51 protein-coding genes are annotated in these 51,038 nt (G+C 40.9%); 42 read left to right on the top strand and 9 right to left on the bottom strand.

What is annotated here, in order from left to right:
* Nucleotides 1-253 precede the first annotated feature (253 nt).
* The 5 genes from HYS07_09685 to HYS07_09665 all read left to right on the top strand — a co-directional run bounded on the left by HYS07_09685 (nt 254) and on the right by HYS07_09665 (nt 5,844).
* Nucleotides 254-1,432 carry a cysteine desulfurase gene (locus HYS07_09685; GenBank protein ID MBI1871450.1) on the top strand — a complete coding sequence of 393 codons (1,179 nt, stop codon included), beginning with the start codon at nt 254-256 and terminating at the stop codon, nt 1,430-1,432.
* A 114-nt stretch (nt 1,433-1,546) separates the two neighbouring features.
* Nucleotides 1,547-2,614, top strand: a complete 1,068-nt coding sequence (gene mnmA, locus HYS07_09680) for a tRNA 2-thiouridine(34) synthase MnmA (GenBank protein MBI1871449.1) — start codon at nt 1,547-1,549, stop codon at nt 2,612-2,614.
* A 168-nt stretch (nt 2,615-2,782) separates the two neighbouring features.
* Nucleotides 2,783-3,532, top strand: a complete 750-nt coding sequence (locus HYS07_09675; GenBank protein ID MBI1871448.1) for a glycosyltransferase family 2 protein — start codon at nt 2,783-2,785, stop codon at nt 3,530-3,532.
* Between the two features lie 121 nt (nt 3,533-3,653).
* Complete coding sequence (locus HYS07_09670) at nt 3,654-4,178, top strand: GDP-mannose 4,6-dehydratase (protein ID MBI1871447.1); 525 nt, start codon at nt 3,654-3,656, stop codon at nt 4,176-4,178.
* Nucleotides 4,179-4,200: 22 nt separating this feature from the next.
* Nucleotides 4,201-5,844 carry an alpha-keto acid decarboxylase family protein gene (locus HYS07_09665; protein MBI1871446.1) on the top strand — a complete coding sequence of 548 codons (1,644 nt, stop codon included), beginning with the start codon at nt 4,201-4,203 and terminating at the stop codon, nt 5,842-5,844.
* Here the strand turns inward: HYS07_09665 and HYS07_09660 are convergent.
* Nucleotides 5,831-6,448 carry a class I SAM-dependent methyltransferase gene (locus HYS07_09660; GenBank protein MBI1871445.1) on the bottom strand — a complete coding sequence of 206 codons (618 nt, stop codon included), beginning with the start codon at nt 6,446-6,448 and terminating at the stop codon, nt 5,831-5,833. The two genes, HYS07_09665 and HYS07_09660, sit on opposite strands and share 14 nt — an antisense overlap.
* A gap of 24 nt (nt 6,449-6,472) precedes the next feature.
* Complete coding sequence (locus HYS07_09655; GenBank protein MBI1871444.1) at nt 6,473-7,513, bottom strand: hypothetical protein; 1,041 nt, start codon at nt 7,511-7,513, stop codon at nt 6,473-6,475.
* A 274-nt stretch (nt 7,514-7,787) separates the two neighbouring features.
* On the opposite strand from HYS07_09655, the gene HYS07_09650 reads away from it, so the two are divergent.
* Complete coding sequence (locus HYS07_09650) at nt 7,788-8,507, top strand: hypothetical protein (GenBank protein ID MBI1871443.1); 720 nt, start codon at nt 7,788-7,790, stop codon at nt 8,505-8,507.
* Nucleotides 8,508-8,520: 13 nt separating this feature from the next.
* Nucleotides 8,521-9,033, top strand: a complete 513-nt coding sequence (locus HYS07_09645; protein ID MBI1871442.1) for a hypothetical protein — start codon at nt 8,521-8,523, stop codon at nt 9,031-9,033.
* On the opposite strand, the gene HYS07_09640 is transcribed toward HYS07_09645, so the two are convergent.
* Nucleotides 8,996-9,754: a CYTH domain-containing protein gene (locus tag HYS07_09640; GenBank protein ID MBI1871441.1), complete on the bottom strand. Its 759-nt coding sequence runs from the start codon at nt 9,752-9,754 to the stop codon at nt 8,996-8,998. The two genes, HYS07_09645 and HYS07_09640, sit on opposite strands and share 38 nt — an antisense overlap.
* Nucleotides 9,755-9,915: 161 nt before the next feature.
* Between HYS07_09640 and HYS07_09635 the strand changes: the two genes are divergently transcribed.
* A complete protein-coding gene (locus tag HYS07_09635) occupies nt 9,916-10,605 on the top strand; it encodes a response regulator transcription factor (protein MBI1871440.1) in 690 nt (229 codons plus the stop codon).
* Nucleotides 10,606-10,753: 148 nt separating this feature from the next.
* Nucleotides 10,754-11,929, top strand: coding sequence for a GHKL domain-containing protein (locus HYS07_09630; GenBank protein ID MBI1871439.1), 1,176 nt, complete (start codon nt 10,754-10,756; stop codon nt 11,927-11,929).
* 48 nt (nt 11,930-11,977) lie between these two features.
* On the opposite strand, the gene HYS07_09625 is transcribed toward HYS07_09630, so the two are convergent.
* Both HYS07_09625 and HYS07_09620 read right to left on the bottom strand, forming a co-directional pair.
* Entirely contained in the window at nt 11,978-12,199 is a 222-nt protein-coding gene (locus tag HYS07_09625; protein ID MBI1871438.1) for a type II toxin-antitoxin system MqsA family antitoxin, read from the bottom strand.
* Complete coding sequence (locus HYS07_09620; protein MBI1871437.1) at nt 12,196-12,444, bottom strand: DUF4258 domain-containing protein; 249 nt, start codon at nt 12,442-12,444, stop codon at nt 12,196-12,198. The genes HYS07_09625 and HYS07_09620 overlap by 4 nt, the downstream gene beginning before the upstream one ends.
* A gap of 292 nt (nt 12,445-12,736) precedes the next feature.
* Between HYS07_09620 and HYS07_09615 the strand changes: the two genes are divergently transcribed.
* From HYS07_09615 to HYS07_09580, 8 genes are all read left to right on the top strand, one after another.
* Complete coding sequence (locus tag HYS07_09615; GenBank protein ID MBI1871436.1) at nt 12,737-13,435, top strand: DUF2490 domain-containing protein; 699 nt, start codon at nt 12,737-12,739, stop codon at nt 13,433-13,435.
* A 159-nt stretch (nt 13,436-13,594) separates the two neighbouring features.
* Nucleotides 13,595-14,440, top strand: a complete 846-nt coding sequence (locus HYS07_09610; GenBank protein ID MBI1871435.1) for a phosphate ABC transporter substrate-binding protein — start codon at nt 13,595-13,597, stop codon at nt 14,438-14,440.
* Nucleotides 14,441-14,445: 5 nt separating this feature from the next.
* Nucleotides 14,446-15,345 (top strand): phosphate ABC transporter permease subunit PstC, encoded by a 900-nt coding sequence (gene pstC, locus HYS07_09605; GenBank protein ID MBI1871434.1) that lies wholly within the window; start codon nt 14,446-14,448, stop codon nt 15,343-15,345.
* Between the two features lie 65 nt (nt 15,346-15,410).
* Nucleotides 15,411-16,202, top strand: a complete 792-nt coding sequence (gene pstA, locus HYS07_09600; protein ID MBI1871433.1) for a phosphate ABC transporter permease PstA — start codon at nt 15,411-15,413, stop codon at nt 16,200-16,202.
* A gap of 97 nt (nt 16,203-16,299) precedes the next feature.
* The gene (gene pstB / locus HYS07_09595) at nt 16,300-17,058 is read left to right on the top strand and encodes a phosphate ABC transporter ATP-binding protein (protein MBI1871432.1); all 759 of its coding nucleotides are present in this window, start codon (nt 16,300-16,302) and stop codon (nt 17,056-17,058) included.
* Between the two features lie 2 nt (nt 17,059-17,060).
* The gene (gene pstB, locus HYS07_09590) at nt 17,061-17,819 is read left to right on the top strand and encodes a phosphate ABC transporter ATP-binding protein (protein MBI1871431.1); all 759 of its coding nucleotides are present in this window, start codon (nt 17,061-17,063) and stop codon (nt 17,817-17,819) included.
* 94 nt (nt 17,820-17,913) lie between these two features.
* Nucleotides 17,914-18,591: a phosphate signaling complex protein PhoU gene (gene phoU / locus HYS07_09585; protein MBI1871430.1), complete on the top strand. Its 678-nt coding sequence runs from the start codon at nt 17,914-17,916 to the stop codon at nt 18,589-18,591.
* Nucleotides 18,591-19,793: a PD-(D/E)XK nuclease family protein gene (locus HYS07_09580; protein MBI1871429.1), complete on the top strand. Its 1,203-nt coding sequence runs from the start codon at nt 18,591-18,593 to the stop codon at nt 19,791-19,793. Before phoU ends, HYS07_09580 begins: the two co-directional genes overlap by 1 nt.
* An 11-nt stretch (nt 19,794-19,804) precedes the next feature.
* On the opposite strand, the gene HYS07_09575 is transcribed toward HYS07_09580, so the two are convergent.
* Nucleotides 19,805-20,818, bottom strand: a complete 1,014-nt coding sequence (locus HYS07_09575; protein ID MBI1871428.1) for an alpha/beta fold hydrolase — start codon at nt 20,816-20,818, stop codon at nt 19,805-19,807.
* Between the two features lie 97 nt (nt 20,819-20,915).
* Between HYS07_09575 and uvrA the strand changes: the two genes are divergently transcribed.
* The 6 genes from uvrA (at nt 20,916) to HYS07_09545 (ending at nt 30,548) form a co-directional block, all read left to right on the top strand.
* Nucleotides 20,916-26,525, top strand: a complete 5,610-nt coding sequence (uvrA, locus tag HYS07_09570; GenBank protein MBI1871427.1) for an excinuclease ABC subunit UvrA — start codon at nt 20,916-20,918, stop codon at nt 26,523-26,525.
* 44 nt (nt 26,526-26,569) lie between these two features.
* Nucleotides 26,570-27,037, top strand: coding sequence for a hypothetical protein (locus tag HYS07_09565; protein MBI1871426.1), 468 nt, complete (start codon nt 26,570-26,572; stop codon nt 27,035-27,037).
* Nucleotides 27,038-27,045: 8 nt separating this feature from the next.
* The gene (locus HYS07_09560; protein ID MBI1871425.1) at nt 27,046-27,525 is read left to right on the top strand and encodes a helix-hairpin-helix domain-containing protein; all 480 of its coding nucleotides are present in this window, start codon (nt 27,046-27,048) and stop codon (nt 27,523-27,525) included.
* A gap of 15 nt (nt 27,526-27,540) precedes the next feature.
* Nucleotides 27,541-28,479 carry an MBL fold metallo-hydrolase gene (locus HYS07_09555; GenBank protein MBI1871424.1) on the top strand — a complete coding sequence of 313 codons (939 nt, stop codon included), beginning with the start codon at nt 27,541-27,543 and terminating at the stop codon, nt 28,477-28,479.
* 270 nt (nt 28,480-28,749) lie between these two features.
* A complete protein-coding gene (plsY, locus tag HYS07_09550) occupies nt 28,750-29,391 on the top strand; it encodes a glycerol-3-phosphate 1-O-acyltransferase PlsY (protein ID MBI1871423.1) in 642 nt (213 codons plus the stop codon).
* Nucleotides 29,392-29,549: 158 nt separating this feature from the next.
* Complete coding sequence (locus HYS07_09545) at nt 29,550-30,548, top strand: NAD(P)-dependent glycerol-3-phosphate dehydrogenase (GenBank protein MBI1871422.1); 999 nt, start codon at nt 29,550-29,552, stop codon at nt 30,546-30,548.
* Nucleotides 30,549-30,550: 2 nt separating this feature from the next.
* Here HYS07_09545 and HYS07_09540 read toward each other — a convergent pair whose 3' ends face one another.
* The 3 genes from HYS07_09540 to HYS07_09530 form a co-directional block, all read right to left on the bottom strand.
* Nucleotides 30,551-31,399, bottom strand: coding sequence for a nucleotidyl transferase AbiEii/AbiGii toxin family protein (locus HYS07_09540; GenBank protein ID MBI1871421.1), 849 nt, complete (start codon nt 31,397-31,399; stop codon nt 30,551-30,553).
* Nucleotides 31,389-32,030: a hypothetical protein gene (locus HYS07_09535; GenBank protein ID MBI1871420.1), complete on the bottom strand. Its 642-nt coding sequence runs from the start codon at nt 32,028-32,030 to the stop codon at nt 31,389-31,391. The genes HYS07_09540 and HYS07_09535 overlap by 11 nt, the downstream gene beginning before the upstream one ends.
* A 200-nt stretch (nt 32,031-32,230) precedes the next feature.
* Nucleotides 32,231-33,295 (bottom strand): hypothetical protein, encoded by a 1,065-nt coding sequence (locus HYS07_09530; GenBank protein ID MBI1871419.1) that lies wholly within the window; start codon nt 33,293-33,295, stop codon nt 32,231-32,233.
* A gap of 117 nt (nt 33,296-33,412) precedes the next feature.
* Between HYS07_09530 and HYS07_09525 the strand changes: the two genes are divergently transcribed.
* From HYS07_09525 to HYS07_09435, 19 genes are all read left to right on the top strand, one after another.
* Nucleotides 33,413-33,619, top strand: a complete 207-nt coding sequence (locus HYS07_09525) for an AbrB/MazE/SpoVT family DNA-binding domain-containing protein (protein MBI1871418.1) — start codon at nt 33,413-33,415, stop codon at nt 33,617-33,619.
* On the top strand, nt 33,616-33,990 hold the full coding sequence (locus HYS07_09520) for a type II toxin-antitoxin system VapC family toxin (GenBank protein MBI1871417.1): 375 nt from the start codon (nt 33,616-33,618) through the stop codon (nt 33,988-33,990). The genes HYS07_09525 and HYS07_09520 overlap by 4 nt, the downstream gene beginning before the upstream one ends.
* The gene (locus tag HYS07_09515; GenBank protein ID MBI1871416.1) at nt 33,987-35,039 is read left to right on the top strand and encodes an anthranilate phosphoribosyltransferase; all 1,053 of its coding nucleotides are present in this window, start codon (nt 33,987-33,989) and stop codon (nt 35,037-35,039) included. Before HYS07_09520 ends, HYS07_09515 begins: the two co-directional genes overlap by 4 nt.
* A 12-nt stretch (nt 35,040-35,051) precedes the next feature.
* A complete protein-coding gene (locus HYS07_09510; protein ID MBI1871415.1) occupies nt 35,052-36,095 on the top strand; it encodes an Lrp/AsnC family transcriptional regulator in 1,044 nt (347 codons plus the stop codon).
* Nucleotides 36,070-36,405, top strand: coding sequence for a hypothetical protein (locus HYS07_09505; protein MBI1871414.1), 336 nt, complete (start codon nt 36,070-36,072; stop codon nt 36,403-36,405). Before HYS07_09510 ends, HYS07_09505 begins: the two co-directional genes overlap by 26 nt.
* A gap of 55 nt (nt 36,406-36,460) precedes the next feature.
* Entirely contained in the window at nt 36,461-37,468 is a 1,008-nt protein-coding gene (gene trpD / locus HYS07_09500) for an anthranilate phosphoribosyltransferase (protein MBI1871413.1), read from the top strand.
* A gap of 7 nt (nt 37,469-37,475) precedes the next feature.
* Complete coding sequence (gene trpC, locus HYS07_09495; GenBank protein MBI1871412.1) at nt 37,476-38,285, top strand: indole-3-glycerol phosphate synthase TrpC; 810 nt, start codon at nt 37,476-37,478, stop codon at nt 38,283-38,285.
* Nucleotides 38,286-38,434: 149 nt separating this feature from the next.
* Nucleotides 38,435-39,052 carry a phosphoribosylanthranilate isomerase gene (locus tag HYS07_09490; protein MBI1871411.1) on the top strand — a complete coding sequence of 206 codons (618 nt, stop codon included), beginning with the start codon at nt 38,435-38,437 and terminating at the stop codon, nt 39,050-39,052.
* A gap of 23 nt (nt 39,053-39,075) precedes the next feature.
* Nucleotides 39,076-40,290, top strand: a complete 1,215-nt coding sequence (trpB, locus tag HYS07_09485; GenBank protein ID MBI1871410.1) for a tryptophan synthase subunit beta — start codon at nt 39,076-39,078, stop codon at nt 40,288-40,290.
* Nucleotides 40,291-40,572: 282 nt separating this feature from the next.
* The gene (locus tag HYS07_09480; protein ID MBI1871409.1) at nt 40,573-41,052 is read left to right on the top strand and encodes a transposase; all 480 of its coding nucleotides are present in this window, start codon (nt 40,573-40,575) and stop codon (nt 41,050-41,052) included.
* A gap of 250 nt (nt 41,053-41,302) precedes the next feature.
* Complete coding sequence (locus HYS07_09475; protein ID MBI1871408.1) at nt 41,303-42,100, top strand: tryptophan synthase subunit alpha; 798 nt, start codon at nt 41,303-41,305, stop codon at nt 42,098-42,100.
* Nucleotides 42,101-42,185: 85 nt separating this feature from the next.
* Nucleotides 42,186-43,400 (top strand): ATP-binding protein, encoded by a 1,215-nt coding sequence (locus tag HYS07_09470; GenBank protein ID MBI1871407.1) that lies wholly within the window; start codon nt 42,186-42,188, stop codon nt 43,398-43,400.
* Between the two features lie 40 nt (nt 43,401-43,440).
* Nucleotides 43,441-44,562, top strand: a complete 1,122-nt coding sequence (locus HYS07_09465) for a mannose-1-phosphate guanylyltransferase (protein MBI1871406.1) — start codon at nt 43,441-43,443, stop codon at nt 44,560-44,562.
* 122 nt (nt 44,563-44,684) lie between these two features.
* Nucleotides 44,685-45,104 carry a Holliday junction resolvase RuvX gene (gene ruvX / locus HYS07_09460; GenBank protein ID MBI1871405.1) on the top strand — a complete coding sequence of 140 codons (420 nt, stop codon included), beginning with the start codon at nt 44,685-44,687 and terminating at the stop codon, nt 45,102-45,104.
* Nucleotides 45,101-46,372 (top strand): insulinase family protein, encoded by a 1,272-nt coding sequence (locus HYS07_09455; GenBank protein ID MBI1871404.1) that lies wholly within the window; start codon nt 45,101-45,103, stop codon nt 46,370-46,372. Before ruvX ends, HYS07_09455 begins: the two co-directional genes overlap by 4 nt.
* Nucleotides 46,373-46,383: 11 nt before the next feature.
* Nucleotides 46,384-47,118: a ribulose-phosphate 3-epimerase gene (gene rpe / locus HYS07_09450; protein ID MBI1871403.1), complete on the top strand. Its 735-nt coding sequence runs from the start codon at nt 46,384-46,386 to the stop codon at nt 47,116-47,118.
* Nucleotides 47,111-48,910 carry an elongation factor 4 gene (lepA, locus tag HYS07_09445; GenBank protein MBI1871402.1) on the top strand — a complete coding sequence of 600 codons (1,800 nt, stop codon included), beginning with the start codon at nt 47,111-47,113 and terminating at the stop codon, nt 48,908-48,910. Before rpe ends, lepA begins: the two co-directional genes overlap by 8 nt.
* A 191-nt stretch (nt 48,911-49,101) precedes the next feature.
* Nucleotides 49,102-49,725, top strand: a complete 624-nt coding sequence (gene lepB, locus HYS07_09440; protein MBI1871401.1) for a signal peptidase I — start codon at nt 49,102-49,104, stop codon at nt 49,723-49,725.
* 337 nt (nt 49,726-50,062) lie between these two features.
* On the top strand, nt 50,063-51,038 hold a 976-nt coding region (locus HYS07_09435; GenBank protein ID MBI1871400.1), incomplete at its 3' end, for a carboxypeptidase regulatory-like domain-containing protein.

Here is a 51,038-nt window from a genome sequence, read left to right as displayed (position 1 = left end):
GTTTACACTTCACATGCTTCGTTACCTAACATGCGCAAAACTCGCTACACGGTGCTTGCCTCTCTTGCTTGTCGTGTCGGGACTAGAAATACTCTGTCTACTTCGCACCCGATAGCAGACGCCAGCTTCCCTGGCGTACATACAATGATTATAGTCACGAGTCGTTGAGATTTGGAAGAAATTTCATTTTCTATTTCACAATACAAAAATCACTGTAGGATTGATTCTTAAAATGGTGTAAAATCCTACCCTTATGGCTACCATTCATCCACGTGTTTATCTAGATTATAATAGCACCTCGCCCCTTTTGCCTGGGGTGGCAGAAATGATGAGCCCTTATCTTGACAGTGGTTATGGCAATCCTTCCAGTGTGCATGGGGAAGGGCGTCATGCGAAGCAGGCGGTGGAAAATGCCCGAAATCAGGTTGCCCAGTGGCTTGGGGTTCGACGAGATAAGATTATTTTTACGAGCGGAGGTTCGGAGGCTATTAATACGGCCATTAAGGGAATTGCATTTTCTCGTAAGAGCCATGGAACACATTTGATTACAACAGCTGTAGAACACGCGGCTGTTTTAGAAACGTGCCGTTATTTGGAGCGTGAGTTTGGTTTTACTTTAACCCTTTTACCTGTAGATTCTACAGGTTTGATTTCACTTGAAGATATTAAGAAGGCAGTGACGCGCGAGACTTCTTTAATTTCCTTGATTCACGCGCAAAATGAAATTGGAACAGTGGAGCCTGTGGAAGAAGTGATTACTTTTGCTCACGAGAGAGGGATTGTTGTTCATCTGGATGGGGTACAGGCTGCGGGGAAAATCCCATTGAATCTGGGGGCCTTAGGGGCGGATCTTTATTCCATCTCGGGGCATAAGGTGGGTGGACCTAAAGGGGTCGGGGTCCTTTATGTAAGAGATGATTTAAAAATTCATCCGCTGATTCATGGGGCTCATCATGAACGGGACATGAGGGCCGGAACTGAGAATGTTTCAGGGATTGTGGGTTTTGGAAAGGCCGCAGAAATGGTTTCTCACAAGAATTCGAGTGAATTTCTTAAAGGTGCAGCTCTCAAACAGAAGTTATATGAAGGGATTCAAAGTCGTGTAGAGAATTGTTTTTTGAATGGATCTCTAAGAGGTCTACCTAATACGCTTAATCTTTCATTTGATGGAGTGGACGGTCTGGCGCTCCTTTTGAATTTAGATTTAGAAGGGATTTCAGTTTCTAGTGGATCAGCCTGTTTATCAGGAGGGATTGAACCTTCAGCTATCTTGATGGCCCTTGGGTTATCGAAGGAGCGGGCCCAGAGTGCGATTCGATTTTCATTAGGGTGGGGGAGTACGGAAGAGGAAATCAATTTTACAATTGAGAAAGTTGCTGAGGTTGTAGGAAGGTTAAGGGAATCAAATATCAAAGATCAAATGTCAAAATGACAAATCAAAAATCAAAATTTTTCACAGGACTCAACATAGATACATTTTAGACTTTAATCTGTCATTTTGATTTTTGATATTTGAATTTTTAATTTAAGCGAAGGGTTTTGAAATATGTCTTCTAAAAGAGTTGTCGTCGGCATGAGCGGTGGAGTGGATTCCAGTGTGGCTGCCCTTCTATTAAAAGAACAAGGGTATGAGGTGATTGGGATCACCCTTAAAGTCTGGCTCGGGGATTGTTCCCAGGCGGGTGAGCATGCCTGCTGCGGGCCTCGGGCGGTGGAGGATGGCCGGTCTGTCGCCTATCAATTGGGTATTCCTTTTTATGTGATTGATCATAAGGAGGCTTTTCAGGAAAATGTCATTGATTATTTTTGCAATGAATATCGAGAGGGAAGAACACCCAATCCTTGTGTGGTGTGTAATCGAAAATTAAAATTTGGAAGTATGCTTGAATTTGCTGAAAAATTAGGCGCTTGGAAATTAGCGACAGGGCATTATGCGAATGTAGAAGAAAAAAACGGAGAATATATTTTGCGTAAGGGAAAAGATTTAAGAAAAGATCAATCCTATTTTCTTTATACCCTCACTCAGGAAAAACTTTCGAAGCTCTGTTTTCCTTTAGGAAATATGACAAAATCTAAAAGTCGAGAATTAGCCAAAAAAGCAGGGCTTAAGATTTTTGATAAATCCGATAGCCAGGAAATTTGTTTTGTTCCGGATGGAAGATATGTCAATTTTTTGAAAAAGGCTGTTCCAGATCAGTTTGAAAAAGGGGTGATGAAGGATATTTCTGGAAATGTCATTGGAACGCATGAAGGGGTTCAAAATTTTACAATTGGCCAGCGAAAGGGCCTCGGTATTGCTTTTGGACGTCCGGCGTATGTCGTCGCTTTAGAAGGAAAAACCAATACGGTGATTGTTGGAGAGGAAAGTGATCTTTATTCTTCAGAGTTTTTTACAGAAGATACACACTGGATTTCGAATCGAAAATCGATAGATTCTGTGGAGTGCACCGTAAAAATTCGCAGCATGCATGAAGGGGCCAAAGCCCGTCTCTCTTTTTTAGAGGGGAAGCGAGCCCGTGTTCAATTGATTGAGCCTGAAAAAGCAGTAACGCCTGGCCAGGCGGCTGTTTTTTATGACGGGGATCAAGTGTTGGGGGGAGGATTTATTCAGTAAATCCAAAAAATCAAAATTCAAAAATCAAAATGACATATCAAAATCCAAAATATCCCCATTTTCAGTGGCATAGAAAAATTTTGAATTTTAGTTTGTCATTTTGCATTTTGATTTTCGAATTTTGGATTTAGAATGAAAGGTTGTAGAGTGTCTAAAGTCATCATTGTCATGCCCGCTTATCACGCCGAGAAAACGCTTAAAAAAACTTATCGGGATATTCCTAAAGGATGTTATTCAGAAGTTATTTTGGTGGATGATGCAAGTGGGGATAAGACCGTTGAGATTGCAAGAAATCTAGGGTTGACGGTGATCACTCATTCAAAAAATAGGGGCTATGGAGGAAATCAAAAGACGTGTTACCAGGAGGCGCTCAAGCGAGGAGCGGATGTGGTGGTGATGATTCATCCCGATGATCAATATGACAGCCGGTTGGTTCCCTATATCACAGGATTTCTTCAAACAGGTGTTTGTGATGTCGTTCTTGGAAACCGCATTCGAACACGTCGAGAGACATTGCGGGGAGGAATGCCCGTCTATAAGTATCTTGCCAATCGGTTTTTGACCCTTATTGCAAATCTTGTTTTGGGACAGAATATGGGGGATGGGCACAGTGGTTTACGGGCCTATACGCGGAAAGTCTTAGAAACTATTCCCTTTCAGAATAATGCGAATGATTATGCCTTTGATGCTCAATTTTTAGCGCAATGCGTCTTCTTTGGTTTTCGAATTGGAGATATTCCCGTTCCGGTGCGGTATATGAAAGAAGCCTCGTCCATTAATTTTAGAAAAAGTGTGCTCTATGGTTTTAAAACTTTATGGACGCTGATGCAATATGGGCTTCAAAAATTTAGGTTGTGCCGATTTAGAATATTTGAAAATTTCAGCAAAAAAATAACTCCCCCAGCCCCTCTTAAATAAGAGGGGAGCTCTCCCCTTACGACCGAGTCCGGGTACCCGCTTGCGGGTGGACGAGGAAGTGGTTGGAGTTGAGAGACGGAAACCATTAATGGGAGATGGAGGGGTTACAAAGGGGTATTTCATGAAGGCATTGATCACGGGGGGTGCGGGTTTTATCGGTTCTCATTTGGCAGAGGCTCTTCTTCGAGAGGGTCATCATGTTGATGTGATGGATGATCTATCGACGGGAAGTATTGAGAATATTCAACATCTTAAAACCCATAAAAATTTTCATTATGTGATTGATACCATTATGAACGATTCTCTTCTTCATGAGTGGATGGATCATTGTGATGTTGTGTATCACTTGGCGGCTGCGGTCGGCGTTCGCCTGATTGTAGAAAGTCCTGTTCGAACCATTGATACCAATATTCGGGGAACGGAAAAGGTTTTAGAGGCGGCTCATTTCATTCGTAGTACTCAAAGTTCTTCTAAAATTGAGTTTTTCTCTTACGAAGAAGCTTACGGTGAAGGATTTGAGGACATGCAAAGAAGAGTTCCAGATATTTCTAAGATTAAGAAACAAATTGGATTTCAGCCGACAACCTCCTTGGATGAAATGATTCAAAAAGTGATTGCGTATTTTCAAATGAAAGGGGCTTTGTGATACAATAGAAATGTGGAGGGAAATGAAAAAACACATTTCGATGGGTCAATATTTGCTCAAACGCCTCTACGAACTGGGTATTCGCCATATTTTTGGCATTCCAGGAGATTATATTCTTCGTTTTTATTCTCTCATCGAAAAAAGTAAAATCATTCCGGTCGTGACTACCAGAGAGGATTCTGCAGGCTTTGCAGCAGATGCTTATGCTCGGCTCAATGGACTTGGGGCCTTGTGTGTGACGTATTGCGTTGGAGGCCTTAATGTGGCGAACCCCATTGCGGGGGCCTATGCTGAAAAGTCTCCTGTGGTTGTGATCAGTGGAGCACCGGGGATGAAGGAGAGAGAAAAAAATCCCTTGCTTCATCATCGCGTGCGAGAGTTCACCACACAAAAAGATATTTTTGATCATTTAACCGTGGCCTCGACAGTTTTAAGTCATCCCCTGACCGCTTTTCAGGAGATTGATCGAGTGCTGGATACAGCGCTGCGCTACAAGCGGCCGGTTTATATTGAGCTTCCCCGCGACATGACGGATGTTGTGAGCCCTTATCATCATCAATCGTCAAGAGTTAAGGAGTTAAGTCGGCCAGAGGCCTTGAGAGAATCGCTTGATGAAGCGGTCAAAATGATTAATGGGAGCAAAAATCCTGTCATTCTGGCGGATGTGGAGGTTCATCGTTTTGGTCTTCAGAATGAACTGATTCGATTGGTTGAGAGAACCGGAATTCCAGTAGCCTCAACCGCCTTGGGAAAATCGGTGATCAGTGAAGTCCATCCTTTGTATCTTGGCGTTTATGAGGGGGCCATTGGTCGAGAAGAGGTTCGCTATGCGGTTGAGAGTTCTGACTGCTTAATCATGTTGGGAGCTTTTTTAACCGATATTAATCTTGGGATTTTTACAGCTCGCTTGGATCCTGCTCGATCGATATATGCAACGTCAGAGAAAATTCTTATTCGATATCATCGGTTTGAAGAGGTCACCTTTGATGATTTTATGAAAGGATTGGTCCGTGCCAAAATTCAAAAGAGGAAAACCCCAAGAATTAATGAAAAATTATCTGAAGAAATCAAATTTAAAGTTCGCCCGAATGAACTCGTCTGTCTCAAGCGATTGTTTCAATACCTAGATACTATTTTAGATGACAACATGGTCGTCATTGCCGATATTGGGGATTCCCTTTTTGGAGCGCTTGATTTAACCATTCATAAGAGGACAGAATTTTTGAGTCCGGCCTATTACACCTCCATGGGATTTGCTGTGCCAGCTGCTTTGGGGGCTCAATTGGCAAAGTCGCAACTCAGACCCATTGTGATTGTGGGGGATGGTGCTTTTCAGATGACAGGATTAGAGCTTTCAACCATGATTCGATTAAAGTTAAATCCCATTGTGTTGGTTTTAAACAATGAAGGATATGGGACTGAGCGTGTGATTGAACAGGCCAATCATTCATACAATGACATTGTGAATTGGAAATATCATGAAATCCCAAGAATTCTAGGGAGAGGAAAGGGGTTTGTGGTGAAAAAGGAAGGGGAACTGGTTAAGGCCCTTTCTCTTTCATTGGCTGAAAAAGAAAACTTTTCAATTCTCAATATTCAAATTGATCGTCAGGATCATTCCCCAGCGATGGAGCGCATTGGGAAAAAAATGTTTAAGAAGATATAATCCCCTTTTCAGCGATGATTAAAAACCCGTCATGAAAATACGGTCGGAGTCTTGCAAATAAAGATCGCCAGTAAAATCGTTTGAAGTCGTGGAGCCAGTAAATTTTTTGAACTTTAAAATGATGATTTTTGAGAAGAACTTGCAGGGTTTGGGGATCAAACCATGTGGTGTGTTCAGTGTTTACCTTGATCTGATGATGCTTGATGATTTTGAAAAATTGGGCGATGGAAAAGGGGTTGGGGGTTGTAAGGATGAGTTGGCCTTGATCCTGAAGATGGCGATGGATGGCGCTTAAAAATCTGCCGGGATTATTCAGGTGTTCAATGATTTCTCCTGCAATGGCGACATCAAATTTTTCATGAAGATCCAGTTCTTCGACATTCTGGCAGACGGTATTGAAGCCCATTTCTTTTAATTTTTGAACAGCTTCGGGGAGGGAGTCGACTCCTAAAACCTTTCTGGCGGATTGAATCAATTCCCGATGAAGCCATGTCCCCTTTAATTGCTTGAGATCATGGTCAACGCAGCCGAGGTCAAGCACTGATTTTTCTTGGATCAAGGGCCTGATCGCGTCCATTCTATTTTTCAGTACGGGATATTTCATGGGGACTCCATTGAATTTTTTGCTTTATATTTTAGATTGAAAGGGAAGAATTTGAACAATTCCCTTCAGAATTTCTTCACCATGATGAATTTCGATTTTCTTGTCTGATAGGGTTGTCGAAACTTTTAAAAAGGCTAAGGCGATGTTGGATTTCATGAGGAGAGAATAAGTCGAGCTGGTGATAAAGCCAATTTCGTCATCTCCACTAAAAACGGAGTCGCTTTTTTGAGGAAGAGAATTTTCGTGCAACAAGATTCCGCATAAATTTCGCTTGATTCCTCCTCTGTATTTAATTCGGGCGACTATTTCCTGTCCTGGATAACATCCCTTGGTCCAACTGATGGCTTTTTCTAAATTGGCTTCGTTGGGAATAATGCCTTCATCGAGTTCAGATCCGAAAAGGGGAATGCCCGATTCGATGCGGAGCATGTTATAAGCAGAAAGGCCAATGGGCTGTATTTTTTCTTGTAATTGAATTTCATCCCAGACCTTTTCCAGATTTTCAATCGGGATGATGAGATCAAAGCCCTCCCGGCTACAGCGTTCATGAGAGAAAAAAGATTGATGAAGGGAAAGTTTCTGAACAATTTCATTTGACCGAGGCCCTTGAATCGAAAGGATGCCAAATAGATCACTTGCATTTTTAAGTTCCACCTCTTCTGTGATCATAAATTTTGAAAGATGTTCGACAACTTTGGTAAGATTCGCTTCATCAAGTTCTAAGAGATGTTGATCCTTCAAAGCAAAAACATGAAGGTCAGAAATAATTTTGCCTTTGGGTGTTAGGAGGGTAGCATAACACGAGGATCCCATGGCGAGGTTTTTAATGTCGTTGGAGAGCATGCTATGGAGAAAGCTCATGCGATCTTTCCCTGTGACAAGAATTTTTCCGCGGTAGGAAAAATCTAAAATTCCTGTTTGGGTCCGTACCGCTTCCCATTCTGAGAGTAATGAGCCAAAATCACAGGGAAGATCCCATCCTTGGTGTTCTTGAAAATGGGCTCCGATTGTTTTAAATTTTGGATAAAGGACAGGGCGTTTCATATTGAGTATCATATTTTCCATAACCCCTCCATCCCACCACCTCTCGTTGGCCCTTCGGGCCGGTCCGCTGAAGACAGACCTACCTCCTATCGTACGAGAGGTGGTGGGACCAACTCCTCCGACGTAACGTCAGAGGAGGGCACCCTCAATTAACATCCCCTCTTTCTTTTAAAGAGGGGCGTGGGGAGTTATTTTTTTATTTTGGTTATTTTACTAGAAACTTCAAACTTTACACTTTAAACTTTGAACTTTAAACTAGGTTTTTATGCTCACTCATGCTCTAAGTATTTTCTTTATGAAATTATCTGTGGGAGTTCTTCCATGGCTCTCGATGGTTCGATTTCAGGATATCGGAAAAAGTTTTTTTTGTCTTTTACTTTTTCTATCTTTATTTCTGGGATCCCTTGGATTTGTTTTGGGAGGAACCCTTGTCCATGGATGGTTTTTTGTTAGTTTTATTTTTTTAGGGCTCGTTTTTTATCTTTTTATAGGACGCTCAGAATGGGAGAGAATCCCGATCTTTTTTTTAATTCTTTTTATCTGGGGAAGTCTGGCCCTCATTTTCATGGAAGATGGAAAAATAGGTAGCGCTTTTTTTTCCCAATTTCTGAATGAATGGATGAGTTCTTTATTAATGGGTTCTGCTTTATTCTCTATGATTTTAGGACACTGGTATCTCATTCGACCTCGTCTTTCGTTCCATTATTTAATTCGAGCGTGCCTTATTTTTTTAACCTTGACCATTTTTAGAATGATGGAGGTGGTTGGGATGTTGTTTTTAAGAAAAACAGGAAGTTGGATGGATCTTCTCAATGGTGCAGGAGATATTTTTTTTCTAACTCGGTTTCTTTGGGGAGGGGTTCTTCCCATTTTCTTTCTTGTTTTTGCCTATCGCTGTTCTAAGATTCATTCGAATCGTTCAACGACAGGAATTCTTTATTTTACAACGGCTTCGATATTCATGGGAGAATTGATGGCAGGTTATTTATCAGAGGTCAGTGGTTTATTATTCTAAGAGCTAAGGAGCGATGATGGACTTAATTTACGATTGTAAGAATGATGTGGGTGAAGGTGAATTGTGTTCGAAGCGAAATAAGGTGAGTCATTTTGAGTCTCTTCAAACGACTGTCTGTAGAAAATGTCATCAGGGGAAGAAGCTTTTCGTAAGTGAAGGTCTCAAAAAAGAAAAATTTCTTGAAGAATGTCCGCTGTGCCAAAAGAAGGATTTTTATGTTCAAAGGGATTTTCCCCAAGAGGCAGGTTGTTTGATTGTTCTTGTGGGTGCTTGTTTTGTTCCCTGGACCTATGGTTTAAGTTTAGCGGTGGTAGCCATTTTTGATTTTATTCTTTATCGGATTCTTCCGAATATTACGATTTGCTATCATTGCCTTTCAAAAATTCGAGGGACTAAGCCCAATCCTAAGCACAAGCCATTCGATCATCATTTATTCGAATATTTTTTGAAGGAAGAGGAAAATAAACAGAGGTTTATTTCCAAAGAACTCAAACCTCAGAAGCCTTTAGACACAAAAACATCTTAACTTTTTCGGCAGCTTGTTGCGAGAAAGTCTTTGTGGATAAAGCGGATTTTGTAAGATCTATCTTTTGATTGTCGAGCGAGAATTTTTTAAGAGCTGTTGCTACTTTTGAGATTTGGGCAGGTCTCGCTTGAGTCCTTTGTGTGATCTTTTTAATAAAGGAAAGAAAGTGGGCGAGATTGCCCTTTAAAAATTCTAGTTCGATTTCCTGAAGAGGGATTTTTTGATCTCGATGAATCAAGAGGGCCTGGTCAAAACAGATTTCTCCCTGGGTTTGATCAGGAAGTGTTAATTTTTGAGAGAGGCGTTCGTTCTTGATTTCAAATTTTTTCTTAAGATGAGATGACCCTAATAAGTTTTTAAGAATTTTTTGTTGAGTGTATTGTAGGGCATTTGAAAAAGAGGAAGGAGAGGGAAGGGAATAGGTTTTTTCTCTTCTTTGAGCTAATCCCTGTTCAAGCTGTGTTCGGGCTTTAAGGGTTAATTCCCATATTTCATTTTCGTTTCGAAGGCGGCAAGAAGTTTTTGCCAGTGAGAACATGTGGTTTGAGGTATCTAAATAGTAGTCATGAATATCAAGAAGACGCGGTGTTCCTAAAATAGCTTTTAGTTTTTGAACTTCATTTAAAAAAATCTTGTAATCTTTAGTTGATTGAACAGACCATTTGAATTCAATTTCTTGGGTGTCTTTTAACTTTTGAGTCAATGTTTCATTTTTCTTCACCCTTGTATCGTATCAAATGAATGATCCATTTTGGAAAGGAAATGACGATGAAGGAAAATAGTCTACAGTCCACAGTCGACAGCTTTAAAGGAATCATTTGTTTCCATAGACTGTGGACCGTGGACCATGGACTAATCTTCATCGTTAAATCGAGGTAACTGATGTCTAAAGAAAGTATTTTAATTGTTGAAGATGATCCACATATTTCTCAGTTGGTTCGTTATAATTTGGAAAAAGCGGGTTATGAATGTTATGGGGCATCGACGGGTGAGGAAGCTTTAAAGATCTTAAAAACAAGAGTTGCCAGCCTCATTATTTTAGATGTGATGCTTCCCCAAATGGATGGTTTTGAGGTATGTCGTTCGATCAAGAGAGATCCCAAATTGCAGCGTATTGCGATTATTATGCTTACAGCAAAAGGAGAGGAAGTGGATCGAGTGGTAGGTTTAGAGTTAGGGGCCGATGACTACATGGTGAAACCTTTTAGCCCTAGGGAATTAATTTTGAGGATTAAGGCAATTTTAAGAAGATTACAATTTGGAGGTGAAGAAATTAAAAAAGATGTTCTCAAGGCGGGAGAACTCATGATTGATATTTCAAAACATCGTGTGACGATTCAGGAAAAAGAAGTAGAATTGACGCCTATGGAATTTAAGCTTTTATCACTTCTGGTAGAAAGGCGAGGACGTGTTCAGACAAGGGAGAGGCTGTTGTCAGATGTCTGGGACATTCATGCCGAAATAGATACAAGGACGGTCGATACGCATATCAAACGTTTGAGAGAAAAGATGGGAAAGATGGAACACTCTATTGAGACGGTTAGAGGGATGGGATATCGGTTTAAAGAATAGACGACAGACGACAGACAACAGATAACAGACGACGGACGATGGACGACGGACGACGGACGACAAACTAGGGACTAATAACGGGAAAGCTGGCGAACCGCGCAACTGGTAAACTGACAAACTGGCTCATGGGTTCATTGGCGAACTGAGTATGAATGTGATCATACAAATCTTTTTTTCGATTGTTCTAGCCCTCATCACATTTTTTTGGTTGAGAGACGCTCGTCGTATTCAAAAATTGCATTCGTTACTCGATAGGGCCGAGATGGGTTTAGAGAAAAAGAGAGAGTTGCAAAGTATTGAACAAGCAAAGTTAGATGCTGTTTTGTCGAGTATGTTTGAGGGAATTTTGCTCACGGATGATCGGGGGCAAATTCTTCTCATGAATCCTTCTTTAAGAAAAAGTTTTTTCATTCATTTTCCTCCAGAGGGTAAAAGACCGATTGAGGTCATTCGTAATGTCACGATTCAAAATATGGTGGATCAGGCTCTCCAAACACCCGGGAAATTGATTTCAGAAGAAATTTCTCTTACGCTGCCGGAGGAAAAATTTTTAAGAGTTAACGCTGTTTCTATTGTAAGAGAAAATTCGGTCGAAGGGGCCATTTTAATTTTTCATGATATTACCGAGTTAAGGCGTTTAGAAAAAGTGCGTCAAGATTTTGTGGCCAATGTTTCCCATGAATTGCGTACGCCCGTTTGCAGCATCAAGGGGTATGCAGAAACCCTCTTGGATGGAGCTTTGGAGGATTCTAATAGCTCCAGAAAATTTGTCGATATTATTTATCGAGACAGTACACGTCTGGAGACTTTGATTAATGATCTTCTTGATCTGGCCCGGATTGAATCCGGTAAAATGAAAATGGTTCTTTTACCCATTCATGTATCAGACGTGATTGAGAAAACGATGGCGATTATTGAAAATCAGGCGAAGATAAAATCAATAGAAATGATAGTTAAGACTCAGTCCTCCTTACCCAAAATTCTTGCTGATGAAACCCGGCTTTCTCAGGTGATGCTTAATCTGCTCGATAATGCGATAAAATATACACCGAAATCGGGGGTGATCCATGTCGAGGCGGCTCGCCAAGATTCCTTTGTTCAAGTGGATGTTTCAGATACAGGGATTGGAATTTCCTCAAAAGATTTATCAAGAGTTTTTGAGAGATTTTACCGTGCGGATAAGGCCCGTTCAAAAGAATTAGGAGGGACGGGACTTGGGCTTTCAATTGTGAAACATATTGTTCAAGCCCATGGAGGAGAAGTCTGGGCTCGCTCTCAAATGGGGCAAGGCTCGATCTTTAGTTTTAGGATTCCTTGTGAATAAGAAATCACTCTTCTGACAACACGCTTCTTTTCGATCCCATAGGATACTTCAGGCAGCGTACTTGAGAATTTCCAACTCTGCAGACTCACTCACTTGGCTGAGTAGTTTTTCTACATGTTTCATAACTGAATCATCGAGAACATATTCGCCACAGTTTAGGCATTGGGTGACGGGTAATTTTTTTAGAATGACAATGGTTTTTTTACTGGTTTTGAAAGGTAAATCGGTTACGCTAGATTTCAGTAGATCACCACAAATTCGGCATTTCATGGGCTCTTCCTCCTTTTCAGATTCTCATCCCACTCTTGGCGAATAGGGTGATATGAGGTAACAACCCGAACATTGTCGTCTTTAACATCAACAGCGAACAAAATATGCATGATATGTTCCTTAGAACGTGCATAAACAAGATAGCTGGGCAAATATTTATTTTTTGGATACGATTCTATGATCTCGTAACTTTCTGCAGATTTTATAATCACATCTCGCAAAATCATACGTTCTTTTAAACGCATATTCACGTGGTATGTCCATTTTATTTTTCCTTCACGAACGCATCTACAAATAAAATTAAGAGTATCGTTCTCTAGCATAAACTTAGGGTTACAAAATTCATTCAGCAACCCCATTATAGCCGAAAAGAGGAATATAAAAAATGAATTTCTATTTTAGTTCACAGAAAATTCACGTAATCTTCAAACCCCTGTCATAAAACTAGTCTATCCTTCTCTTGAATGAAAATCATACTCGTGGGTATTCGATATGCCAGAGTAGGGATTATTAAAAAATAAAAAAAGGAGAATGAGAATGAAGAAGCAACTCATAAAAAAAATATTTGTTGGCCTGGCTGTATTTATTTTGGCCAGGTCAGCAAGTGCAACACTGAATAGTGATGGTGATTTTCAATACTGGAGTACGGAGGCAGTGGAAGGAAAAATCAATGATCAGTGGAAGGTCTACGTAGAGGAAGAATTCCGATTTGGGGATGATGCGAGCAAATTTTACTATCATCATACCCAGTTGGAGCCTGGCTATAAGGTCAATGATTGGTTAGAAATTGCACCGGCTTATCGACAGGTTTGGGAGTTAGATACTAAACTGGCTAAAAAGGATCACTGGTTTGAGGAAGAACGGCCCATGTTTAACGTAACAGTAAAACATAAATGGAATGGCTGGGAGATCAGTGACAGGAATCGATTTGAGTATCGATTCTTTGAAATCAAAGAGGATCGATTCAGATACCGCAATAAGATTACCCTCAAGAGCCCTTGGAAATGGACTTCGTGGAATATTAATCCATTCATTGCTGATGAAATATTTGTTGAGGAGGGAGTTACTGGTACCCCGTGTGGATACAATAGAAATCGGCTTTATGGAGGAGTTGGTTTCCAAATCATTTCTCACTTGAAAGGTGAGTTATTCTATCTTTGGCAGTCTAAAGATAGTGTGAAGGATAATTGGATTGATTTTAACGTGATTGGAACAAAACTGAAATTTGAGTTCTAAACACCACCGCACCCCGAAGTTCTCACCCCCTTCAACAGATTCGGGGTGCGGAGGTTAATCAATAAGAGAAGGTGCAGATGAAAATTATCAAATTTGTCACGAAATATTCACAGAATTGTCACAAATAAAAAATACAATAAAATTTAAGGAGATTCAGTTATGAAAAAAATAGGGGCGTTTTTAATGAGTTTATTGATAGCAGGTTCTACAATCGAAGCGGCTCAAAATAGGATTCAAATCAAAGGCTCTGACACCATGGTTAATTTGGCACAGGCTTGGGCAGAGGCTTTTATGGCGGCTCATCCAGATGTAGCGCTTGCCGTGACCGGGGGAGGATCGGGTACCGGGATTGCCTCACTTATTAACGGGACATGTGATTTAGCAGAATCTTCTCGCTCAATGAAAGCAGAAGAAATCGAGCAAGCCAAAAAGAAGGGTCGAGATCCAAAGGAATTCGTCGTAGCCCTTGACGCCTTGACTGTGGTTGTTCATCCGAGCAACCCTGTTCGTCAACTCACCATCGAGCAGCTCTCTGATATTTTTACAGGCAAGATTACGAACTGGAAGAGTATGGGGGGGCCGGATCATCCCATTGTTGCATTATCTAGAGAAAGAAATTCAGGAACCCATGTTTATTTTTTAGAGAATGTGGTTCGTAAAGGAAATGAAAAGGGTCCAGAGGAATATGATCCTGGAATTCTCATGATGCCTTCTTCTCAAGCCATTGCGGAAGAAGTGAGCAAAAATCCAGATGCGATTGGTTACTTTGGTTTAGGCTATTTAACTTCTCAGGAAAAAGCGATTGCTGTTGCCAAGACTCCTGCAGGGCCTTTTATTGAACCTACACTTGAAACGGCTTCAAAAGGGATTTATCCCATTGCAAGGTCGTTATTCTTTTATACCCCTGGGGAGCCTAAGGGCAATGTTAAAGCGTTTATTGATTTTGCCTTAAGTCCGCAAGGTCAAAAGATTGTTCAGGAAATGGATTTTGTTCCTTTGAAATAGTTACAATGAAAAGCTCACAACTCACAACTCACAACTCACGACTAAAGCTTAGCGAGTTTATCATTGAGAAACTCATCTTATGGAGTGGCATTGCCTCTATTATTTTTGTTATTCTTATTTTTGTTTTTTTGCTTAAGGAAGGGGCGTCTCTTTTTAGGACAGAATCGACGATCCATTTTATCTCTGGAAAATTTTGGTATCCTATATCCACTCCTCCTCGCTTCGGAATTCTTGCCCTCCTGATGGGATCTTTGTGGGTGACGCTGGGAGCTGTTTTGATTTCTGTTCCTCTGGGATTGGGATCTGCCATTTTTATTGGAGAAATTCTTCCTCGGGGATTGAGGGATTATTTTAAATCAGGAGTAGAACTTTTAGCGGCCATTCCCAGTGTGGTTTTAGGCTTTGTGGGCCTCGTTACTTTGGTGCCTTTTGTAAAATATCTTTTTAATTTGCGAAGCGGCCTTACGGTCTTATCAGGTTCTATTATGCTGGCTTTCATGGCCATGCCCACCATTGTAAGCATTATTGAAGATGCATTGAACGCGGTTCCAAAAAATTATCGTGAAGGTTCACTGGCTTTGGGTGCAACTCGATGGCAGACGATTTATCGTGTCGTTATTCCTGCAGCCTCTCCAGGAATTTTAGCGGGAGTAATGTTGGGGGTCGGAAGAGTCATTGGTGAAACCATGGCTGTGATGATGCTTACAGGAAACGCGGCCATTTTACCCAAAAGTTTTTTTGATCCTGCACGAACGATGACGGCTACCATTGCGGCTGAGATGGGAGAAGCTGTTCAGGGAAGTTCTCATTATTCGGCTCTCTTTGCAATTGGAATTGTACTTTTTTTGATCACCTTTTTAGTCAACTTGGTTGCGGATTTCTTTTTGCATAGGAGAAAACTTTAGTCGTGCGTGGCCTAAAATCTAAACATACTCAAAGAATTGCTTTCACGCTTCTTGCTTTGTCCACGATGTTAGTCATTACTCCTGTTCTCATTATTCTGGGAGTCATTGTGAGTCGAGGAATTCACGCGATCAGTTGGGAATTTTTAACGTCAATGCCTCGTATGGGAATGAAGGCAGGAGGGATTTTTCCTGCCATTGTGGGCACTTTTTATCTGATCAGTTTGACGATGGTTTTTGCAATGCCCATTGGAATCTTGGCTGCGGTGTATCTTGTAGAGTACGCAAAGGACAGTCGATTGAGGCGGTTTGTTGAAGTGGCTATTGTTAACCTCGCAGGGGTTCCCTCCATTGTTTTTGGACTTTTTGGTTTAGGTCTTTTTGTCATGTTTCTAAAGTTGGGGGTATCTCTTCTTGCAGGGGCTCTAACCTTGGCGATTATGACGCTTCCTGTCATTATTACATCGACCAAAGAGGCTCTATCGACCGTTCCAAATTCTTTTCGTGAGGTGAGTCTTTCCCTTGGAGCAACTCATTGGCAGACCATTCGTTATGCAGTTCTTCCGAATGCCTTGCCTGGCATTTTAACAGGAACGGTTTTGGGACTTTCCAGGGCCGCAGGGGAAACGGCCCCGATTCTTTTTACGGTGGCTGCTTTTTATTTACCTCGCTTGCCTCATTCCCTCTTTGATCAAGTTATGGTATTGCCCTATCATCTTTATGTTCTTTCTACTCAGGTTCCAAATGTGAAACCTGAAATTAAATATGGAACAGCTTTGGTGCTGGTAAGTTTGGTATTGTTTCTGAATCTTTTTGCGATGATTATTCGGGCAAGATTTAGAAGAAAAAAGCAGTGGTGATTTTCGGAGTTCAAAGTTTAAAGGCTATCTGGAGATTATAAAATTTTCATTTCTTAAACTTTTAAACGATTTAGGGAAATGAATAGCAGGTACGGATGTGAAAAATAATAATATTAAAATAAAAGTGGATCGCCTAAATATTCACTATGGAACTATTCATGCTTTAAAGGGTGTTTCATTGGATATTTACCAAAATGAAATTTTAGGGGCGATTGGGCCTGCAAATAGTGGAAAGACATCTTTTTTGAGGATGTTGAATCGTTTAAATGATATTCATCCGAAATTTCGGTTTGAAGGGCATGTTTTTTTAGATCAGATAGAAATTTATAAAATGGATTCAGCCCTTTTACGCAAGAGGATTGGGATGGTTTTTGCCTTGCCCTTACCACTACCTCTTTCCATTTTTGATAATGTGGCGTATGGACCTCGAATGCATGGAATCAGAAATAAGGTAGAGCTTTCTAAAATTGTCGAGAAAAGTTTAAAGGCGGCCTTTCTTTGGGATGAAGTGAAAGACCGTCTGAATGAATCTGGGTTTAAACTTTCAGGAGGTCAGCAGCAACGTCTTTGCATTGCAAGAACATTGGCGGTCGAGCCTGAGGTTATTTTATTTGATGAACCGTGTTCAGGGTTAGATCCCATTTCTACTGGAAAAATCGAAGAGGCGATGGTAGAGCTAAAGAAAAAATATACCCTTGTTCTTGTAACCAATAATACAAAACAGGCTGCTCGGGTGAGCGATCGAGTTGCTTTTTTTCTGATGGGTTCCCTTGTCGAAATCGGGCCTACAGATCAACTTTTTACGAATCCCTCAGATGCTCGAACCGGTGAATACATCACAGGAAGATTTGGTTAAAAATGATGGAACCTAAAATTTTAGTTCAGGATTTAAATTTGTACTATGGCTCTTTTCATGCGTTGAAAAATATTTGTATGGAAATACAGCCTTGCCGCATTACAGCTATTATTGGACCTTCGGGTTGTGGCAAGTCGACGCTCCTTCGAACTTTTAACCGTATGAATGACTTAATTGAAGGGGTTCGGATGGAGGGGAAGATTCAAATTGATCAGCAGAATATTTTCGAAGAAAATTTTGATTTATTGTCGCTTCGAAAAAAAGTTGGAATGGTTTTTCAAAGGCCAAATCCTTTTCCCATTTCGGTGTTTGAAAATGTAGCCTATGGGCCCCGAATTCATGGTTTGGGTAAGAGGATTCATTTAAGTGAAGTTGTTGAAGGATGTTTGTCTGCTGTAGAGCTTTGGGATGTTTTAAAAGATCGATTACAACATTCAGCGCTTTCTTTATCCGGAGAAGAACAGCAACGTCTTTGTATTGCAAGACTTTTAGCCGTGGAACCGGAAGTTCTATTGATGGATGAACCTTGTTCTGCATTGGATCCCATCGCAACTGGGAAAATAGAAGAATTAATGTTCCAGTTAAGAGATCAATATGCCATTGTTATTGTGACGCATAACATGCAGCAAGCGGCTCGGGTATCCGATGACACGGGTTTTATGCTTTTGGGGGAATTGGTAGAATTTGGCAAGACCGATCAAATTTTTACAAGTCCAACTGATTCCAGAACGAATGATTATGTGGCAGGAAAATTTGGATGAGAACAGTCGTGAGTCGTGAGGGATGAGTCCTGAGTAAAAAATAAATTCCTCTAAAACTCACAACCCACGACTCACGACTAAAAAGGAGATTATTATGGAACGACATTTTGATGAAGAGTTAAAAAAACTGAGTCAGGAACTTTTAAAAATGGGAGGGCTAGTGGAGGAGGCTGTGAGTCGATCGATTAAAGCCCTGGTCGAACGAGATCAGGCTTTATCCGAAGAGGTCATTCGCTCGGATGATGCGATTAATATGCTTGATATTGAAATAGATGATTTTTGCTTGAGACTTTTGGCCCGTCATCAACCCGCAGGATCGGATCTTCGTTTTATTACCATGATTCTTAAAATTGTAAATGATTTGGAGCGCATGGGCGATTTGGCTGTTAACATTGCTGAACGGACTTTAGATCTCTTAAAGAAGCCGCTTCTTAAACCTTTGATTGATATTCCTCGTATGGCAACATTAGCCCAGAAGATGTTGAAAGATAGTTTGGATGCTTTTGTGAATCGAGATGCTAGTCTTGCAAGATCGGTTTGTCAGAGGGATGATGAAGTGGATGATTTGAATGATCAGATATTTCGAGAGCTTTTGACCTATATGCTTCAGGATTCTACAGCGATTGAAAGAGCGGTCGATCTTATTCTGATTGGCCGGCATTTAGAGAGGGTAGCGGATCATGCGACCAATATTGGTGAAGATGTTATTTATTTGGTTCAGGGTAAAACCATTAAGCATCATTTGGAAGAAAGGAAAGTTGGGAAAGATTAATGCCAACCTATTCTCATTCTCGTTTAAGTGCTTTTGAAACATGCCCCCTTCAGTATAAATACCGCTATATTGATCATATTAAACGTGACCGTGAGACCATCGAAGCCTTTTTAGGAAAGCGTGTTCATGAGACATTAGAAAAACTCTATCGCGATCTAAAAGTAACCAAGATGAATAGTTTGGGTGATCTTCTGACCTTTTATACCGGTGCATGGCGAAAAAATTGGACTGAAAATGTTGAAATGATTAGGAAAAATTATACTGAAGAAAATTATCGTAAGTTAGGGGAAAAATGTATTCGGGATTATTACCGAAAATTTTATCCCTTTGATCAAACTCGGACTTTAGGGCTTGAATCCCAGATTTTCATCACCTTGGATGATCGAGGGGAATATAAACTCATGGGCTATATTGATCGACTCGCTCAAGCCTCGGATGGGGCCTTTGAAATTCATGATTATAAAACAGGGCAGAGTCTTCCCACCCAAGAAAAAATCGATCAAGATCGTCAGTTGGCCCTTTATCAAATAGGTATTCAGCAACAGTGGCCTGATGTAAAAGAGATTCGTCTGGTCTGGCATTATCTTGCTTTTGATCAGCATTTAATCTCTCAAAGGACAGGAGCCAATCTAGATCAAATTCGACATGAGACGATTAAGGTCATTCAAGAGATTGAATCGACAAGGGATTTTCCCCCCAGAGAAAATCCTATTTGTCCCTGGTGCGAATTTATTGATATATGTCCTTTAATGAAGCATTTTCAAAAAGTCGAAGCCCTTCCCGTTCATGAGTATTTAAATGAGCCAGGGGTCAATCTGGTGAATCGTTATGCAGAGATTTCAATTAAAAAAAATCAGTTAGTAAAACAATTAGACGAAGAGTTGGAGAAGTTGAAAGAAGCTTTAATTGCCTATGCTGAAAAAGAGGGGGTTGAAGTCGTTCATGGGGGAGATCATAAATTGCGTATTAAGGCGAAAGAAAATTACAAATTTCCTTTAAAAGATGATCCTCGCCGAGGTCAACTTGAAGAAATTGTTAAAAAATCAGGAGAATGGACGCAGGTTTCGGATTTGAATTTACATACCTTGTCCGAGGCGGTTCAATCGAATCGCTTGCCTCCCGATCTTAAAGAAAAAATTCTTAAATTTTCTGAACTAGAAAAATCCTACCGATTTTACCTTTCAAAGGGGGGGGACGTTTAAGTATTTCAGATTTAATCATCCGCACTCCATTTTTCGCTGGGAAATTTTACAATATCGCCTTTGATGATGATTGTACCTTTTTGGGTTATTTCGAAAGCCTCTTTCAGAAATTTTATTACCCTTTTTTCATATTCTTCCGGATAGAGTTCATAGGTTTGAATGTGATCAGCTTCTGGGACCTGCCAAAATTGAATTTTTGGGTTTGCCTTTTTAAGAAGAAGGGAATGGGAGTGAGGAATTTGACTGTCTTCGTCTCCATGAATTAGAAGAATAGGAGTGGAGGTGTTTGAGACCGATTTTAACGGAGAAATTTGAGAAAAGTTTATTTTCAAAACGCTTCGAGCAAGTTTTTTTAAAATAGCTTTAAAGGGCTGTTTCAGGAAGAAGAGATTTTGAAACATCTCGTCCAGGAGTATGTCGAGAGAAGCGAATGGGCAATCAGCTACAACGGCTTTAATTCGTTCATCTGAGACACTGAGCAAAGCAACAGAGGCCCCCAAAGAAAATCCCAAAATTCCAATTTTTTGAATTCCTTTCCTTTCTAAAAAATCCAATGCAGCTTGAACATCTTTTGTTTCATGATAGCCAAGAGTAGTCATCCTTCCTTCGCTTTCCCCCATGGCCCTAAAGTCAAAAAGGAGGAGATTATATTCTGAGTGAAGAAATTTTGCGATGGGAAGCACATTTCCCTTATCAAAGGGATAGCCGTGACAGACGATAATAGCCGCGTTGGAATGGGGCTGTGGGATGATCCCCCCACCTTTCGTTGGCCCTGCGGGCCAGTCCGCCGAAGGCGGACCTGCATTTGGCAGTACGAAAGGTGGGGGGATGAACCATCCTTTAAGGGTCAGACCATCGGAAGTTTTAAGAGCAATATTTTCCCATTTGAGGCCATAGTTGGAAGGTTGAATGGGTGTGATAAAACGAGGGGGTTTGAGGGATCGGTAAAAATAGAGAAGGGCGTAAACGAAGATGAGAATGCCCAAACCTGACAAGGTCAGAATAATATTTTTAGCGAGTATCATTTAATAAGTATGGCAAAAACGGATCATTTTTCATACTCTATAAAATGGCTTTTTTCATGTTTTCCTTACTAGAGTGCATAACAAACAGGGATTTTTTATGGGTCACATTTTGCTTCAGGGCGTCAGACAGCATAATCTTAAAAATATTGATGTCCAGATCCCTTTAAATCAGATCACGGTGATTACCGGGGTGAGCGGATCAGGGAAATCCAGTCTTGCGTTTGATACCCTTTATGCAGAGGGTCAGAGGCGGTATGTGGAGAGTTTCTCCGCCTATGCCCGTCAATTTCTTGATCGAATGGATAAGCCGGATTTGGATCGGATTGAGGGGATTTTACCTGCCATTGCGATTGATCAGACTGAACGCGTTCGGGGTTCTCGTTCAACTGTGGGAACCATGACGGAGATTACGGATTTTGTCAAATTAACCTTTGCCAAGCTTGGAGAACTTTATTGTCGAAATTGTGGAAGAAGAGTCTTAATTGATAGCCCAGAGTCCATTGCCCACCACCTTTTTGAAATTCTATCAGGAAAATGGATTCTCATCAGCTTTCCAGTGAGACTTTCTTCCAAATTAAAGGCAAGCGAGCTCTTGGACGGTTTTTTAAAAATGGGATTTCGAAAAGCTGTTTTAATGGGAGAAGTTGTTTCAATTGATGAAAATTTGCTAGAGAAGTTCCGCGGAGAAACATTAGATGTTTTTGTCGATCGTATTGAACTCAAAGAATCGAATCAGGACCGTCTCATGGATTCGCTTGAACAGGCTTATCAATTTGGCAAAGGGAAACTGGCTATAAGTCTGCTCGAGGCTCGAAGCTCGAAGCTCGAGGCAGAAGCAAAAACAAAAACTGAAGAAGTATTTGCCTCGAGCCTTCAGCCTCGAGCCTCGAGCTTTTTTAAATTCAGTCAACACTATCACTGTCCTGACTGCGATATTTATTATCCGGATTTAACCCCCCATTTTTTTTCTTTCAATCATCCCATAGGGGCTTGTGAGACCTGCCGAGGTTTTGGACGCATGATTGATATTGATCTTGATCTTGTGATTCCACTCAAGCGTAAGAGTTTAAAAGAAGGGGCAATTCGCCCTTGGCAAACTCAAGGGTATAGTGAGGCTCAAGATGAACTTTTGGCTTATGCTCGTCAGAAAGGAATTTCGATTGATACCCCTTTTGAAGAATTACCTGAGTGGGCAAAGCAGTGGGTGATTAAGGGGGAAGGGGACTGGTATGGCATACATGGATTTTTTAAGTGGCTTGAAACAAGGTCTTACAAAATGCATATCCGCGTTCTCCTTTCTAAATATCGAAGTTATGGGGTGTGTCCAGATTGTAAAGGGACACGATTTAAATCAGATGTGCTTTGGGTCAAGGTCGGAGGTAAAAATATTGCTGAAATTTATAAAATGAATATTGAAGAGGCGTTTTCATTTTTTAGTTCTCTACAATTTGGGGGTTCCCAGGAGAAAATTGCCCATCTTTTACTTCAAGAAATTCGTTCCCGACTCGGATATTTGAAGGATGTTGGTTTGGGATATTTAACGCTTGATAGGCAGGCCAAGACGCTTTCTGGAGGAGAGGTCGAACGCGTTAATCTTACAACGGCCATTGGAACCAATCTTGTCAACACCCTGTTTATTCTGGATGAACCCAGCATTGGCCTTCATGCCAGGGACAATGCGCGGTTGATTCAAATTTTGCATCGATTGAAAAAAAATCAAAATACGATTGTCCTGGTTGAACATGATCCAGAGATTATTCTCCATTCTGATTATTGCATTGATTTGGGCCCCGCTGCTGGAGAGGAAGGAGGCAAGGTTATTTTTTCTGGAAATTTGAACGCACTCATGGATCATCCGACCTCGCTTACAGGCCGCTATTTAAGTCATCGTTCTCAAATTTCAATTCCTCAAAATCGACGTGAATTTTTAAGAGGACATTGGATTCATGTTAAAAAGGCCTCACAGAACAATCTTAAAAATATGGATGTGTCTATTCCTTTGAATATGATGGTTTGTATCACTGGAGTTTCTGGATCAGGGAAAAGTACCTTGGTCGAAGAAATTCTTTACCGAGGGCTTAAAAAAATAAAAGGCGAATTTGTAGGGGCTCCGGGGACACATCAATCCATTTTAGGTTATCAAAAAATTCAAGATGTTATTTTGGTGGATCAAAATCCTATTGGAAAAACACCTCGATCCAATCCCGCGACTTACACGAAAATTTTTGATGAGGTTCGCCATTTATTTAGTCAGGTGTCTATGGCTCGGGTGCGTCGCTATTCTCCCAGTATCTTTTCTTTTAATGTGGAAGGGGGAAGGTGTGATCGTTGTCAGGGGGATGGTTTTGAAAAAATAGAAATGCAATTTCTTTCGGATGTTTACGTCAAATGCCCAGAATGTTTTGGAAATCGTTTTCGTAAAGAGATTTTACAGGTACGCTATCAGGATAAAAATATTGCTGAGGTTTTAAATTTAACCATTACACAAGCCCTTTATTTCTTTAAGGATAAAGCTAAAATCACTCGCCCTTTGATGATTTTGCAAGACATTGGTTTGGGATATTTACGTTTGGGGCAACCTCTGAATACGTTATCAGGCGGGGAATCTCAAAGATTGAAGCTGGCTTATTTTATGGGGGTTTTGCGACGGGAAAATTGTCTTTTTCTTTTTGATGAACCCACCACAGGTCTTCATCCCGAAGATATCCGAAAGCTTTTAATTGCTTTTGAAAATTTGATTGAAAATGGGAATTCCGTTTTGATTATTGAACATAATTTAGATGTGATTAAGTGTGCAGATTATTGTATCGACTTGGGGCCCGAAGGAGGGGATTTGGGAGGAAATATTGTTTTTCAAGGAACCCCAGAAGAAATGGTGAAGTGTGAGGCTTCGCATACGGGAAGGTTTTTGAAAAAAGAGTTAGAAGAAAAAAACTGGCTCGAGGCTCGAGGCTCGAAGCTCGAGGTAAAAGCAAAAACTGAAGAAGTATTTGCCTCGAGCCTCCAGCCTCGAGCCTCGAGCAAGTCAGAAGTATTTACCTCGAGCCTTGAGCCTCGAGCTTCGAGCCCGTCTCAGAGCCTCGAGCTTCGAGCCTCGAGCGAAGTATCAGCCTCGAGCAAGGTAAATTCCATCCGTGTCGTCGGTGCTCGTGAGCATAATCTTAAAAATATTGATGTGACGATTCCTCGTGATCAACTCGTTGTGATTACGGGTCTTTCAGGGTCGGGGAAGTCTACCTTGGCTTACGATATTATCTTTGCAGAAGGTCAACGTCGTTATATTGAAAGCCTTTCCTCTTATGCCCGGCAATTCATGACTCAAGTTTCAAGGCCTGATATTGACTGGATTGAGGGGATTCCCCCAACGGTGATGATTGAGCAGAGGTTGACCCAGGGAGGAAAGCGATCGACCGTGGCCACGGTCACAGAAATCTACCATTATTTGAGACTGCTTTATTCTAAGATTGGAGAGCAGCATTGTCATCAGTGCTCTCAGAAAATCAGTTCTCAAACAGTGAACCAAATCTATGATTATATCCTGGAAAGATATCGAGGAGAAAAGATTCGTTTTCTTTCTCCGATGATTCTGGGAAAGAAGGGATATCACAAAGAGATATTTGAGAAACTTAAAAAGAATGGTCTTTCAAAAGCGAGGGTCGATGGACGGATGAGACTTGTAGATCCTGTTCCAACTTTAAAACGTTTTGTAGAACATCAGATTGATGCAGTTCTTGCTGAAATTAAAATTGATTTAAAAGAATCCTATGCGCTTAAAAGAATGATTGAAGAGGCATTGAGTTTTGGAAAGAATTCCTTTTTTGTAAGTTTAGCGGGTAAACCAGATCAGCTTTTTAGTTTGAATCTGTATTGTCCGCGGTGCGAGATCAGTTTTGAGGAATTAGATCCGCGTATTTTTTCTTACAACAGTAAACAGGGAGCCTGTTCAACTTGCCATGGCTTGGGTGTGGAAGGGCATTCTGTAAAAGGGGAAGAAGAATCGTTAGAGGATGAAAAAGAAGATTCGGAAGGGAAAATTTGTCCTGATTGTAAAGGGGCACGTTTAAAACCTTCTTCTCTGGCTGTTTATGTAAATGGGAAATCGATTGCACAGATGACATCGATGTCTTGTCAGAATGCCTTGATTTATTTTAGAAAAATAAAGTTGAACGAGCGACAAACGCAAATTGCAAAAAACATGATGAAGGAATTAGTCCGAAGGCTTGAATTTTTAAATCATGTCGGGCTAGATTACTTGAGTCTGGATCGTGGAGTTCAGAGTCTATCAGGAGGAGAATCTCAGCGGGTTCGCTTGGCAGCCCAGTTAGGATCAGATTTACAGGGTGTTTGCTATATTTTAGATGAACCGACCATTGGGCTTCATGTGAGAGATCACCAAAGACTTTTAGAGACTTTGCATGATTTAAGATGTCGTGGCAATAGTGTCATTGTGGTAGAACATGATGAACAGACTATTTTAGAGGCGGATCATGTGATTGATCTTGGGCCGGGCGCTGGTAAAAATGGAGGACGGGTTATTGCCCAGGGAGATCCCATGAAGATCATGGAAACTTCTGAATCGCTAACAGGGCATTTTCTTAATGAGCTTTCTCAACCCAAACCCTTTCAGTCTCGCTCAATCAAAGGGGCTTCATTTTTGGAAATTCATGGGGCTCGGGAACACAATTTAAAGAATGTAAATGTTAAAATTCCTTTAGGGCGACTCGTTTGTGTGACAGGAGTTTCAGGGTCCGGAAAGAGTACGCTTGTCCGAGATATTCTCTATCGGGCTTTGAGAAAAATTAAATATGAAGATGCTACTCCTATAGGGAAATATGAAGAAATTTTGGGGCACGAAGGGATTGAGCGTGTGATTGAGGTGGATCAAACGCCTATTGGCAAAACACCTCGATCGATTCCCGCAACTTATGCCGGATTCTATCCGGAGATTAGAGAGCTTTATGAAAGAATGCCAGAGGCCAAGGTCCGCGGATATTCGGCAAAACGATTCACCTTCAATTTGGAAGGAGGAAGATGTGAAAAATGTAAGGGACAGGGGCGACTTAAAATTGAGATGAATTTTTTGCCCGAAGTTTATGTGAGTTGTGATGATTGTCATGGAGCTCGTTTTAATCAGGAAACATTGGAGGTTTTATTTAAAGGTAAGAATATTGCTGAAGTTCTTGCGATGACAGTCGAGGAAGCAGTTCAATTTTTTGAATCCATTCCTAAAATTTATAAACCGTTGAAACTATTAAATGAACTGGGTTTGGGTTATATTGAACTTGGGCAACCCAGTCCCACCTTATCCGGGGGAGAGGCCCAGAGAATTAAGCTGGCCTATGAACTGATTAAAAGAAATCGAGGAAAAACACTTTATGTTTTAGATGAACCGACCACAGGACTTCATTTTGCAGATATTGAAAGATTAATGAAAATTTTGCAAAAATTAGTTGATTTAGGAAATACGGTCGTTTTAATTGAGCATAATCTGGATGTGATTCGTCAGGTGGACATGATTATTGATTTGGGTCCAGAAGGGGGTGAGCGGGGAGGTTTTGTTGTTGCAGAAGGTTCGCCTCAAGAGATCATTCAACAGGCTAAGATTTCTTATACAGCAAAATATTTGAAACAGTTTTTAGAAGGGAATCTATTCAAAAAAATCAAAAATCAAATATCAAAAATCAAAATTGAGGAGTTTGTTGAATAAAATAGTATTGAAAATTGAAAACTGATGAAAAAGGAGAGCATACGATGAAAATGATTAAGCTATGGATGATGGTTTTAGTGTTTGTTATGGGAAGTTTTGCGTGGGGAGATGAATCTGAAGATATGAACAGTCAAGAAAATGTAGAACAACCCCAGCAAGCTCAGGAGCGAAAACCCATTGAAAGAGGTCGTCCGGGTTTAAATCGGCCTAATCAGTCCGATGATATTGTCTTAGATTATCAGGGATTAGTTCAACAGATTGATGACATGAGACGTCATGAAGAGGACGTGATGCATCAGTTAGAAGATCTTTCGCACAAATATGAAGATGGTTTAAAAAAGTTAGAGGATACTCAGAAGGCTTTGGATGATGAGTTGAAAGATTTTAAAGAATGGCATGATAAGGCTGTCGAAGAAATGAAGAAAATAAACCAAAACCCTGAACCCACTCATATCAAAGGTGAGGTTCGAGGTGCTCCGAATGATCGATATACTTCGGGGTATCCAAGTTAAAAACTAATATGAAAAGTCTTTTAAAAAAATCTTTTGTTCTTGCCCTTCTTGTTTTGAATGTTTTAGGTCTAGTTCAATTGTCTTCAGAAATTTTTATTGCACATCGTGATTCGACGGCTCAAGTCGAGTGGATTAAGAAAACTCTTGAGAAAATATCTTTTGCCCCTTTTGATCCAAAAGTTTTTAAAATGGATTCAAAGTTAAAAATTCTCGCAGGACGTGCAAAAAAAGAGATTACCGAGTTCCTAAAAGTGGATGTAAACCATGCATCGCTTGAAGATCTTATTGGCCTTCCTCGTGTTGGCCCAGCCACCGCAAAACGTATCATTGAGGTTCGGGAAGCGATGGGGGCTTTTTTGAACTTGGAAGATTTAAAGAAGGTGAAGGGATTAGGTCAAAAGAGCTTGGAAAAGCTTAAAGATTGGGTCAGATTTGATTCAGTTCCGGTGCCAGAGGTTGAAAGTGGAGATAAAAATGATGGAAAATAACCAGCTTTTAAAAGAATGAAATTCAATCGTAAGTCTATTTTTATTTTGAGTTTTTCTTGCCTTCTTCTGTGGGGAAGTGCTCTTTCTTTAAGAGCTCTTCATCTTCAGCATGCCCCTTTAAAAGGGGCCTCTTCTCGATTTTTAGTGATTCAGCTCAATGTCGGTCAGGGAGATGGATTGCTGATGATTTCTCCTGATCGCCAAGTAACCCTTGTCGATGCGGGGCCAGTTTTGAAGACAGGTTCTATTAATTGGGATGCTGGGATCAAGGTTATTTTGCCTCTTTTAAAAGGATTGGGATTAGAGAAAATTGATCGAATTATTTTGACTCATCATGATTGGGACCATTTAGGAGGGATTTTAAGTCTTGTTGAACATATTCCTGTATCTAAGGTTTTTCACAATGGAAGGGTTCAATTAACACAAACCTATCGGGAGCTTCTTTATCGATTAAAGAAACATCAAATTCCATTAGAAACTTTAGGGGAGGGAGATGAAATTAATTTAGGAGATCATGTATCGGCTCAGGTTTTATCTCCAGAAAAAGGGGAGGGGCTTGATGGAAACAATGACTCTCTCGTTCTTCGGGTTTGTTTTGGGAAATTTAAAATACTTCTTACCGGAGATATTGAAGGCCCGGCAGAAAGAAACCTTTGTCTTCATTATGGGGCGGGTCTTTCTTGTAATTACTTAAAATCTCCCCATCATGGCTCTAAAACATCGAGCACCTCGCCCTTTTTAAGGCTTGTTCATCCGTCTATGGTAGGCATTTCGGTCGGCCATGCGAATTCTTATGGTCATCCTTCGCCGATCGTGCTAAAACGATACAAAGAATTGAACACCGAAGTTCATCGTACAGATGAAGACGGAAGTCTCCTCTTTATTTCTAACGGATCTGAATGTTTTTTTGCGACTGAGAATGGGCAGATTGAACGAGTGAGTATTGAAACTTAATTGACAAAATTAACAATTGATAATTGAGAATGAAGGTAAAACAAATAAATTCCTAAATTGGCATATGCACCTGATTCCCCTAGTTAAGTTTTTGTAGTCGCCCGATTCATCGGGCAGATTCATGCAAGGGGCACGGCCCCATAAATGGGGCGACTACAAATTTTGCCATGGTGTTTGCATCGAGGGGAATCAAGTGCATATGCCTATTCCTAAATTATCAATTTTCAATTATTAATTATCAATTCGCTTTCTTAAGAATGGAGTTTCTAAATGATAGATTTTCTAAAATGGACAGGGGCGCTTTTGACGAGTTATTTAGTGGGCTCTATTCCTACGGGTTATCTTCTTGGGAAAATTTTGAAGGGAGTGGACATTCGTCAACATGGGAGTGGAAATATGGGGGCTACCAATGTGATGCGAGTGTTGGGCAAGAAGCTGGGGATTTTGACACTTCTTATTGATATCGGAAAAGGTCTGATTTCTGTTTTAATCATTGCTCCTTTTTGGGGTTCTGGATTAATTCATCAGTCGTTACTCCAACTGAGCTCTGGAATCGCCTCCATTTTCGGTCACAACTGGACTTGTTTCTTGAAATTTAAAGGAGGCAAAGGTGTTGCAACGAGTTTAGGTGTTTTTTTAGGGCTGGCTCCTCAAGCCACGCTTTGTCTTTTAGTGATTTGGGGAGTCGTTCTTTTTCTCACTCGCACTGTATCGATTGCTTCGATCATTGCTTCCATGGCCTTGCCGCTCTTACTTTTTCTTTTTGGCAAACCCATAGAATGGGTTATTGGCGGTCTTTTTTTGTCCTGGATTTCGATTTGGAAGCATCAAGGCAATATCAGGAGATTGATGGCAGGGACGGAGCCTAAGATAGGAAAATCAAGAATAGAAATATCAAAAATCAAAAATTAAATATCAAAATGACAAATCAAAATTCAAAATCTTCACATGTCATCGGGTGGAAGAATTTTTTGAATTTTAATATGTCATTTTGGTTTTTGATTTTTAATGTTTGATTTAAAAACCAGAAATTTCATGTGGTTAAGTTAAAGGACTTAAAGAAAATTCATATGGTAAAGGATAAAGTAGCAGTCATTGGCAATGGAGGTTGGGGAACGACTTTGGCTATTCTTCTTGTTAAGAAGGGTTATTCAGTTTCCCTCTGGGGTGCCTTTTCTGATTATGTTCAATTTCTCAAAGAAAAAAATGAGAATGTAAAATTTCTTCCAGGGGTTCCTCTCCCTTCAAGTTTAAAACATACAGCCCATTTAGACGAAGCCTTGGATCAGGTTTCCTGGGTTGTCATGGCGACCCCTAGCCCATTTATGAGAGAGGTGGCTCAAAGAGTTAAAAAATTTTATTCTCAAAAAATGCTTATTATGAGTGTAGCCAAGGGAATTGAAGTCGGCTCCTTGAAAACCATGAGCCAGGTTTTAAAAGAAGAGTTAAATCCATCATCGATTGCTGTTCTTTCCGGTCCCAGTCATGCAGAAGAAGTGGCTCGAGGGATTCCCACCAGTGTTTCCGTTGCTTCTGAAAATTCTGAAACGGCTCAAGGGTTTCAGCAGCTTTTGATGACCGATCGATTTAGAATTTACACCAATTCTGATCTTTTAGGGGTTGAAATCAGTGGAGCGCTTAAAAATGTTATTTCCATTGCGGCCGGGATCAGTGATGGGCTAGGGTTTGGCGATAATACTAAATCTGCCCTTTTGACGAGGGGCTTGGCAGAGATGATGCGATTGGGGGTTGCCATGGGAGCGAAGAGAGAGACATTTTACGGCCTTGCCGGTATGGGGGATTTAATCACAACCTCTTTTAGCCCTTTTGGTCGAAACCGAAAAGTAGGAGAACTTCTTGGAAAAGGAAAACCTCTTTCTGAAATTCTTGCTGGGACTGAAATGGTGGCTGAAGGGGTAAAAACTTCAGTCGCTGTAAAAGAACTTTCCCAAAAATATTCTGTCGAAATGCCCATTGCCCAAAAAGTTTATGAGGTGCTTTATCAAGGGCTCGCTCCGCTCAAAGCGGTAGAAACTTTGATGATGAGAGAGGCGAAGGCGGAGGGATAGGACTATTCAAAGGATTGTTGCTTATACCTTAAATATTCTCTTTCGTAATTTTTGATGTAGAGAGGAATAAAGTCCGGATTCGAGATCAGGGGTGTCATGTCGGAGAGAAAATCATCTTTGTATTTGGATGTAAATAATTGGACCTTGTCATCGAGTTCTTTTTCCACTCTTTCTTTTGTGATTTTTTGATTGAGCATTTCAGAAAGTCTTTTTAGAGAGGGTTTGATCCCTTTTTTTAAAAACCATAACAGATCGTAGTAGTCTCTCCCTTTAACCGTTGCTTTATTTTCTTTCCCTTTCAAAAGACTTCTTGTCAGAATGGCATGAATTTTTCCAGCCATGAGATCGGGAAGAGAGTAATGTTTCGCTGCGTAGTTAAAGCCGTAAATGCTTTTTGAAGTTGTTTCCAGAGAATAAGTTCGAGACGGATTTTTTAAAATATCCAGCTTAACGTGTAAAAACTCACTTTCTCCTTCTTTTGAGAGGCCTAACTTTTTCAAAACGGGTAGCTTGATCAAAACTTGCTGACCTTTTTGTTTTAAGGCAGATTGAACCTCTCTATATTGGTACTTGTGAATGAAAAAGGATTCAATGTCCTTGCGTAGTTGATCAATTTCAAACTCATGGAGATAGTCGAAGTCAATGTCTTCGGATAGTCTTGCCAAATCAAAAAAATGGCGAAGACACGTTCCTCCCGTAAAAATCATCTTTTTGCTGTACTCTTTAGAGGTATAAATAAAGTATAGAATATATACTTGCAAGTATTCTTTGAGTACATTTCGAATATAGGAATTTAGCATTCCCTTTTCCTGCTCTTCTCGAACGATTTTTTCTAATTCTTTAATGATCACGGATATTCTCCAATAATTTGGGTAGAGTCAAATATTTTTTCATCTTGGAAAGCTTGCAATATCTTGCAAATTCTCTAAGGTCTTTTGATTTTAACTCTTCCAGATTCAAACGATAGGAAAGAAGCAGTTCCTGATCAATCTCTTTTGTTTTGAGTAATTGAAGATAGAGATAATCAAATAAGGCCTTTGCCTTTGTCGCTTCTAAAATTTCAAATGGTCCGCGCTTGATGATGTTGTATCCTGTAAAAAGATTATCCTTTATGTTTTGATAGATAAAAGTTGTTATTTTGTTTCGATAGATACGTTTAGATTTAAGGCTAATAGAAGTTATGGCATAAACGGCCTCTGTGAGAATATTGTGTTTTTGTAAAATATATTCTGTACTTAAATAGGAGGGTTGATGGATTCGATTGGCAAGAAATTCAACGTAACCTTCTTTATCTTTTAAAGATTTGAAGTAATCTTGTGTGACGTACAACCCCCTTTTGATCTGGATAAGTTTCCCCGCTTTGAGCCATCGCTTGATGTTCGTATAGAGGCTGTTATCCTTGAGATCAAAGAATTGGCTCAGGGTGTTTTTGTCGAAGTAGCTAAGACCTTCTAAATTTTTAAGCTTATTAAGTTGATTCATAAAAGGTATATAATATGTACCATTTATGAATCAGATTAGTCAAGTTTAATTCAGGCAGATTTCAAGGTCATTCCATTATAATTTCAATGATCTTTCAAAATCATCGTGTGCGATGAAAGTTCTTCCCATCATCTTTTTTGGTAGTCGCCCCATTTATGGGGCCATGCCCCTTGCATGAATTTGCCCGATGAATCGGGCGGCTACTTCGGAGCGACGCGGTATTTTTCGATTTTCTGAATCTCGAGGGGCTGAGAGTTTAGAGTTTCTTCTTTTTTACCTTTCTTAAGCGATAATTCGATTAAGCCGGATGGAGTGGGATCTGCGTAGCGAGCGACCATTTGTGCGATTATCATTTTTTCATTTTCATTAAAGTTGCCTTGTGCAATGGCTGTGGGGCCTTGTGTCTTCATGACACGAATGATTCCATTTCCCCTCTTGAATCTTTCCAGAAATTTATTTTCTGATTCATCTCGTCCGATAATGAGTTTCACAGTAGAGGAAATTCTAAAATGTCGGCCTAATTTAAGAAGAACGAGATCATTTTTATTAACCTTCTTTTGATGCTTTAGAAGATCGCGGAGTTTGGCTGCAAAAATTTTATCGGGGAGATAACAACATCCTCCTGCCGGTTGGGGAAAATCAGTGACCCCCAATTCATTGGCTAATTTAATCTGTTCGACACGAGATCGGCCTTCAATTCCTGGAAGGGCTTCGCGGTTGACCCATCCCATTTTCTCGGGCAAAGTTTCTGGGAGTTTTTGAGCAGAAAGGGGACGCAGGAGCTGGTCTCCCAAACCACTTTCTTTTGAAATGATATTGAGGGCTCTATGATACTGTGACATCGGTCGTTGGCCAAGGACTTCGCCCGTAAAAACAAAATCGGCCCCGACCTTTTTCATCATTCGCTTGGCTTTCTTGAGCATATAAATTCGGCAGTCTAGACAAGGATTCATGCCTGCCCCGTATCCATATTTGGGCTTAAGAACGACATCATTAAAATATTTTTTTGAGATGTCGACAATATCAACTTTGAAATTGAGGTCCGAAGCGGCTCGTAGGGCTTCGTTACGCAGGCTTTTCTCTGAATCTTTTTTGTTTCGGACAGCCCGCTTGTGGTCTGAAACACATAATCCAGTGCTGAAATTAACACCCACCACCTCAATTCCTTGGTTTTGAAGGATTTGAGCTGCGATCGTGCTGTCTAAGCCCCCCGAAATAAGACCCAGCGCTTTAATTTTCTTTTTGGATTTTATGGCTTCTTGCATGGGCATACTCTACTGAGTTGGGAACGAGAGTGCAAGAAGAACTTATCTGTTTTTTAATGGATTTTGTTGATCGATCTTGATATCGTAATACCATAGTCTTATCGATAGGAGGTTCTTATGTTTTCTGTAAAAGTATCGCCGAAATATCAAGTGGTTATTCCTCGTTTTGTGAGAGATGCCATGGATATTCATCCAGGTGAGAAGATTCAGGTTTTGCAGTTTGAAAATAGAATCGAATTTATTCCTCTGAGGCATATGAAACGCATGAGGGGTTTTTTGAAAGGGATTGATACAACGGTTTCTCGTGATCGAGATCGTTTATGAATGTGGTCGATTCTTGTGGTTGGCTAGAGTATTTTGCCAATGGAACCAACGCTGACTTCTTTGCACCTTCTCTTGAGGATGTCGATCATTTAATCGTTCCCTCGATTACTATTCTAGAAGTATTTAAACGTGTTCTTCAACAGAGGAATGAAGATGCTGCTCTTCAAGCTGTTTCTTTAATGCAGCAGGGAAAAGTTGTTGCTTTGGACACACCCATTGCTTTAAATGCTGCGATGATCAGCCTTAAGTCAAAAATTCCTCTTGCGGATAGCGTTATTGTTGCGACAGCCCAGATGTATCATGCCGTTGTTTGGACTCAAGACGCGGATTTTAAAGGAATAGAAGGCGTGAAGTATAAGGTAAAGCGATGAATCTCGAATTTCGTAAATACATTAAAGCTGTAGGAACAGGGCCGAAGCTTTCCAGAAACTTAACTTCTGAAGAGGCTGAACGAGCCTTTCAGCTCATTTTAGAAGGGGAAGCGACGGATGCCCAGATAGGGGCACTTTTGGTCCCTTTGAGAATGCAGGGTGAAACGGTCGAAGAATTGGCTGCTTTTACCAAAGTGACCCGGAATTTTTGTCATCAAATTCATACCCATTTTAAGCATTTTGTCGATTGCGGAGTGGCTTATGATGGAAAAATTAAATTCCCTCACCTGATGCCTGTTGCTGCGTTCGTGGCTGCGGGGGCAGGGGCTCAAGTTTTGCTTCATGGCCAATCCGAGACCCCTCCTAAATATGGGGTAAGTGTTCTGGATGTTTTTAAGATTTTAGGTGTTTCTATTGATGAACCGATGATTCGTGTGAAAGAAATTTTAGAAAAAATAGGTGTCGGATTTCTTTCGATTGAAGAAATTTCACCTCGTGTGGCCCAATTAAAAAGAATTCGAGAGGAGCTCGGACTGAGGACGGTTTTTAATCATATCGAGAAATTATGGAATCCCATGAATGCACCTCATCAGGTCATTTCCGTCTATCATGGACCCTATTTACAAACCATTCCTAATGTTTTGGAAAAATTAAATGCAAAGCATGCACTGGTGGTTCAAGGGATGGAAGGAACTCCGGATTGTCGTTTGAATCGGGTGACCAAAATAGTCGAACTTCGCGGGAATGAATTTATTCCAATGATGATTCAGCCGAAGGAGTTGGGATTTGAAGCGATTGAAGAACCGGTATTTGAAGGATTGACTCCACAAGAAAATGCAGATTTTGTTGTGAAGTGTTTAGAGTCTAAGGAGGGTGCTTTGAGGGACTTAAGCATCCTCAATGGGGCCTTATTAATTTATGCATCTGAGATCACCAACAATTTAGCTGAAGCAGTCAATCGGGCAAGAGACTCTTTAGACTCAAGACAGGCATTGAATAAGTTGCAAACTTTACGTAAAATGAACACTTCACAAAATATGAAAGTTTAGAGATGAGGATTCATGACAGAATTATCGAATGTTGATCGAAAAATTTTAACACGGATTCAGGAAGATTTCCCTTTGGTTATTCGCCCTTTTAAGGCTTTGGGAGAATCACTTAATATAACTGAAAATGAAGCTCTGATGAGTATTCAGAAGATGAAGAAGCTTAACATGATTCGTCAGATTAATGCAATTTTTGACACGCGAAGCATGGGGTATCAATCAAGCCTCGTTGCGGCCAAGGCGGAGTCTTATCGCATCCGAGAAACGGCTGAAGTGATTAATGAACATCCGGGGGTCACTCATAACTATCGCCGCAATCATGAATTTAATCTTTGGTTTACCATTGCTGTTTCTCCCGAAAGCTCTATGGATCTTGAAAAGACAGTGGATTTAATCGGTCATCTTTCAAAGGTAGAGTCTATTCGGGTGATGCCCACCCTGAAGTTGTATAAAATTGGGGTTACGCTGGACATGAATTCTGAAGTGAATTTAGCAAAAAGCGAACAGGGAATTTATAATGAAGCAAAGGTGAATCGAGAACCCCTTTCAAAGGAAGATATCAGACTCATTCTTGAGCTTCAGGAAGATCTGGAACTTACGTTAGAGCCTTTTAAAATCAAAGCCCAAAATTTGGGCTTTAGTGAAGAGCGTCTTTTTAAGGGGATCAAAAATTTAGTTGAACGAGGAAAAATGAGACGTTTCGCCGCCATTCTCAATCATCGTCGGGCCGGTTTTATGGCCAATGCCATGGGGGTTTGGAAGGTGCCCTTAGAAAAAATAGATGAAATGGGTGCTAAGATGGCTGCTTTTAAGGCTGTTTCACACTGTTATCGGCGGCCAACTTATCCCGATTGGCCTTATCCACTTTTTTCGATGGTCCATGGGAAAAATGAGGAAGAGTGCGAGAAAATTTTGAAAGTGATATCGGAAGAAACAGGGCTGATGGAATATCAAGCTCTATACAGTTCGACCGAATATAAAAAGACCCGGGTAAAATATTTTTCACCTGAATTTGAAGCTTGGGAAAAAAAGTATGCCCCCCTCCCAGTCCAGAATTAGTTTTACTTCAAGAGCCTCAGCAAAGATCAAGGAATATCTCTTAAGGGACGCCGGAAAGGGAGTCCGCTTTTTGCTGGAACAGGGGCGCTATGTGATTGGGCTCGACGATCCTGACCGAGGAGATACGGTCGTTTCTTTCAATGAATTTCAGGTGTTTATTGACCCCCAATCCTTAAAATATGTTGTGGGTTTAGTCGTCGATTTTGTCGAAGATGGATTGGATGGCGTTTTTGAACTTTCGAATGCTTTTTCTGCGGATGGTGAGTGTCATGAGAAAAAAGGTGGGTGCGGGTGTAATAAAAAAGTGTAAAGTTAAAAGTGTAAAGTTCAAAGTTGAAAAACTGAAAAATAAAAGGCAAAACATGATTTTTAAGGAGATTCTTGAGCGGGTGATTCAAAAAGAAAATTTGTCTCAAGAAGAGGCGGCACTTCTGATGGAAGAGATCATGACTGGGAAATTAACCTCGGTTCAAGTTGCGGCTTTACTTGTAGCTTTTCGGATGAAAGGGGAAACAGTCGACGAGCTTACGGGTTTTGCGACGGTGATGCGACAGAAGGTTCGTCCAATGGATTCACACCATTCATGGGTTGTGGATACTTGTGGAACGGGTGGGGATGGGGGTAAGACATTTAATATTTCGACGACAGCTGCTTTTGTGGCTGCGGGGGTAGGGGTGCCCATTGCTAAACATGGAAATGCGGCCATCTCGAGCCAGTGCGGGAGTGCCGATCTTTTGAAGGGGTTAGGGGTCAGAATTGATGCTGATTTTTCTCGGATGAAGGAGGCGCTAGAAAAAATTGGAATCTGTTTTTTATTTGCTCCTCTTTTTCATCCCTCTATGATACAGGTTTCTTTGCCACGTAAGGAAATAGGGGTTCGCTCGGTCTTTAATCTTTTGGGGCCTTTAACCAATCCAGTGGGAGCGAAAGCTCAAGTGCTGGGCGTTTTCAAAAAAGAGTGGGTTCGGCCTTTGGCACAAGTTTTGATGAAATTAGGGAGTTTGGAGGCCTTTGTCGTTCATGGGGAAGATGGACTGGATGAAGTGACAACAACAGGGCCGACGTGGATCTCTCACCTAAAAGATGGGCAAATGGATTCATATTTTTTTAATCCAGAATCTTTGGGCTTTCAACGCTCAAATTCGGCTGATCTTCGAGGGGGAGATTTGGATAAGAATATAGGAATTACACGCAATATCTTGGATGGCAAAAAAGGCCCCCAGCGGGATATTGTAATTTTAAATGCTGCATTTGCAGTTTTGGCCGGACGAAGAGCCTTGAGTTTAGAAGAAGCGCTTCAAAAATCTCAAGAGGCCATTGATTCTGGTAAGGCCATGGAGAAATTAAATCAGTTGATTGAATTGACACATTAGAGGAACGATGGCCGGCACTTTTTTAGAAGAAATTATTCAATATAAAAAAAGAAAGGTTGAAAACGCCAAAAAGATATTTCCGCTCGAAAAAATAATATCGCTGATTTCTTTGAAAAATTTTTCTAAAGTTTCTTCATTTAAGAAGGCTATTCAGCGGCCTCCAGGGAAGGCTCTCAGGCTTATTGCTGAAGTCAAAAAGGCTTCACCCTCGAAGGGATTATTGCGAAGGGATTTTGATCCTATCATGATTGCCAAAATTTACGAGAAAAAGGGGGCGAGTGCTCTTTCAGTTTTAACCGATGAAAAATTTTTTCAAGGGAGTCTTGAAAATTTAGAAATCATTTCTCAAAATATCTCTTTACCTCTTTTGAGAAAAGATTTTATTGTTGATGAGTATCAGATTTATGAGGCAAAGGCCCATGGCGCAAGTGCGGTGTTATTGATTGTTGCAGCCTTAGAAAAGAAAGAAATTATTTCTTTTCTTGCTAAGGTTCGTGAGATTGGACTTTCAGCTTTGATCGAGGTTCATGAGAAAGATGAGCTTAAACTAGCCCTTGAATGCGGTGCTGACTTGATCGGGATCAATAATCGGGACTTAAAGACCTTTCAAGTTGATTTGAAGACTTGTGAAGTGTTATGTCAGGACTTGATTTCAGGAGTAACCACAGTCGTTGAGAGCGGGATTTTAACGAGAGAGGATGTGAATCGTGTCGCTCAGCTTCCGGTTGATGCTATTTTGGTTGGAGAGGCTTTTATGACGGCACCGGATATTGCTATGAAAATGCGAGAATTGATGAGAGAAGAGTACAGTAAGTAGTAAGAAGTAAATAGTAAGTAGAAAACGGAAAGAAGGTGGAAGGAAAAAACAAGCTCGAAGCTCGAGGCAAAAACACAAAGTGCATTTACCTCGAGCCTCGAGCCTTTGGCCTCAAGCGCCTTTCCTTCCATCGTTTAGCTGAGGTCATGATGGTCAAAGTCAAAATATGCGGTATTACTAATTTAGAAGATGCCCTGGTGGCTGTCGAGGCGGGGGCTGACGCGCTGGGCTTTAATTTTTATCCAAAGAGTCCTCGCTATATTGAGCCAGGAACAGCAGGTCGTATTATTCAGACACTGCCTCCTTTTATCGCCAGTGTTGGTATTTTTGTAAATGCTGAGCGAAATAGGGTTGAGGAGATCATTAAGGAAACACGAATTTCGGTATTACAATTTCATGGGAATGAAAAACCTGAAGGCTGTCAATTTGATATGCCTGTGATTAAGGCTGTCAGTGTAGGATTTTCAGTAGAGGCTTTAAAAGCTTATAGAGAAATTTGTGGGGTTCTTTTAGATTCTCCTCATCGCGGCTCTTTCGGAGGAATGGGAGAGGTTTTTGATTGGACAGAGGCTGAAAAATATAAAATTTTAGCAAGACCCATCATTATTTCAGGGGGCTTAGGCCCTGAAAATGTGGAAGAAGCGATTCAAAAAGTTAGCCCTTATGGAGTGGATGCCTGTAGCCGCTTGGAAAAAGAGCCTGGCAAGAAAAATCATCAATATGTAAGACAATTTATTACACGGGCAAAGTCAGTAAATAGGAAATAGAAAATTAGGGGTGTAAAAATCTGATGAAGACAAAATACAAAGGTCATTATCCAGATCAAAAAGGTCATTTCGGTGCTTATGGGGGAAAATTTGCCCCAGAGACTTTGATGACGGCACTTGAAGATTTGGAACGCATTTATCTTGAATCGATAAAAGATAAAAAATTTCAGAAGGAATTGGCCTTTTATCTTAAACAATATGTGGGAAGACCGACACCGCTTTATTTTGCCGAAAGACTTTCAGAAGTCCTTAAAGCAAAAATTTATTTAAAAAGGGAAGACTTGTGCCATACGGGAGCCCATAAAATTAATAACACCATGGGTCAAATTCTTGTGACACAGAGAATGGGAAAAAAAAGGGTGATTGCAGAGACGGGGGCGGGTCAGCATGGAGTGGCGACAGCAACCGTTTGCGCTTTATTTGGTTTGGAATGCACAGTTTATATGGGTGAAGAGGACATGAAACGTCAGGCCTTAAATGTTTTTCGAATGAGGCTTTTAGGGGCCCAGGTCGTTCCTGTGACCACGGGTTCTAAGACTTTAAAAGATGCGATTAATGAAGCGATTCGGGATTGGGTCACCAATGTTAGAACTTCTCATTATATTTTAGGTTCCGTGGCGGGACTTCATCCTTTTCCTCGAATTGTGAGGGATTTTCAAAGTGTGATTGGACGAGAAGCCCGTCAACAGATTTTAACCCAAGCCAAGCGTTTACCCGATTTTCTCATTGCTTGTGTAGGGGGAGGGTCCAATTCGATTGGGCTTTTTTATGAATTTTTAGACGATCGGTCAGTTCAAATGGTTGGGGTAGAAGCAGGGGGATTGGGAATTGATGGGACCCAGCATGCTGCCCGTTTTGCGGGCGGCTCCGTTGGCGTATTTCAGGGTTCGAGAAGCTACGTTCTTCAGGATGAAGATGGCCAGATTAGAACCACACATTCAATTTCGGCGGGGCTTGATTATGCGGGAGTAGGTCCAGAGCATAGCTTTCTGATGGAAAATGGACGTGTAAAATACACCTATATCAAAGATGACGAGGCCTTGGCTGCTTTTTCAACTTTGGCCAAACTAGAAGGAATTATTCCTGCTTTAGAATCTGCGCATGCGGTCGCTTATCTTTTTAAAATGTCTCCTTCTCAGAGTAAAGGAAAGGTGATTATTGTGAATCTCTCTGGAAGGGGAGATAAGGATGTGGAGGTGGTTTCAAAATTAAATATCAAAAATCAAAGACCAAAATGACAAATTAAAATGCAAAATGACAATGCAAAGATGAAATTGATAATTGTCGTATCACTGGTACGATAATTGACGGGGATGCAGTTTTGAATGAGACGTTTCGTTAGTAGTTGCCCCATTGAGGTATCGTAGTCGCCCCATTTATGGGGCAGTGCGTGAATTGCCCGATAAAGCTTGCCCGATAAATCGGGCGGCTACGCTTAACGGAGTTTCATTTATGGAGCAAGCTATTGTAGTCGCCCCATTTATGGGGCAGGGTAGTGAACAAGATAGAGAGCGCAGATCATGAGTATTAAGAAGCCTCGTTTGTATGGATATGATTACGCTTCGAATGGTTTTTACTTTATCACCATCGTAACCCACTATCGCCAGCCCTTGCTTATGGGCATAAATCGTGATGTAGTCGCCCAATTTATCGGGCAATTGAATGAGATTTCAGGTGTTTCTATTGATTATTTCACCGTCATGGATGATCACGTTCACATGATTCTCGTTTTGAATGAGTGTCACTTGATACTAGGGGAAGTTGTGCGAAGGTTTAAGGCACGGACTACCCATGAGTTTAAAGCGCCCTTATGGCAACCCAATTATTATGAACACGTGATCAGAAATGAGCAGGCCTTACTCAAGATACGTGAGTACATTCAAAATAATCCTCAAGCTGAAAAGATAAAATGGGAGGAGATTTACGAAGGGCTGCCCGATAACTCGCGCGGCTACACTGATTTGGCAAGTAATCGTAGTCGCGCCATTAAGCTAATGTAGTCGCCCCATGCAGCCATTGTAGTCGCCCCATGCAGCCATTGTAGTCGCCCCATTTATGGGGCAGTGCGTGAATTGCCCGATAAAGCTTGCCCGATAAATCGGGCGGCTACGCTTAACGGAGTTTCATGTATGGAGCAAGCCATTGTAGTCGCCCCATTTATGGGGCAGTGCGTGAATTGCCCGATAAAGCTTGCCCGATAAATCGGGCGGCTACAAGATTGAGATTGATATTTATTTTCTGGAGGATGAGATGAAGCGCATTGAAAACAAATTTTTTAATCTTAGTAAAGAAGGCAAGAAGGGCCTTATTACCTACATCACTGCAGGGGATCCTGGGATGCGAGTGACGGAGGATTTGGTTTATGCCTTTGATGATTTAGGGGTAGATGGGGTGGAGCTTGGAATTCCATTTTCGGATCCTTTGGCTGATGGAGTGGTGAATCAATTGGCGGCTCAAAGGTCTCTCAAAGCGGGAACAACGGTTCATAAAGTTTTGGATTTGGTCAGCCGTATTCGAAAAAAATCTGAAATTCCGATTGTTTTCTTTACCTATCTTAATCCCATTTTGAAATATGGATTAAATGGATTTGCCCGAGACGCGTCCAATGCAGGAGTCGATGGGATTTTGGTGCTCGATCTTCCTCCAGAAGAGGCGAGTGAATATTGTCAAATGATGTCAAATCGAGCGATTGACACAGTTTTTCTTGTAGCTCCAACCAGTTCGGATGAAAGAATTAAAAAAATTAGCTCATTTGCCAAAGGTTTTATTTACTGTGTTTCAAGAACAGGTGTAACGGGAATGCAATCTGAAATTTCTCAAGAAGTTCCACAATTAGTTGGGCGCATCAGAAAAATTTCTTCTCTTCCCGTGGCCGTAGGATTTGGGATTTCTGGTCCTGAGCAAGTAAAAGCCTTAGCCCAACATGCAGATGCTGTTGTGGTCGGAAGTGCCATTGTGAAAAAGATTGAAGAGAATGTTTCAAGTCCAAATCTAGTTAAAGAGGTAAAAAAATTTGTAAAAACGCTTGTGGGGGCTATCCATGAGTAAAATTACAAATTGTAAGATTAATCAAGGGTTTCGATCGGACAAATCATTGATTGACTATTCTAAACCACCATATTAGAATAGTTTTATGGAAATTAACCGACTCTCTTTCAATGAGTTATATAAAGAAATAACGGATCCGAGGATTTCTATTCTTCTCGGAGCACGCCAAGTTGGAAAATCTACTCTTCTCAAACTTATTGAAATAAAAGCAAAAGAAGAGGGGTATGACACTGCGTTTTATGATTTAGAACAACCACGAGACCTGCTTCATCTTTCAGGTAATGATCAAGAAGTGATAGATAAACTTACGTCTTCAAACGCGATTATTTTTATTGATGAATTTCATTACCTTAAGAATGCGTCAAAGATATTTAAAGCTATCTATGATTTAAGAAAAGGGTCCACGGCAAGGGGTGGAATTAAAATATTTGCGTCGGGCTCTTCTTCATTGGAAATTCACAAACATCTTAAGGAAAGTCTTGCGGGTCGATTTATTAAAACAATGATTTTCCCTCTTTCACTTCTTGAGTGGCGACAGGTCCCTGGATTTAAGGAAAGAGAGTATTTACAATGGGGTGGATTGCCTCGACTCATACATCATCGAGATCCTGTTCAAAGAATCAGCATATTAGATAATATTTTAAGCACTTATATTACCAAGGATATTAAAGGCCTCATTCAGGAAGAAAATATTCGTTCTTTTAACACCCTTCTTTATGAGCTTGCGCAAAGTCAGGGCTCGGTTGTCATGGCCTCCAATCTTGCAAGGAATATCCATTTGAGCGAACCCACTATTGTACGACATTTAGAAATCATGTCCCAAACTTACGTGCTTTATCCTATTTCCAGTTACTCGGCAAACCTTGCCAATGAATTAAAAAAATCAAAGAAGTATTACTTCTTTGATCTTGGATTAAGAAATGCGCTTCTCAAAGATTTTCGCTCGGTTCAAGATCGTGAAGATAAAGGTGTACTCTATGAGAGTGTTGTGCTCAACCACCTCGTATCACAATTAAAACCCAATATGGAAATTCGATTTTGGAGAACGAAGGGTGGGGACGAAGTAGATTTTATTCTTTTAAAAAATCGTATTCCAGTGCCGATTGAGGTAAAATCAAAACTTCAAAAGCCGGATCTGCCTCGTGGAATGATCGTCTTTTTGAAGGCCTATCCCAAGGCACCCTTTGGAATGGTGTTCAATGAAACCATCGAAGAGACGATTCGTGCTGAAGGGAGATTAATCCATTTTAAGAAATGGAGCGCTTCGGCTGAGGTAGAGTACTTAAAAGAGGTGTTATAGGTTTTTTAAATTGTACGTAAAGAATTTGGAGAAATAATACGTGATTAAAATCCGCAATCCGCAATCCGCAATCCGAAGTTCAATTAGTCTCTACGCAGTCATTATGGCTGGGGGGGTGGGGGAAAGGTTTTGGCCGATGAGTCGGCAGAGTTTTCCGAAGCAATTCTTGAATATGCTGGGGAATCATACCATGATTCAGGAAACGGTGAATCGATTGACACCGCTTATTTCCAGTAAAAAAGTTTTTATTGTTTCTAATAAAACGCAAAGGAATTTGATCCAATCGCAGCTTCCCAAATTAAATCAAAGTCAGATTATTCTTGAACCGATTGGAAAGAATACGGCGCCATGTATTGGTCTTGCGGCTTCATTGTTAGATAAAATTAATCCAGAGGCTGTGATGGTGGTTCTTCCCTCGGATCATGTGATTCCGGATCAGAAGCGATTTCTTGAGATTTTGAAAGATTCTGCCGAAGTTGCGCTAAAAACGGAAGGGTTAGTTACCATTGGAATGAAACCGACTGAACCCGAAACAGGATATGGCTATATCCATTTTGAAAAGGTGTTTTCTTCGAAAGGTGTAACGAAGTTTTTTCAGGTCAGGCGTTTTGTTGAAAAACCGGATCAAAGGCATGCCCGAGCTTATTTAAAAGATGGCCATTATTTATGGAATAGCGGGATGTTTATTTGGAAGGTTAAAACCATTTTAGATGCGTTTAAAACCCATCTTCCGGAAATTGATCAAGAGCTTAAGCGGGTCCAATCTTCTTTAGGAACACCGCGTCAGGAAAAAGCGATTCGTGAAATGTATAGCCGAGTTCCCAAAATTTCAATTGATTATGGAATCATGGAAAAGGCTAAAAATATTTTTGTAGCGTTAGGGGATTTTGGATGGGATGATGTGGGGTCCTGGTCAAGCCTGGAAAGGCATTTTAAAAAGGATTCAGGCGGAAATGTGGTTTTAGGCGATTGTGTGGGAGTCGATTACAAAAACTCTATTGTCATCAGCCGCCATGGAATTACGGGAATGGTTGGAGTGAAAAATTTGATTGTGGTTCAAACTCAAGATGCAGTTTTAATTATTGATAAATCACGTGCTCAAGATGTGAAAATGCTTGTGGACCAAATGAAGGCTCGTCAAGAGTATCACAAATATCTATGATCCCACCACCTGTCTATCCTCTGAGGAGGATTCTATGGGGGAGGAACATTAGAGGATGTGGAAAATAATTTGATAGCGAACTTAAAAAGGATTGGCCCTCTGGGCCATGGACAGGTGGTGGGATGATTATTTTAGCATTAGATGTAGGAAGTAAAAGAATAGGGATTGCGGTAAGCGATCCTTTAGGGATGATTGCTACAGGGCTTCCAACGCTGGAGCGTCAGGATCTCGCATGGGATCTTGAAGCCATTCAAAAAATTGTGAATGAAAGAAAGGTTCAAATGATTCTTTTGGGACTTCCTCTTCATATGAATGGCAGGCATGGCAAGGAAGCAGATGAGGTTTTAAAATTTAGAGATGATTTGATGGAGAAAACCCATCTTCCGGTTGAAGTGATTGATGAACGGTGGACAACAGTGGCCGCTGAAAGAACCCTTTTAGAAGGAGATCTTTCTCGAAAGAAAAGAAAAGGAAAAATCGATCAGGTGGCGGCCCAAATTATTCTTCAAAGCTATTTAGAAAGAGAAAGGTTTAAATCATGAAGTATATCCTGGAAAAGCTCAAAAATGGGGTACGTCTGGTTTTGTGTCCTATGCGTGAGACACGCAGCGTAACCATGGGTGTTTGGATTGGGGTTGGCGGACGTTACGAAACGGATGCATTATGTGGCGTTTCTCATTTTTTGGAACACATGCTTTTTAAGGGCACAAAAACAAGAACGGCCGTTCAGATTTCTCAGGCGATTGAAGGGGTTGGAGGGAGCATGAATGCCTTTACCACTGAAGAAACAACCTGTTTTTATGCCAAGGTGATGAATGAGCATTTTGGACAGGCCTTTGAGGTTTTAGCGGACATGGTTGAAAATGCTGCGTTCCGTCCTCAGGATATTGAAAAAGAACGGGGTGTGATTCTGGAAGAATTACGGATGAATTTGGATGTTCCCGCCCATTATGTTTTCGAACTTTTAGGGCGTGTGATGTGGCCGAAACATCCTTTGGGAAGAATGTTGATTGGATCTGAAAAAACGATTCGGGGTTTAAAACGTTCCGATTTTCTCAAATTTAAAAATGAGAATTATACCGCTCGCAATATTGTCATTTCGATTGCGGGAAGGATGGATGTCGATCATGTTTTAAAAGAGGCAAGTCAAAGATTTAACTTTTTGGATGAGAAAGAGGGAGCTTTAAAATTCCTTCCAGTCGTGGAGCATCAGGTTAAGCCACAATATCAGGTTCATTCTAAGAAAACAGAGCAGACCCATTTCTGTATCGGGATTCGTGCTTTTCATCGCAATCATCCAGACCGTTTTGCCTTAAGAGTTCTGAATGCGGCTTTAGGAGAGAATATGAGCTCGCGGCTTTTTCAAGTGATTCGAGAAAAGTTGGGTTTAAGTTATGACATTAGTTCCACCATTGAAAGATTTTCAGATACAGGCTCTCTTGTGATTTCGGCAGGGGTGACGAAGGGGCGTTTGAATCAGGCCTTAGAAGGAACGCTTCGCGAGCTTGAAAAATTTAAGAAAAAACTTCTTTCCAAAGATGAATTGAATATGGTGAAGGAATATTGCATTGGACAAACGGCTTTAGGAATGGAAAAGACTTCAAATCAAATGGTTTATATGGGTGAAAGCGAACTCTGTTCAGGGCAAATTCTTTCGCTTGATGAACTCCTTCGAAGAATGAGAGCTGTGACGGCTGAAGATGTCGAGCGAGTGGCTCACACTGTTTTTACCAATGAACGTTTGAATCTTTCAGTAGTAGGTCCCATGGTAAAAGAAAAAGAGATCGCAAATTTATTTCGGTTGAACTAGAGATATTTTCAATGAAAAGAACGATTAAAATTGCGCCTTCCATTTTAGCAGGCGACTTCGGAAATTTGGAAAGAGAGGCCCACAAAGCCGAAGAGGCTCTTGCCGATATCCTTCATGTGGACATCATGGACGGGCATTTTGTGCCGAATTTAACAATTGGACCCCAGGCGGTACATGCGATTAAAAAAAGTACAAGCCTTCCCCTGGATGTTCATTTGATGATTTCTGATCCTCTTAAATACGCGGATGAATTTATTGATGCAGGGGCAACCAATCTGACCTTTCACTTGGAAATCAATCAGGATGTGGATTCGGTGATTGAGAAGATTAAGAGAAGGGGGATTGATTGTGGAATTGCGCTTAAGCCTGGAACCCCGTTTGAAAAAGTTGTTCCATTCTTAAAAAGAATAGATCTTTTGCTTTTAATGACTGTGGAGCCCGGATTTGGAGGGCAAAAATTTATGTCAGGGGTTTTGTCCAAAGTATCTCAAGCAAGGCAATGGATGGATCGTGAGAATCTATCCGTCGATATTGAAGTAGACGGAGGAATTAGTTCAAAGACGGTGGCTGAGGTGGTTCAGTCAGGGGCCAATGTTTTGGTGGCTGGATCCGCGATTTATGAGGCAAGCGATGCGGGTGTGGCTGTGAAGGAATTGAGAGAGTTAGCTTACAAAAGTTCAAAGTTCAAAGTTAAAAGTTTAAAAGAAATAAAAAAGTTAAAAGAAAATAAATGTAGAAATGGTTGATCCTAAATACATTCGTAATTTTTGTATCATTGCTCATATTGATCATGGAAAATCAACTTTGGCTGATCGTTTGTTAGAATTCACAAAAACGATTACAGCTCGGGAGTTCCGTGATCAAATTTTGGATGCAATGGATTTGGAACGGGAAAGAGGCATTACCATTAAGGCCCATCCCGTCAAAATGAATTATCGTTCAAAGGATGGGAATGAATATATCTTAAATTTAATTGATACCCCAGGGCATGTTGATTTTTCCTACGAAGTTTCAAGAAGTCTTTCTGCCTGTGAGGGTGTTATTTTACTGGTCGATGCTGCTCAAGGGGTTGAAGCCCAAACAGTTTCTAATATTCATTTGGCTCTTGAGCAGGGCTTAGAAATTATTCCTGCCATCAATAAAATCGATCTTCCTAATGCAGATCTTCCAAAAGTATTTGGCCAGCTTGATTCTATTCTGGGTGTTTTTCCGGAAGACATTTTTAAAGTGAGTGCAAAGACAGGGGAAGGCGTCGAAGGGCTTTTAGAAGCCGTTGTTGAACGTGTCCCTGCCCCAAAGTTAGGATCGGGAACAAGGCTCAGGGCTCTTATTTTTGATTCTTTCTTTGATTCCTATAAAGGGGTCATTGTTTATGTACGTGTTTTTGAGGGATCGATCCGCCCAGGGATGAAAATACTCATGATGGCGACAGGGCAGGTGTTTGAAATTATTGAGTTGGGTCATTTTAGAATGAAATTAACCCCAACTGATATTCTTCAAGCAGGCGATGTAGGTTATATTGCGGCTAATATCAAATCAGCTCAAGATATTCGAGTGGGAGATACCCTTACGGCACAAAAAGATCCTGCTGTAGAGTTATTGCCGGGCTTTAAGCGCATCTCTCCGATGGTTTTTTGCGGGCTTTATCCTGTTTCCGTGGAGGATTATGATCTTTTAAAAAATGGAATCCATAAATTAAAACTGAACGATGCCTCATTTAATTTTGAACCGGAGGATTCTGCGGCGCTTGGATTTGGATTTCGATGCGGTTTTTTAGGGCTTCTTCACATGGAGGTCGTTCAGCAGCGCCTCGAGCGAGAGTTCGACGTTCACATCATCGCAACCTCACCCAGCGTTATCTACAAAGTTCTTAAAGTGAATGGAGAGGAGCTTCTCATGGATAATCCTGTGAAGTTTCCTTCTTTAAATGAGATTGAATGGATTGAAGAGCCTCTGATTGAAGCAACCATCATCACCCCGGTTGAATTTATTGGAGCCGTGATGCAGTTGGGTGTAGACTACCGGGGAACTTGTGTTAAAACCGAGTCACTGGACCAAACGCGTGTGATGATGACGTTTGAGATTCCTTTGAATGAAATTTTGACTGAGTTTTACGATCGCTTAAAATCAATTACTAAAGGATATGCCTCTTTAGATTATGAACACAAAGGCTATCAAGTTGCAGACCTGGTCAAAGTAGATGTGATGATCAATGGGGATATCATTGATGCTTTTTCAGTGATTGTCCATGAAAGCAAGGCTGAGGCCAAGTGCCGTCAGTTGGCTAAGAAGTTAAAAGAGGTGATTCCAAAGCAGTTAATTCAAATTGTGATTCAAACGGCTGTCAATGGACGTGTTGTTGCCAGAGAAACGGTGAGCGCTCTTAAAAAAGATGTTACTGCGAAGTGTTATGGAGGTGATATTACGCGTAAGAGAAAACTTTGGGAGAAGCAAAAAGAGGGAAAGAAGAAGATGAAGATGTTTGGAAAGGTCCAAATTCCTCAAAAGGCATTTTTAGATGTTTTGAGAGCGGACTGAGAAAGGCGGACCACAGACCACGGACCACGGACCACGGACCACAGACCACGGGACCACGGGACCACGGACCACGGACAAATAAGGTAACTTATTAAGGTCTCTAGTCTATGGTCTCTAGTCTGTAGTCTGTAGTCTCTGACTTTGGTTTTAAAAATTAAAAGAGGTGTTTGAAAGTGAAAAGAAAATCAAGTATTCGAGAATGGACAGAATCCATATTAATCGCTTTTGTGATTGCGATGATTGCCAGAACCTTTATTGTGCAAGCCTTTAAAATTCCAACAGGGTCTATGGAGCCCACCCTTCATGGAGACCCTAAAAAAGGCGATCGAGTTCTGGTTAATAAATTTGTTTATTCCATGAATGAGCCTGAGCGGGGGGATATCGTTGTTTTTAAGACGGTGAATATTTCAGGGTTGGACTATAAAAAAGATTATATCAAGCGCTTGGTAGGCCTTCCTGGGGATACCATTAAAATTGAAGCGGGAAAGATTTATGTTAATGGGAAGGTCTTAACTGAACCTGAAATTTTTAAAGAAATTTATTATACCAATACAGAGGTCATGAAAAGGCCTTCGGGCACGGAAGGGCAATATGGCTTGGAAGGAATTCCGGTCCAGGTTCCACCAGATCATTATTTTGTTTTGGGAGATAATAGCCCAGTGAGCAGGGACAGCCGGTGGTGGGGTTTTGTCCCTCGTGAAAATTTGATTGGGAAGGCCTTTATGATTTACTGGCCCATTCCACGATTTAAGGTTTTTAAAGATTGGATGCATCATGAAGTGAGGCCCAGCCCTTTGATCATGCAAAAAAATTAAAGAGTTAAAGCAGGCTTCAAAGGACTGGGCGTGACAAATTTTGGTAAGCAGATGACAAAATTTGTCAGCAAGTGACAAAAATTGTAAGGGAGTGACCAAATTTTGTAAGGTGAGGTCGATATTCCAAGTGGAAAAGCAAGAAATTGAGCTTGAGAAGTGTTAAATAAAACTTGGCATGGATCTTGCTCTATAAAAAGGCAGGAGCTTTTTGGGATTTTTTTAACTTATTTTGGTAGTTTTTCTTTGAACTTTGAACTCTTGCCCCGTCTGCCCTATCGAATGATGGGGTTGAATAACGGGGTTAAACTTTAAACCGGTTGGTAGGGGGGGTATTTGTATGTATTGTCTTAAAAATTTCTTCCGAAGTATTTTCTTTTCCTTTTTTGTTTTCCTCATCACATCTTCTATCTGTTTAGGGGCCGAATCGGGTTCGATTTCTGGAGAAGTGAAGACTTCAGAGGATATCCTGCTTTCTGATATCGCTGTGGTGGCCTTTGATGTGAGCGATCAGGTTTTGTCCAACTATGCCTTTACGGATGTGAATGGGCAGTATAAGATTTTAGATTTGCCGCCGGGCGATTACTATCTTTATACCTCTAATGAAGAGGGGTATTCCGATGAGCTTTATCAGAATATTCCCTGTTCGAATCAGAATTGTAATTTGGTCGATGGAACTCCTGTTCATGTAGGTGAGGGAGCGGATACCCCAGGAATTGACTTTGAATTGAATGTAGGTCAGCTTTCCATTACGGGAAAGGTTTCGGACGTTGCAACTGGAAGTCCACTTAAAGAGGTTGAGGTTGATTTGTACGACCAAGGCGGAAACTATCAGGCATTGGACTATAGCGATGCCGATGGGAATTATCATTTTTATGATTTGAAATCGGGAGTTTATTATTTGACTACGTTTGATACGGCTTTTTATGTCGATGAGCTTTATAACAATATTTCGTGTGAGGGGGGGCATTGTAATATTTTAGAGGGAACACCTGTGAATGTTGGAGAAACGGCTGCACAGATTGATTTTTCATTAGTCAAATCAGCGGTGATGACGGTGACCGGGGACAATGCCTATGTCCTCTTTGTGAATGGGGTTGAAATCGGTCGAGATGACGACTGGACAACGGTGGAAAATTATGAGGTTGCGTTAAACGACGGGGACTCTATTGCCCTTGAAGTCACAGACGCCGGCTGGATTGCAAGCGTGGCATGCCAGATCGAGAAAGACGGGATCATTAAGCAAGTCACAGATTTTACATGGCAGGTCTCTACGACTCTTCAAGAAGGATGGCAAGCGAGTGGTTTTGATCACT

Source organism: Chlamydiota bacterium (genome assembly GCA_016178055.1).
Classification (GTDB): domain Bacteria; phylum Auribacterota; class JACPWU01; order JACPWU01; family JACPWU01; genus JACOUC01.
Note: the sequence above shows the minus strand (reverse complement) of the source record. Positions and strands in the feature narration are given on the sequence as shown.

What these genes read in the sequence shown, in the direction of transcription:
- HYS07_09685 (MBI1871450.1), top strand. Translation starts at nt 254, where the DNA reads ATGGCTACCATTCATCCACGTGTTTATCTAGATTATAATAGCACCTCG.
- mnmA (MBI1871449.1), top strand. Translation starts at nt 1,547, where the DNA reads ATGTCTTCTAAAAGAGTTGTCGTCGGCATGAGCGGTGGAGTGGATTCC.
- HYS07_09675 (MBI1871448.1), top strand. Translation starts at nt 2,783, where the DNA reads ATGCCCGCTTATCACGCCGAGAAAACGCTTAAAAAAACTTATCGGGAT.
- HYS07_09670 (MBI1871447.1), top strand. Translation starts at nt 3,654, where the DNA reads ATGAAGGCATTGATCACGGGGGGTGCGGGTTTTATCGGTTCTCATTTG.
- HYS07_09665 (MBI1871446.1), top strand. Translation starts at nt 4,201, where the DNA reads ATGAAAAAACACATTTCGATGGGTCAATATTTGCTCAAACGCCTCTAC.
- HYS07_09660 (MBI1871445.1), bottom strand. Translation starts at nt 6,448, where the DNA reads ATGAAATATCCCGTACTGAAAAATAGAATGGACGCGATCAGGCCCTTG.
- HYS07_09655 (MBI1871444.1), bottom strand. Translation starts at nt 7,513, where the DNA reads ATGGAAAATATGATACTCAATATGAAACGCCCTGTCCTTTATCCAAAA.
- HYS07_09650 (MBI1871443.1), top strand. Translation starts at nt 7,788, where the DNA reads ATGAAATTATCTGTGGGAGTTCTTCCATGGCTCTCGATGGTTCGATTT.
- HYS07_09645 (MBI1871442.1), top strand. Translation starts at nt 8,521, where the DNA reads ATGATGGACTTAATTTACGATTGTAAGAATGATGTGGGTGAAGGTGAA.
- HYS07_09635 (MBI1871440.1), top strand. Translation starts at nt 9,916, where the DNA reads ATGTCTAAAGAAAGTATTTTAATTGTTGAAGATGATCCACATATTTCT.
- HYS07_09630 (MBI1871439.1), top strand. Translation starts at nt 10,754, where the DNA reads ATGAATGTGATCATACAAATCTTTTTTTCGATTGTTCTAGCCCTCATC.
- HYS07_09625 (MBI1871438.1), bottom strand. Translation starts at nt 12,199, where the DNA reads ATGAAATGCCGAATTTGTGGTGATCTACTGAAATCTAGCGTAACCGAT.
- HYS07_09620 (MBI1871437.1), bottom strand. Translation starts at nt 12,444, where the DNA reads ATGCGTTTAAAAGAACGTATGATTTTGCGAGATGTGATTATAAAATCT.
- HYS07_09615 (MBI1871436.1), top strand. Translation starts at nt 12,737, where the DNA reads ATGAAGAAGCAACTCATAAAAAAAATATTTGTTGGCCTGGCTGTATTT.
- HYS07_09610 (MBI1871435.1), top strand. Translation starts at nt 13,595, where the DNA reads ATGAAAAAAATAGGGGCGTTTTTAATGAGTTTATTGATAGCAGGTTCT.
- pstC (MBI1871434.1), top strand. Translation starts at nt 14,446, where the DNA reads ATGAAAAGCTCACAACTCACAACTCACAACTCACGACTAAAGCTTAGC.
- pstA (MBI1871433.1), top strand. Translation starts at nt 15,411, where the DNA reads ATGTTAGTCATTACTCCTGTTCTCATTATTCTGGGAGTCATTGTGAGT.
- pstB (MBI1871431.1), top strand. Translation starts at nt 17,061, where the DNA reads ATGATGGAACCTAAAATTTTAGTTCAGGATTTAAATTTGTACTATGGC.
- phoU (MBI1871430.1), top strand. Translation starts at nt 17,914, where the DNA reads ATGGAACGACATTTTGATGAAGAGTTAAAAAAACTGAGTCAGGAACTT.
- HYS07_09580 (MBI1871429.1), top strand. Translation starts at nt 18,591, where the DNA reads ATGCCAACCTATTCTCATTCTCGTTTAAGTGCTTTTGAAACATGCCCC.
- HYS07_09575 (MBI1871428.1), bottom strand. Translation starts at nt 20,818, where the DNA reads ATGATACTCGCTAAAAATATTATTCTGACCTTGTCAGGTTTGGGCATT.
- uvrA (MBI1871427.1), top strand. Translation starts at nt 20,916, where the DNA reads ATGGGTCACATTTTGCTTCAGGGCGTCAGACAGCATAATCTTAAAAAT.
- HYS07_09565 (MBI1871426.1), top strand. Translation starts at nt 26,570, where the DNA reads ATGAAAATGATTAAGCTATGGATGATGGTTTTAGTGTTTGTTATGGGA.
- HYS07_09560 (MBI1871425.1), top strand. Translation starts at nt 27,046, where the DNA reads ATGAAAAGTCTTTTAAAAAAATCTTTTGTTCTTGCCCTTCTTGTTTTG.
- HYS07_09555 (MBI1871424.1), top strand. Translation starts at nt 27,541, where the DNA reads ATGAAATTCAATCGTAAGTCTATTTTTATTTTGAGTTTTTCTTGCCTT.
- plsY (MBI1871423.1), top strand. Translation starts at nt 28,750, where the DNA reads ATGATAGATTTTCTAAAATGGACAGGGGCGCTTTTGACGAGTTATTTA.
- HYS07_09545 (MBI1871422.1), top strand. Translation starts at nt 29,550, where the DNA reads ATGGTAAAGGATAAAGTAGCAGTCATTGGCAATGGAGGTTGGGGAACG.
- HYS07_09535 (MBI1871420.1), bottom strand. Translation starts at nt 32,030, where the DNA reads ATGAATCAACTTAATAAGCTTAAAAATTTAGAAGGTCTTAGCTACTTC.
- HYS07_09530 (MBI1871419.1), bottom strand. Translation starts at nt 33,295, where the DNA reads ATGCAAGAAGCCATAAAATCCAAAAAGAAAATTAAAGCGCTGGGTCTT.
- HYS07_09525 (MBI1871418.1), top strand. Translation starts at nt 33,413, where the DNA reads ATGTTTTCTGTAAAAGTATCGCCGAAATATCAAGTGGTTATTCCTCGT.
- HYS07_09520 (MBI1871417.1), top strand. Translation starts at nt 33,616, where the DNA reads ATGAATGTGGTCGATTCTTGTGGTTGGCTAGAGTATTTTGCCAATGGA.
- HYS07_09515 (MBI1871416.1), top strand. Translation starts at nt 33,987, where the DNA reads ATGAATCTCGAATTTCGTAAATACATTAAAGCTGTAGGAACAGGGCCG.
- HYS07_09510 (MBI1871415.1), top strand. Translation starts at nt 35,052, where the DNA reads ATGACAGAATTATCGAATGTTGATCGAAAAATTTTAACACGGATTCAG.
- HYS07_09505 (MBI1871414.1), top strand. Translation starts at nt 36,070, where the DNA reads ATGCCCCCCTCCCAGTCCAGAATTAGTTTTACTTCAAGAGCCTCAGCA.
- trpC (MBI1871412.1), top strand. Translation starts at nt 37,476, where the DNA reads ATGGCCGGCACTTTTTTAGAAGAAATTATTCAATATAAAAAAAGAAAG.
- HYS07_09490 (MBI1871411.1), top strand. Translation starts at nt 38,435, where the DNA reads ATGGTCAAAGTCAAAATATGCGGTATTACTAATTTAGAAGATGCCCTG.
- trpB (MBI1871410.1), top strand. Translation starts at nt 39,076, where the DNA reads ATGAAGACAAAATACAAAGGTCATTATCCAGATCAAAAAGGTCATTTC.
- HYS07_09480 (MBI1871409.1), top strand. Translation starts at nt 40,573, where the DNA reads ATGAGTATTAAGAAGCCTCGTTTGTATGGATATGATTACGCTTCGAAT.
- HYS07_09475 (MBI1871408.1), top strand. Translation starts at nt 41,303, where the DNA reads ATGAAGCGCATTGAAAACAAATTTTTTAATCTTAGTAAAGAAGGCAAG.
- HYS07_09470 (MBI1871407.1), top strand. Translation starts at nt 42,186, where the DNA reads ATGGAAATTAACCGACTCTCTTTCAATGAGTTATATAAAGAAATAACG.
- ruvX (MBI1871405.1), top strand. Translation starts at nt 44,685, where the DNA reads ATGATTATTTTAGCATTAGATGTAGGAAGTAAAAGAATAGGGATTGCG.
- HYS07_09455 (MBI1871404.1), top strand. Translation starts at nt 45,101, where the DNA reads ATGAAGTATATCCTGGAAAAGCTCAAAAATGGGGTACGTCTGGTTTTG.
- rpe (MBI1871403.1), top strand. Translation starts at nt 46,384, where the DNA reads ATGAAAAGAACGATTAAAATTGCGCCTTCCATTTTAGCAGGCGACTTC.
- lepA (MBI1871402.1), top strand. Translation starts at nt 47,111, where the DNA reads ATGGTTGATCCTAAATACATTCGTAATTTTTGTATCATTGCTCATATT.